General features: G+C 65.8%; 41 protein-coding genes, 4 tRNA genes and 2 pseudogenes (1 of these 47 running past the window's edge). 33 read left to right on the forward strand and 14 right to left on the reverse strand.

Features of this window, described 5'->3' with window-relative positions; all coding sequences use genetic code 11:
* Both VGK27_04395 and VGK27_04400 read right to left on the reverse strand, forming a co-directional pair.
* On the reverse strand, window positions 1-794 hold the 5' portion of the coding sequence (locus tag VGK27_04395; protein ID HEY3489351.1) for an RluA family pseudouridine synthase. Its footprint begins 118 nt before the window's first position; 794 of the gene's 912 nt are visible here — the first part of the coding sequence; the start codon lies at window positions 792-794; its stop codon lies beyond the left edge, outside the window.
* Window positions 791-1,318 carry an NUDIX hydrolase gene (locus VGK27_04400; GenBank protein HEY3489352.1) on the reverse strand — a complete coding sequence of 176 codons (528 nt, stop codon included), beginning with the start codon at window positions 1,316-1,318 and terminating at the stop codon, window positions 791-793. Before VGK27_04400 ends, VGK27_04395 begins: the two co-directional genes overlap by 4 nt.
* A gap of 29 nt (window positions 1,319-1,347) precedes the next feature.
* Between VGK27_04400 and VGK27_04405 the strand changes: the two genes are divergently transcribed.
* Both VGK27_04405 and VGK27_04410 read left to right on the forward strand, forming a co-directional pair.
* Window positions 1,348-1,983 (forward strand): DUF4337 domain-containing protein, encoded by a 636-nt coding sequence (locus VGK27_04405; protein ID HEY3489353.1) that lies wholly within the window; start codon window positions 1,348-1,350, stop codon window positions 1,981-1,983.
* 12 nt (window positions 1,984-1,995) lie between these two features.
* Complete coding sequence (locus tag VGK27_04410; protein HEY3489354.1) at window positions 1,996-3,186, forward strand: YbfB/YjiJ family MFS transporter; 1,191 nt, start codon at window positions 1,996-1,998, stop codon at window positions 3,184-3,186.
* Between the two features lie 36 nt (window positions 3,187-3,222).
* Here the strand turns inward: VGK27_04410 and VGK27_04415 are convergent, their stop codons facing one another.
* On the reverse strand, window positions 3,223-3,480 hold the full coding sequence (locus VGK27_04415) for a YkgJ family cysteine cluster protein (GenBank protein HEY3489355.1): 258 nt from the start codon (window positions 3,478-3,480) through the stop codon (window positions 3,223-3,225).
* A 119-nt stretch (window positions 3,481-3,599) separates the two neighbouring features.
* On the opposite strand from VGK27_04415, the gene VGK27_04420 reads away from it, so the two are divergent.
* Both VGK27_04420 and VGK27_04425 read left to right on the forward strand, forming a co-directional pair.
* Window positions 3,600-3,676: transfer RNA gene (locus VGK27_04420), tRNA-Arg, on the forward strand.
* 410 nt (window positions 3,677-4,086) lie between these two features.
* Window positions 4,087-4,329 (forward strand): DUF2442 domain-containing protein, encoded by a 243-nt coding sequence (locus tag VGK27_04425; GenBank protein HEY3489356.1) that lies wholly within the window; start codon window positions 4,087-4,089, stop codon window positions 4,327-4,329.
* Window positions 4,330-4,458: 129 nt separating this feature from the next.
* Here the strand turns inward: VGK27_04425 and VGK27_04430 are convergent, their stop codons facing one another.
* Window positions 4,459-4,581, reverse strand: coding sequence for a hypothetical protein (locus VGK27_04430; GenBank protein HEY3489357.1), 123 nt, complete (start codon window positions 4,579-4,581; stop codon window positions 4,459-4,461).
* 241 nt (window positions 4,582-4,822) lie between these two features.
* On the opposite strand from VGK27_04430, the pseudogene VGK27_04435 reads away from it, so the two are divergent.
* Window positions 4,823-5,497: pseudogene (locus VGK27_04435) on the forward strand (IS3 family transposase).
* A gap of 123 nt (window positions 5,498-5,620) precedes the next feature.
* On the opposite strand, the gene VGK27_04440 reads toward VGK27_04435, so the two are convergent.
* From VGK27_04440 to VGK27_04450, 3 genes are all read right to left on the reverse strand, one after another.
* Window positions 5,621-6,547, reverse strand: coding sequence for a hypothetical protein (locus VGK27_04440; GenBank protein HEY3489358.1), 927 nt, complete (start codon window positions 6,545-6,547; stop codon window positions 5,621-5,623).
* Window positions 6,544-7,122, reverse strand: coding sequence for a hypothetical protein (locus tag VGK27_04445; GenBank protein HEY3489359.1), 579 nt, complete (start codon window positions 7,120-7,122; stop codon window positions 6,544-6,546). The genes VGK27_04440 and VGK27_04445 overlap by 4 nt, the downstream gene beginning before the upstream one ends.
* Before the next feature lie 146 nt (window positions 7,123-7,268).
* On the reverse strand, window positions 7,269-7,808 hold the full coding sequence (locus tag VGK27_04450) for an AbrB/MazE/SpoVT family DNA-binding domain-containing protein (protein HEY3489360.1): 540 nt from the start codon (window positions 7,806-7,808) through the stop codon (window positions 7,269-7,271).
* Between the two features lie 148 nt (window positions 7,809-7,956).
* Between VGK27_04450 and sugE the strand changes: the two genes are divergently transcribed.
* The 8 genes from sugE (at window position 7,957) to VGK27_04490 (ending at window position 14,567) form a co-directional block, all read left to right on the forward strand.
* Window positions 7,957-8,277 (forward strand): quaternary ammonium compound efflux SMR transporter SugE, encoded by a 321-nt coding sequence (gene sugE, locus VGK27_04455; GenBank protein ID HEY3489361.1) that lies wholly within the window; start codon window positions 7,957-7,959, stop codon window positions 8,275-8,277.
* Between the two features lie 310 nt (window positions 8,278-8,587).
* Window positions 8,588-8,728: a hypothetical protein gene (locus tag VGK27_04460; GenBank protein HEY3489362.1), complete on the forward strand. Its 141-nt coding sequence runs from the start codon at window positions 8,588-8,590 to the stop codon at window positions 8,726-8,728.
* A 61-nt stretch (window positions 8,729-8,789) separates the two neighbouring features.
* Window positions 8,790-9,362 carry an NADPH-dependent FMN reductase gene (locus VGK27_04465; GenBank protein ID HEY3489363.1) on the forward strand — a complete coding sequence of 191 codons (573 nt, stop codon included), beginning with the start codon at window positions 8,790-8,792 and terminating at the stop codon, window positions 9,360-9,362.
* A 17-nt stretch (window positions 9,363-9,379) separates the two neighbouring features.
* Complete coding sequence (locus VGK27_04470) at window positions 9,380-10,141, forward strand: SDR family oxidoreductase (GenBank protein HEY3489364.1); 762 nt, start codon at window positions 9,380-9,382, stop codon at window positions 10,139-10,141.
* 47 nt (window positions 10,142-10,188) lie between these two features.
* Window positions 10,189-10,770: an ester cyclase gene (locus tag VGK27_04475; GenBank protein ID HEY3489365.1), complete on the forward strand. Its 582-nt coding sequence runs from the start codon at window positions 10,189-10,191 to the stop codon at window positions 10,768-10,770.
* A 37-nt stretch (window positions 10,771-10,807) separates the two neighbouring features.
* Window positions 10,808-11,713, forward strand: coding sequence for an SDR family oxidoreductase (locus tag VGK27_04480; protein HEY3489366.1), 906 nt, complete (start codon window positions 10,808-10,810; stop codon window positions 11,711-11,713).
* An 80-nt stretch (window positions 11,714-11,793) separates the two neighbouring features.
* Window positions 11,794-13,923 carry a PAS domain S-box protein gene (locus VGK27_04485; GenBank protein ID HEY3489367.1) on the forward strand — a complete coding sequence of 710 codons (2,130 nt, stop codon included), beginning with the start codon at window positions 11,794-11,796 and terminating at the stop codon, window positions 13,921-13,923.
* A complete protein-coding gene (locus VGK27_04490; GenBank protein ID HEY3489368.1) occupies window positions 13,920-14,567 on the forward strand; it encodes a response regulator in 648 nt (215 codons plus the stop codon). The genes VGK27_04485 and VGK27_04490 overlap by 4 nt, the downstream gene beginning before the upstream one ends.
* A 2-nt stretch (window positions 14,568-14,569) precedes the next feature.
* Here VGK27_04490 and VGK27_04495 read toward each other — a convergent pair whose 3' ends face one another.
* Window positions 14,570-15,313 (reverse strand): cyclic nucleotide-binding domain-containing protein, encoded by a 744-nt coding sequence (locus tag VGK27_04495; GenBank protein HEY3489369.1) that lies wholly within the window; start codon window positions 15,311-15,313, stop codon window positions 14,570-14,572.
* Window positions 15,314-15,330: 17 nt separating this feature from the next.
* The gene (locus VGK27_04500; GenBank protein HEY3489370.1) at window positions 15,331-16,674 is read right to left on the reverse strand and encodes a hypothetical protein; all 1,344 of its coding nucleotides are present in this window, start codon (window positions 16,672-16,674) and stop codon (window positions 15,331-15,333) included.
* A 198-nt stretch (window positions 16,675-16,872) separates the two neighbouring features.
* On the opposite strand from VGK27_04500, the gene VGK27_04505 reads away from it, so the two are divergent.
* From VGK27_04505 to VGK27_04535, 7 genes and pseudogenes are all read left to right on the forward strand, one after another.
* On the forward strand, window positions 16,873-18,006 hold the full coding sequence (locus VGK27_04505) for a hypothetical protein (protein ID HEY3489371.1): 1,134 nt from the start codon (window positions 16,873-16,875) through the stop codon (window positions 18,004-18,006).
* Between the two features lie 136 nt (window positions 18,007-18,142).
* Window positions 18,143-18,712, forward strand: a pseudogene (locus VGK27_04510) (DsbA family protein).
* 2 nt (window positions 18,713-18,714) lie between these two features.
* Window positions 18,715-19,425: a VIT family protein gene (locus tag VGK27_04515; protein HEY3489372.1), complete on the forward strand. Its 711-nt coding sequence runs from the start codon at window positions 18,715-18,717 to the stop codon at window positions 19,423-19,425.
* A gap of 44 nt (window positions 19,426-19,469) precedes the next feature.
* Complete coding sequence (locus VGK27_04520) at window positions 19,470-20,513, forward strand: zinc-dependent alcohol dehydrogenase family protein (GenBank protein ID HEY3489373.1); 1,044 nt, start codon at window positions 19,470-19,472, stop codon at window positions 20,511-20,513.
* A 31-nt stretch (window positions 20,514-20,544) separates the two neighbouring features.
* Window positions 20,545-21,090 carry a YaeQ family protein gene (locus VGK27_04525; GenBank protein ID HEY3489374.1) on the forward strand — a complete coding sequence of 182 codons (546 nt, stop codon included), beginning with the start codon at window positions 20,545-20,547 and terminating at the stop codon, window positions 21,088-21,090.
* A gap of 55 nt (window positions 21,091-21,145) precedes the next feature.
* Window positions 21,146-21,610: a hypothetical protein gene (locus VGK27_04530; GenBank protein HEY3489375.1), complete on the forward strand. Its 465-nt coding sequence runs from the start codon at window positions 21,146-21,148 to the stop codon at window positions 21,608-21,610.
* A complete protein-coding gene (locus tag VGK27_04535; protein HEY3489376.1) occupies window positions 21,607-22,080 on the forward strand; it encodes a hypothetical protein in 474 nt (157 codons plus the stop codon). The genes VGK27_04530 and VGK27_04535 overlap by 4 nt, the downstream gene beginning before the upstream one ends.
* A gap of 60 nt (window positions 22,081-22,140) precedes the next feature.
* Here VGK27_04535 and VGK27_04540 read toward each other — a convergent pair whose 3' ends face one another.
* The 3 genes from VGK27_04540 to VGK27_04550 all read right to left on the reverse strand — a co-directional run bounded on the left by VGK27_04540 (window position 22,141) and on the right by VGK27_04550 (window position 26,308).
* On the reverse strand, window positions 22,141-23,679 hold the full coding sequence (locus VGK27_04540) for an SDR family oxidoreductase (GenBank protein ID HEY3489377.1): 1,539 nt from the start codon (window positions 23,677-23,679) through the stop codon (window positions 22,141-22,143).
* Window positions 23,658-25,229 (reverse strand): cytochrome c3 family protein, encoded by a 1,572-nt coding sequence (locus tag VGK27_04545; protein HEY3489378.1) that lies wholly within the window; start codon window positions 25,227-25,229, stop codon window positions 23,658-23,660. Before VGK27_04545 ends, VGK27_04540 begins: the two co-directional genes overlap by 22 nt.
* A gap of 92 nt (window positions 25,230-25,321) precedes the next feature.
* The gene (locus VGK27_04550; protein HEY3489379.1) at window positions 25,322-26,308 is read right to left on the reverse strand and encodes an NAD(P)H-quinone oxidoreductase; all 987 of its coding nucleotides are present in this window, start codon (window positions 26,306-26,308) and stop codon (window positions 25,322-25,324) included.
* 117 nt (window positions 26,309-26,425) lie between these two features.
* Here VGK27_04550 and VGK27_04555 point away from each other — a divergent pair, with 117 nt between their 5' ends.
* Window positions 26,426-28,231: a NapC/NirT family cytochrome c gene (locus VGK27_04555; GenBank protein HEY3489380.1), complete on the forward strand. Its 1,806-nt coding sequence runs from the start codon at window positions 26,426-26,428 to the stop codon at window positions 28,229-28,231.
* A gap of 148 nt (window positions 28,232-28,379) precedes the next feature.
* Here the strand turns inward: VGK27_04555 and VGK27_04560 are convergent, their stop codons facing one another.
* Window positions 28,380-28,634, reverse strand: coding sequence for a hypothetical protein (locus tag VGK27_04560; GenBank protein ID HEY3489381.1), 255 nt, complete (start codon window positions 28,632-28,634; stop codon window positions 28,380-28,382).
* Window positions 28,635-28,861: 227 nt separating this feature from the next.
* Window positions 28,862-29,125 (reverse strand): GIY-YIG nuclease family protein, encoded by a 264-nt coding sequence (locus VGK27_04565; protein HEY3489382.1) that lies wholly within the window; start codon window positions 29,123-29,125, stop codon window positions 28,862-28,864.
* A gap of 36 nt (window positions 29,126-29,161) precedes the next feature.
* Between VGK27_04565 and VGK27_04570 the strand changes: the two genes are divergently transcribed.
* The 12 genes from VGK27_04570 to VGK27_04625 all read left to right on the forward strand — a co-directional run bounded on the left by VGK27_04570 (window position 29,162) and on the right by VGK27_04625 (window position 40,764).
* On the forward strand, window positions 29,162-29,569 hold the full coding sequence (locus tag VGK27_04570) for a DUF192 domain-containing protein (protein HEY3489383.1): 408 nt from the start codon (window positions 29,162-29,164) through the stop codon (window positions 29,567-29,569).
* Window positions 29,570-29,627: 58 nt separating this feature from the next.
* Window positions 29,628-30,662, forward strand: coding sequence for a heat-inducible transcriptional repressor HrcA (hrcA, locus tag VGK27_04575; protein HEY3489384.1), 1,035 nt, complete (start codon window positions 29,628-29,630; stop codon window positions 30,660-30,662).
* 44 nt (window positions 30,663-30,706) lie between these two features.
* Window positions 30,707-31,255, forward strand: a complete 549-nt coding sequence (locus tag VGK27_04580) for a nucleotide exchange factor GrpE (GenBank protein HEY3489385.1) — start codon at window positions 30,707-30,709, stop codon at window positions 31,253-31,255.
* Entirely contained in the window at window positions 31,252-32,361 is a 1,110-nt protein-coding gene (gene dnaJ, locus VGK27_04585) for a molecular chaperone DnaJ (GenBank protein ID HEY3489386.1), read from the forward strand. The genes VGK27_04580 and dnaJ overlap by 4 nt, the downstream gene beginning before the upstream one ends.
* Window positions 32,358-34,355, forward strand: a complete 1,998-nt coding sequence (locus tag VGK27_04590) for a penicillin-binding protein activator (protein HEY3489387.1) — start codon at window positions 32,358-32,360, stop codon at window positions 34,353-34,355. Before dnaJ ends, VGK27_04590 begins: the two co-directional genes overlap by 4 nt.
* On the forward strand, window positions 34,352-36,406 hold the full coding sequence (locus tag VGK27_04595; GenBank protein ID HEY3489388.1) for an ATP-dependent DNA helicase: 2,055 nt from the start codon (window positions 34,352-34,354) through the stop codon (window positions 36,404-36,406). The genes VGK27_04590 and VGK27_04595 overlap by 4 nt, the downstream gene beginning before the upstream one ends.
* Window positions 36,396-37,262: a UTP--glucose-1-phosphate uridylyltransferase GalU gene (gene galU, locus VGK27_04600; protein HEY3489389.1), complete on the forward strand. Its 867-nt coding sequence runs from the start codon at window positions 36,396-36,398 to the stop codon at window positions 37,260-37,262. Before VGK27_04595 ends, galU begins: the two co-directional genes overlap by 11 nt.
* Window positions 37,259-37,705: an Hsp20/alpha crystallin family protein gene (locus VGK27_04605; GenBank protein ID HEY3489390.1), complete on the forward strand. Its 447-nt coding sequence runs from the start codon at window positions 37,259-37,261 to the stop codon at window positions 37,703-37,705. The genes galU and VGK27_04605 overlap by 4 nt, the downstream gene beginning before the upstream one ends.
* Before the next feature lie 32 nt (window positions 37,706-37,737).
* The gene (gene lon, locus VGK27_04610; protein ID HEY3489391.1) at window positions 37,738-40,302 is read left to right on the forward strand and encodes an endopeptidase La; all 2,565 of its coding nucleotides are present in this window, start codon (window positions 37,738-37,740) and stop codon (window positions 40,300-40,302) included.
* 49 nt (window positions 40,303-40,351) lie between these two features.
* Window positions 40,352-40,427: transfer RNA gene (locus VGK27_04615), tRNA-Gly, on the forward strand.
* Between the two features lie 72 nt (window positions 40,428-40,499).
* A tRNA-Cys gene (locus VGK27_04620) sits at window positions 40,500-40,573 on the forward strand.
* A gap of 98 nt (window positions 40,574-40,671) precedes the next feature.
* Window positions 40,672-40,764, forward strand: a tRNA-Leu gene (locus tag VGK27_04625).
* The last annotated feature ends 12 nt before the right edge of the window (window positions 40,765-40,776 follow it).

Here is a 40,776-nt window from a genome sequence, read left to right on the forward strand (position 1 = left end):
CAATGCAGCATCATCCGCGGGGCGGGGGGCGCGCCGCCGTAGCGGTCGTCGCCCAGCACCGGGTGCCCGGCGTGCACGAGGTGCAGCCGGATCTGGTGCGTGCGCCCGGTCTGCGGACGCGCCTCGACGAGCGAGACCTCCGCGCCCAGGGCGTCGCGCCCGCATCCCAGCAAACGGAAGCGCGTCTCCGCCGTTCGCCCGTCCTCGCGCACGGCGAATTCGGATTTTCCGAGCGGCGCGATCGGCGCTTCGACGGTCCAGTCCTTTTCCTGCGGAACCCCCGCGACCAGCGCCCAATAGACTTTCTCGACCCGCCCAACCTCGAGCTGCCGGGAGAGGTGCGCAGCGGACTCCCGCGTTTTCGGGAACAGCATCACGCCCGAGGTTCCGCGGTCGAGCCGGTGGACGATGCGGGCGGGCTCGGGGCTTCCGGTCGATTTGAAGTATTGGGCGACCGCGAACTCGACCGTGCCCTTGAGCTGGTAAGGCGTCCTCTGGCAGTAGATCCCCGCGGGCTTCGACAGGGCGAGATATTCCGGGTCGTCCAGAAGCAGCGCCCCGGGATCGATCGCGTATTCGACGAATCGCTCCTCGTCGGTGATCCCGACCACAAGGCCGTCGTCCGGGTGCAGCCCGCGGGAGGCGACGCGGACGACGTCGCCGTTGACGCGGCAACCGCCCCAGTCGATGACCTTCCGGATGCGCCCCTTCGAGAGTTGCGGGAAGAGCGCGTGGACGACGTCGTCGAGCCGCCGGCCCGCGAGCGCCGCCGTCACGGTGCCGTGCAGGATCACGAGCGGATGCCCCGCGCCGATGCCCGGAACAGCGCGGCGATGGTTTTGCCGTCGTTGATCCTCCCGTCGGCGGCCATCTCCAGCGCCTCGTCCAGCGGCAGACGGACCGTCTCGATGTCCTCGTACTGCTCGGGCGCGGCCTCGCCCTGTGACAATGCCCGCCCCAGGTACAAGTGGATCACCTCGTCGAAGACGCCCGGGGATGCGCGGAAAATGCCCAGCGATTCGAGCTGATTGGCGCGCAGGCCGGTTTCCTCGGTCATCTCCCGCCGGCCGCAGTCGGCCGGGTCTTCGCCGGCGTCAAGGCGCCCGGCGGGGATCTCGAGAAGGAACCCGTCGGCCGCAGGCCTGAGCTGTCGGATCAGTGTGACGGTTCCGTCGTCGTGCAGCGGCAGCACGCCGACGCCGCCCGGGTGCCGGATGATCTGGTAGGTGTGCCATCCTCGGTCGCCGATCTTCACCTCCATCTGCTCGATATGGACGACGAGCCCTTCGAAGATCGTGGCGTGGTTGCGGGTTTCCATGGGGGTGCTCCGGATTCGGGTAATGTGTCATGATGACACGAAACGGAATTGACGCGATCGACAAGGAGATGCCGGTCATGGCTGAAATCGAGATGCCCGTTCCCGAAGAGCTGGAAGAGGCGCGCGGCAAGCGCTTTACGCGCCGGGTTGCGCTGACCACCGCGATCTATGCGGTGCTGCTGGCGATCACGTCGCTCGGCGGCAACAATGCGACCAAGGAGATGATGCTGGCGCAGCAGCAATCCGCGGACCAGTGGAACTTCTACCAGGCGAAGAATCTCCGGGAGAATTTCGCACGGAACCAGCGCGAGACGCTCGAGGTGATGCAGCTGGAGCGCAGCGGCGGAATGAGCGTTGCGGCGCGCGCGAAATACGAGGAACTCATCCGGAAGGCGACCGGGGATGAGACGCGGCTCCGGTCGGAGAAGAAGACGATCGGCGAGGAGGCCGGGAAGCTGGAAAAGGAGCGCGACGTCTATCGTTCCAAGGACCCGTACTTCGATTTCGCCGAGGTGCTGCTGCAAATATCCATCGTCCTGGCGTCGATCGCCATCTTGTCCGGAGCGATGCCGGTCTATCTCTTTTCGATGGTTTCCGCGGGCACGGGCGCCCTGCTGATGCTCAACGGATTTCTCATGATCTTCCGGCTTCCGTTCCTCCACTAGGCCGCCGTTCCCATGACGGATCGGGGCCTCAATGCCGGCGGGGAGCGGGGCGAGGCGTTCGGGATCCTTTCCGGCGGCATGCTCGGGATGATGGTCGCGATGGCGATCGGCCGTTTCGTCTTCGCGCCGATCCTGCCGATGATGCAGCGCGACCTGGGGGTCACGCACGCGACCGCCGGGGGGCTGGCCTCACTCAACTACATCGGGTACCTCGCGGGGGCGCTGGCCTGCTCGGTCCGCCCCGGGCTGCTGCGCAGCGGCGCCGTCAACCTCGGGGCGCTCTCCGCGAGCATCGCGACGACGTTCCTGATGGCGGCGACGACTTCGACCGCGGCCTGGGGGACGCTGCGCTTCGTCTCGGGCGCGGCGAGCGCGGTGTTGTTCGTGGCGATCTCGATCGAGGTGGCCGAACGGATGGCACAGGCGGGCGCCGAGCGGTGGAGCGGCGCGCTCTACGGCGGCATTGGGCTCGGGATCGCGCTCACGGGAACGTTGGTGCCGCGGCTGGACGCCCTGGGCGGGTGGCGCGGGGCCTGGGTCGGCATGGGCGCGCTGGCGATCGTGCTGGCGCTTCTCGGCGTCGCGCTGGCGCACAAACGGACCCCGTCGATGCGCATCGAGACCCGCGACGCGGGCGGGGCGGGCGACCTCGGGTCGATCCGCATCCTCGCCGCCGCTTACTTCCTGGAGGGGCTGGGCTACATCGTCAGCATCACGTTCATTGTCGTGATGGTCGCCCGGATCCCCGGGCTCGCGTCGTTTGCGCCCTCGAGCTGGGTGGTCGTCGGGCTCGCCGCCGCACCCTCCACGCTGCTCTGGCAGTGGGCCGGCCGTTGCATCGGCGTTAAGGCCGCGCTCTTCCTCGCTTACGTCATCCAGTGCGTCGGCATCCTGGTCGGCGTCAAGGCCGCCACCGTCCCGCTGGTGATCCTGTCGGCCGCCTGCTTCGGCGGCACCATGCTGGGGATCGTGACGCTGGCGATGGCGGAGGGGAGCCGCCGCGCGGGCCGCGACGCCCGTCGGGCGGCCGGGATCCTGACGACCTGCTTCGGGGCGGGGCAGGTGCTGGGTCCCTCGATCGCGGGGCGGATCGCCGACGCGCAGGGGAGCTTCGAGATCCCGCTGCTGCTGGCCGCCGCCTCGGTCGCAGTGGGGGCGATGCTGGTCCTCCTCGACGGAGACTATCGCCGCCGCGCATCCTGACCGGCGGACCGGTTTCGGGAGCGCATCCCGGCTCCGTCACCCGGGGCGGGTCGCCTCCTCGAGCCAGGCGAGGTACGCCAGTGCTTCCGCCCGTCCGCTGCCGCACATCTCGACCGACGCCTGGAGCCCCGCACAGACGGCGGGGCGCCCCGGACCCCGGAAGATCGCGCAGAGCAGGTCGGCGGTGAGGTGCACGCACGCGACGCCAGCCGGCTTCCCTTCGGGCATGCCGGGGATGGCGCTGGAGATCGAGGGCGCGACGCAGCACGCGCCGCAACCGGGCCGGCATTCCACTCGATGGGACTCCTTCCTGCACAGGGGGGAAGCCTCTCCCGGCCGCCGTACGGCGAAACGCCGCTCGGCTATCCGTTGACCCGTCCGCGCGATTCGAGTATATTATCTTTTCTTTACGTGCGCCCATGGCTCAGCTGGATAGAGCATCAGACTACGAATCTGAGGGTCGGAAGTTCGAATCTTCCTGGGCGCACCATGAAATCATTGGGGGCTAGGCCATCGCGGCTTAGCCCCTTTTTTCGTCCTCCGGTCCTCCTCCGGTCCGCACGCGATCGGCTTTGGCACCCAAGATTCTTTTCCTACGGCATCGTAGACGCGAGGAAGGAGCCCGGGAGGCCGGGTGATATCTATTTCCCGGTTTTCCGTTCAGTATGATAATTGGAATCAGAATGCCGACCGTATTCAGGGAAAGAGGGTACCGATTTTTCTTCTTCAGCAATGAAGGGGCGGAGTCTCCTCATGTGCATGTCGAGCAAGGGGAAAGATACGCGAAATTCTGGCTTGAGCCTGTTGCGCTGGAAAATTCGCGGGGCTTCCGGAGTCATGAGATTCATGAGTTGTACGAAATTATCCGGAGCAACCGGGAAAAGTTGAAGGAGCGGTGGCATGGGCACTTTGGCGATCAAGGTTGAGGCGTTGGCGGTCGATGTCGTGGTCACGGCCGATACGCTGAATGTCGTGCTGGCAGATGGTCGGGAAATCTCGGCGCCAATCGGCTGGTTTCCCCTGTTGATGGATGCGACAGACGAACAGCGCCGGAATTGGCGCCTGATCGGCGGCGGTGTGGGGATTCACTGGGAATCCCTCGACGAGGACATTTCCGTCGCGGGACTTCTGTCGGTCCGGTAGCACCCGAGCACCCGTTTAGACCGTTCCCGCCCGTCGTCACGTAACTCCTGCCCGGCAGGTCGGACGCCTTCCGCCAGAAACTCTCCTCCGAGAAGTACACCCCCCCGACCCGCCTGCGGTCGTCCGCAATCATCGCGGCAGCTGGTGTTCCGGCAGGTAGCCGGTCAGCATCTCCCGCACCGGGCTGTCGAGCGTGAGTGCGTTGATTATCAGAGTCCACCCGTGCTGGTTGTCGGCTAGGACGACGGCCACAAAGCAGCCGCACTCCCTGTCGTAGGAGACGCCCTCGAGCGTCGCCTCCAGCAGCGGACTGAGACGTGGCGCAGCGCCTCGTTGTCGGCGGGGCCGTCCAGGACGATGAGGTGGCCGTCGGCGTCCGGATCGTAGGGGCGGCCTGGCTTGGTGCAGCTGTCGACGAGGTTGGCGATGGCGTCGCGGGCGGCGCGCCGGAGGCCGGGGGACAGGGTGGCCTGTTCGAGGTCGTCGAGCGACCCGCTGCACGGTCGCTCGACTCATGCGCGACCTGGGTCTTCGTGGCGTCCGCAGAGGCGCTTTCAAGGTCACGACAACCCCCGACGTCCATGCGGTCCGCCCCGCGGATCTCGTAAAGCGTGACTTCCGAGCCCGCCGCCCGAACCAGCTCTAGGTCGCCGACATCACCTACGTGGCCACCTGGAGCGGGTTCGTCTACGTTGCCTTCGTCACCGATGTGTTCTCGCGAAAGATCGTTGGCTGGTGGGTGTCCCGCTCGCTTCGCAGTGACCTCGCGCTCGACGCTCTGGAGATGGCGCTGTGGGCACGCGGCAAGAACGCCGCCGGCCTCGTTCACCATTCCGATCGCGGGTGCCAATATTTATCCATACGCTACAGCGAACGGCTTGCCGAGGCCGGCGCGGTTGCCTCGGTCGGTTCCCGGGGTGACTCGTACGACAACGCCCTCGTCGAAACGATCAACGGACTCTACAAGACCGAAGTGATCCGCCGAAGGGGCCCCTGGAAAAACGTCGACGACCTCGAGATCGCCACCCTGTAATGGGTCGACTGGTTCAACAACCGGCGTCTGCTCGAACCGATCGGCGACATCCCGCCGGCCGAGTACGAAATGCTCTGCTGGACTGGAATCGGAACGAGGGATAGAGTCGGACTCACAAATCTGAGTCTCCACTAATCCCGGGGCGATTCAACGCGCTCCTTTTTCCCCCAATAAAAAAAGCGAGAGGAAGTCCCTCGGAACCTCCTCTCGCATTCTTGGTGGCGGCCGGCGCGGCCGGCGCTGCTTTTATTTCCCGAACTACTGCGCGGTGACCGTCATGCAGCGGGAACGCGCGATCAGGGAGTCGGAGTAGGTTCCGTTGTTCTTCCCGCTCACAGTCCAGATGTCCCACGAGTCGGGGTAGGACATCAGGCGGCCGCTCGCAGATTCGTAGACCAGCATGCCCGAGTAGTTCCAGCCGCCGACGAAGCCGCCGCCGGTCACGGAGTCACCGACATTGCACTTGAGCTCGATGCTCCCCTTCGAGTTGGGGGAAAGGGTCAGTGGCTTGTAGACCGTGTACATCGTGATGGCTTTCACACCGCCGCCGACGGCCTGGCAAGCGATCGAGCCGTCGGAGTTGATCTGCTTGATCGTCTCCCCCGCCGGGCAGGTGCCGGTGATGATCGCCTGCTTCAGCGCCAGGCGCGAGTTGATCCCGTCGATTTCCTGATCCAGGGCGGCGATGAGGATGCTGTTGTTGTTGACCTGGTCCTGGAGGGTCGAGAGGCCGCTGAGCGTCTGCTGCAGCTGGCTGATCAGCCCGTTGTTGTAGGCGATCTGGGCCTGGAGTGACTCGTCGGTCTTCGCGTTGGCCCCGAGCTGCGCCTGGAGCGCGAGATTCGCCGCTTCCAGCTCCACGACGCGCGTCTGGAGAGCCGCCGCGGTGGTGTTGTAGGCGGCGATCTGGGCCGTCAGTTCGACGTTCTGGTTCTGGAGGTTCGCGATGGCTTCCTGATCCGCAGCCACCCGCTCTTCGACCGTGGCGACCCGCTTGACGAGGGCGTCGACCTGGTCCTGGATCGTGCTCAGCTTGCCCTGTACTTCGACGATCTGCCCCTGCAGCTCGATAAACGGTTTCCCGTTGGGGTTCGACCCGTTGCCGGCGGCGAAGGCAAGAGGACAGGCCAACGCGACCATCGAGGTGGCAAGAAGCAGATTCTTCAACGGTTTGAACGACATCACGGTATTCTCCTTTTTTGCTGGATTCGCAATTTTATTGCGGCGGGAGTATACCACGCAAGCAGAATTATGATTATTATTTCTGCACGGTCGTAATCGTCAAGACGGTTGGAAAGTAGGCCGGCATGCAGGCATGGCCCACCACGAAACTTTCGTCGAAGGGGCCTGACGTCATGGATGGGATCGGGCGACACCGTCGTCCCGAAGGTGACCGCGCCGGCGTCCTCGGAGGGTTCCAGGCGATGGTCCGGAATGTTCACAAGTATGCCCGGAAGCGGGTATGCGGAAGAAGGACGTCGCCGAGGGGTCTTGTGCCAGGGCGTGTAGACATCGATGGCTCGCCTGGCCACCGCCTTCCCGCTTCGGCATGCCGGTGTCTCGATCGTGCAGCCGGTTGCCTTGGCTGATTCCCCGTTGCCGGAGTCGCCGCAGGACCCGCACATGAACTGGTCGTTGCCGAACGCGTCGCCGAAGTCCCAAAAGCCGTAGCAGGCGAGGTCCCCGGGCGGCCGTTCTGGCTTCCCGGCGACGACCAGTTCGAGGTTCGTCAGTTCCTCCGTACAGAGTTTACCTGTCATGCGGACCGCGTCCCCCGCGGCGACAATCCCGGTTCGGTCGGACGGGAGTGACTGGCTCACGAACGCGCGGCTCGAGCCTCTCGGGGAAGACACGCACCGCACGGAGGTGCTCCCACCGGGAGACGATGGTCAGCGCGCTCCGGACGCTAGGACGTTCGTGTCGAGGACGATCCTAACCGGGAGGACCGCACCTTCTTGATGGCCGCGGCGATGTCGTCCTTCTTCACGCCGGCCTTCTTGGCCTCGTGGTGGACCTTCGCCAGCATCTTCCCGAACTCCTCTGGCGACGGGGGAAGGATCATCTTCAGCACCACCGTATCGCCTGATCCCATGACGACAAATTGCGCCCCCGGCTTCAGGCCGAGTCGGTCGCGGACCTCCTCGGGGATGACCACCTGCCCCTTGGACGACAGTCTCGTTGTGGACAGAGCTTCCATGCTTGCACCCCCTGTCGCAGGAGACGCCCTCGAGCGTCGCCTCCAGCAGCGGGCTGAGACGTGGCGCAGCGCCTCGTTGTCGGCGGGGTCGTCCAGGATGATGACGTGGCCGTCGGCGTCCGGATCGTAGGGGCGAACGGGTTCGGTGTAGGTGCCGACGAGGTTGGCGATGGCGTCGCGGGCGGCGCGCCGGACGCCGGGGGACAGTGTGGCGTGTTCGAGGTCATGGAACGAGCGGATAGCGATCATGGCTCCCGATATCCCCGCTCCGGCAGCAGACGGAAATCGCGGAAGCACCTCCGTTATCGTCAGGAGCGGGATGACTGCCCATAGATTCGATGGTTATGCCCTAAGATGGTGGGTCGGGACTGCATCCCTGCAAACGAAAGGAAAACGAATGCGCTGGATCATGCTGGTCACGGCCGGTCTGTTCGAGGTCGGGTGGGCGATCGGATTGAAATACACGGAAGGTTTTACGCGATTGTGGCCCACCGCCTGGACATTGCTGGCGATGGTCGTCAGTCTTTGGTTGCTGGGCGTTTCCATGAAGTCACTTCCGGTCGGCACCGCGTACACCGTATGGGTCGGGGTCGGATCGGTCGGGACGGTGATCCTCGGAATAGTACTGTTCGGCGAGCCTGCGAATGCTGGGCGCCTGATCAGCGTCGCCCTCATAATCGCCGGCATCATCGGTCTCAAGCTTGCGACGCCGGCCTGACATGCGTTGGCTCCGGGTTGGCGAATCAATCATGAGAGAATCCCAAGGCGGTGGTTGACGCGCTCTGGAAAAAGGGAGCGGCTTGGCAGTTCCCTCCGGTCCTCCTAAGGTCCTGTTTGCCCGCGGTTGCCTCCATGGTCGGTGACGTGGACGACCGTCCGCGGCTTTGCTTCCCCTAACCGATCGATTTCGTTCTATTCCGCCAGGGTCGAAAGTGCAGCCGCGACGCTCACAGCCTATACGCTGAATGTCGTGCTGGCAGATGGCCGGGAAATCTCGGCGCCGCTCGGCTGGTTTCCCCTGTTGATGGATGCGACAGACGATCAACGCCGGCGAGATGGAAGTCGGCGAGAAGAAACCGGTCGTTCCGACGCGCGTGACTCCGGAAGAGAAAGCGGCCCTTACGGCGCTGGACGTGCCGCCAATCCCGTCTCACAATTTCCCTCCGTGAACCGATATTTAAGATTGACCATCTAAACCCGCGCCACGAATTTACTTCGAAGGAGACCCATATGGCCGGTTGCAAAGTCGGGTATCTCGTCGGCAGCCTGTCCTCGACATCGATCAACCGTCTGCTCGCCAAGGCACTGGTGCGGCTCGCGCCTCCCGAGCTGTTGCTGAGCGAGATCGCCATCAAGGATCTGCCGCTCTATAGCGCCGACTACGACGCCGACTATCCGCCGGTGGCTCGTGCCTTCAAGCAGGCGATCGCCGATGTCGACGCGGTGCTTTTCGTGACGCCCGAGTACAACCGCTCGATCCCCGGTGGCCTGAAGAACGCCATCGACTGGGCCAGCCGACCTTGGGGCCAGAACTCCTTCGCACGCAAGCCTTCGGGCGTGATCGGCACTTCACCGGGTGCGATCGGCACCGCTGTGGCCCAGAGCCAACTGCGCGGCGTGCTGTGCTACTGCAACTCGCCGTTGATGAACACCATCGAGGCCTACATCCAATTCAAGCCGGGGCTGATCACCTCCGACGGCAAGGTCACCGACGAGGGCACGGAGAAGTTCCTGCGCAACTACATGACCGAATTGCACGACTTCATCGTGCGCGTACTCACCGTGCTGCCGCGCAACGCCTGATCAAGGAGGCACCAATCATGACGCAACGCGTACTCATCACCGCCGGCGCCGGCGGCATCGGTTTGGCCATTGCCAAGGCCTTCGTTACCGCCGGCGCTCGCGTGCACATTGCCGACGTCAACGCAGAGGCCGTGCACGAAATCACGAAGCAATACCCCGCGATAAGTGGAACCGTCGGCGACATCAGCAAGGCGGCGGATTTGGACACACTCTTTCAAGATGTGCAGGACCAATTGGGCGGCCTCGACGTGCTCGTCAACAATGCCGGCATTGCCGGGGCCACGGCCCCTGTCGCCGATTACCCCATCGATACATGGAATGCCGTCGTCAACCTTAACTTGACCGGAACGTTCATGGTCACCCAGCGTGCTATTCCCCTGCTCAAGCAATCTTCTGCCGGCGCCATCATCCTGATGTCGTCCCTGGCGGGGCGTTTCGGCTATCCGAACCGGGTTGCCTACTCCACGACGAAGTGGGGGCTGGTTGGTTTCGCCAAGACCTTGTCGATTGAGCTGGGGCCTTTCGGCATCACCGCCAACACCATCCATCCCGGTGCCGTTGACGGGCCGCGACTTCAATCGGTATTCGAGGGGCGCGCCAAGGTTTCCGGACGCACCGCAGTCGAAGAGACCAACCTGGCGCTGGCCAATCAATCAGTCAGGAAGTTCATCGACCCGGCCGACATCGCCGCACTGACCGTTTTCCTTGCGGGTCCCCACGCCCGCACCATCTCCGGTCAAATGTTCCCGGTCGATGGCGATTCAAAGACCGCCGGCTAACCATGGTCAACACGATCACCGCCCCTTCCGGCTCCAAGGAGGACACCATGAAGACGTTTCATCGCACCGCGCGCGTTGCCCTCGTACTCGCCGCTGCACTGCTCGCCGCACCGCCCGCCCATGCTGCCGGGAGCAGGTGGCCAGGCAGCAAGGTCGAAGCCCCCGCCCCGAAGGTCAAGGGGTTGCCCAAGGAGCTCGCGAGGAACCTCGCGAATTTCGACGACCTCGATTTCCGTGTTTACACGGGTCAGCAATGGCAGGATCTCCACAAGAGCCACTCGAAGGACGTCGTGGTGCACTGGCCCGACGGCCACACGACGAAGGGCATCGAAAAGCATATCGAGGACCTGAAGTTCATGTTTACATTCGCCCCCGACAACCGGATCAAGGAGCACCCGGTCCGCTTCGGCACGGCGGACGGCGAGTGGACGGCGGTGACCGGCTGGCTCGAAGGCACCTTTACGAAGCCCATGGCGCTTCCGGACGGCAAGAGCATCCCCCCCACCGGCAAGGCCTACCGGATCCCGATGGCAACCATCGGGCATTGGGGCAAGGACGGGATCATGTTCGAGGAGTTCCTGTATTGGGACAACGGCGAATTCATGAAGCAGATCGGCCTCGCGAATTAGGGCTATTTTTTTTGTGAAAGATGCGGGCATCAAAGCGATGATCGATGAACTGGAGGATTCGGAGATGATGAACTATTGGATGGGAAGCGTTCTGGTAACCGGAGCGACCGGCCAACTCGGCCATCTTGTCCTCGATGCGCTATTGAAGACGTTGCCCGCATCACGAGTCATCGCCGCGGTACGAAACCCGGCCAAGGCGGGGGATCTTTCCGACAAGGGGTTCGTTGTTCGCGAGGCCGACTATGATCGGCCGGAGACGCTGGATATGGCCTTCGCCGGTGTCGATAAAATCCTGCTGATCTCGTCAAGCGAAGTCGGAAAACGCGCCGGACAGCACAAGGCCGTCATCTCTGCGGCAAAACGGGCCGGGGTCAAGCTGCTTGCCTATACCAGCCTGCTTCATGCCGACAAGTCGGTGCTGGGGCTCGCGGAAGAGCATCGCCTGACCGAAGAGGCCATTCGGGCCTCAGGGATTCCTTTTGTGCTGCTTCGAAACGGTTGGTATATCGAGAACCACACTGCCGGCATTCCATCGGCGCTTCAGCACGGGGCTTTCCTCGGCAGCGCCAAAGATGGCCGTTTCTCCTCGGCAACGCGTCGCGACTACGCTGAAGCGGCTGCAGCTGTCCTGACGGCTTCCGAAAGTCAGGCCGGGAAAACCTTCGAATTGGCCGGGGACGACTCTTACACGCTTGCCGACCTCGCGGCCGAAGTGACGCGTCAGAGCGGCAAGTCGGTTATCTATAAAGACCTTCCCGAGGTCGACTTTTGCGCGGCGCTGATCCTCGCCGGCTTTCCGAAACCGATTGCGGCCATGCTTGCCGAGTCGGATGTCGGGGCATCCAAAGGCGCACTTTACGACGAAAGTCGCGTGCTCAGCCGCTTGATCGGGCGTCCTGCGACATCCCTTAAGGCCGCTGTTGCCGAGGCCCTGAAGGGGTAAGGCCCTCGAAGATCCGCCGGAATAGCCGAATCAGGGCGACGCTTCCTGGTGGTACGCTAAACCTTGGATGGAGAGCCGCCATGTCCAACGAAACATCCGAACGAGACGTTTTCCACGCCACCGCCGATGCCGGGAAAATCATTTCCGAGGGTCGCCGGGAAGCGGCGCTGCTCAAGACGGGAGCGCTTCAGAACGCGATCCTGAACAGCGCCAACTTCTCGAGCATCGCCACCGACGAGAAGGGGGTCATCCAGCTGTTCAATGTCGGCGCGGAGCGCATGCTGGGCTACGCCGCCGACGACGTGGTGAACAAGATCAGTCCTGCCGACATCTCCGACCCTCAGGAGCTGATCGCCCGGGCCAAGTCGCTCAGCGTCGAGATCGGCACCCCGATCACGCCCGGCTTCGAGGCGCTGGTATTCAAGGCCTCGCGCGGCATTGAGGACATCTACGAGCTGACCTACATCCGAAAGGACGGCACCCGGTTCCCGGCCGTCGTTTCCGTCACGGCGCTTCGCGACGAGCAGGACGCCATCATCGGCTACCTGCTGATCGGCACCGACAATACCGCGCGCAAGGAGATCGAGGCCGAGCAGAAGCTGCTCGCCCAGCGCCTCCGCGACCACCAGTTCTATACCCGTTCCCTGTTCGAATCCAACACCGACGCGCTGATCACCACCGACCCGTCTGGCATCATCGCCGACGTCAACAAGCAGATGGAGGCGCTGACCGGCTGCACGCGCGACGAATTGATCGGGGCTCCGTTCAAGAACTACTTCACCGATCCGGACCTGGCCGAGACGAGCATCATGCTGGTTCTGGACGAAAAGAAGGTCACCAACTTCGAGCTCACCGCGCGCGCCCGGGACGGCAAGGAAACGGTCGTGTCCTACAACGCGACCACCTTCTACGACCGGGATCGGCGGCTCCAGGGCGTGTTCGCCGCCGCGCGCGACATCACCGAGCGCAAGCGGCTGGACCAGGTGTTGCAGGAAAAAACCGTCGAGCTCGAGGCCGCCAAGGCGCTGGCGGAAAAGGCCAACCTCGCCAAGTCGGATTTTCTCTCGAGCATGAGCCACGAGCTGCGCAGCCCGCTCAACGCGATCCTCGGCTTCGCCCAGCTGATGGAGTCCGAATCTCCCCTGCCGACGCCCTCCCAGAAGGAAAGCATCGACCAGATCCTCCAGGCGGGATGGCACCTGCTGACGCTGATCAACGAGATTCTCGACCTCGCGAAGGTCGAGTCCAGGCAGGTTCCGCTGTCAGAGGAACCGGTGTCGCTGGCGGAAGTGCTGCTCGAATCCCAGGGCATGATCGAACCGCAGGCGCAGCAGCGCAGCATCCGCACGACCTTTCCCGATCCCGGCATCCCCTGGCACGTCATGGCCGACCGTACCCGGTTGAAGCAGGTCCTTCTCAACCTGCTTTCCAATGCGATCAAGTACAACAAGGACGAGGGGACGGTCGTGGTGACCTGCGTCGAAGTCAGGCCGGGGCGCATTCGCGTGAGCATCGGAGACAGCGGCGCCGGGCTGCCACCGGAGCAGCTCGCGCAACTGTTCCAGGCGTTCAACCGCCTCGGGCAGGAGGCGGGCGGGGTGGAAGGCACCGGCATCGGCCTGGTGGTGGCCAAGCGGCTGGTCGAGCTGATGGGGGGCGAGATCGGCATGGAAAGCACCGTCGGGTCGGGAAGCGTGGCCTGGTTCGAATTCAATACGGTTGCGGCGCCCCGGAATTCCTTGGGCATCAAGGACGCGGTGGCGCTGGCCCAACCGCTCATCGCCCGCGGGAGGCGGGAGCATACCCTGCTTTACGTCGAGGACAATCCGGCGAACATGAAGCTGGTCGAGCAGATCATCGCGCGGCATCCCGACATCCGGCTGCTGACCGCCGTGAACGGCAGCGGCGGCGTCGAGGTCGCCCGCGAATCCCGTCCGGACGTGATCCTGATGGACATCAACCTGCCCGACATCAACGGATTCGAGGCGCTGGAAATCCTGCGCTCGGACCCGGCAACAGCCCGGATTCCGGTCATCGCGATCAGTGCGAACGCCATGCCGCCCGACGTCGAGAAGGGCCTTGCGGCGGGTTTCTTCCGCTACATCACCAAGCCCATCAAGGTCACCGAGTTCATGGAGGCGATGGATGTGGCCTTGCGGTTTTCGGAGCAGTCGGTCGGCCGGGGCGACGAGCCGGAGGAAATCCGATGATCACCCAGGACGACATCCTTAACGCCGGGATCCTGATCGTGGACGACAAGGAAGTCAACATCGTGCTGCTCGAGCGGATGCTGCGCGGGGCGGGCTACGTGACCATCTCGTCCACGACGGATCCGGCCGCGGTCTGCGATCTTTACGCAAGGGACCACTACGACCTGATCCTGCTCGACCTCCAGATGCCCGGCATGAGCGGGTTCCAGGTGATGGAGGAGCTCAAGAAGATCGAGCCGGACGGCTACCTCCCCGTGCTGGTCATCACCGCCCAGCCGGATCACAAGCTGCGCGCGCTGAAGGCCGGCGCGAAGGATTTCATCAGCAAGCCGTTCGACCTGGCCGAGGTGCTGGCCCGCGTCCGCAACATGCTCGAGGTTCGGCTGCTGCACGCGGAATGCAGGGAGTACGGCAACGCGGTGCGGGTGAAGAACGAGGAGCTGGAAAAAGCGCTCGAGGTCGTGAAACAGCTGAGCGGGCTGCTGCCCATCTGCATGTGGTGCAAGAAGATCCGGGACGACGAGGGCTACTGGAACGCGATCGAGCACTATCTCGGGCAGCATTCCGAGGCCGAGTTCGCGCACGCGATCTGCCCCGACTGCAAAATAAAATACTCGGGTGAGTTGTTCAGCGAGGAGAAGTAAGGCTACTGCCGCGAGGCGAGCTCGGTCATCAGCGTCCGGTAGACGACCCGGTCCTGGTCCTGCTTCGGGTAACTGAAGAACTGGACCTTCGTCGGATTCCCTTTGCGGGTCTTGAGCAGCAGCTCGGTGATCACCCCTTCCGAAGCGTTTTTGCACGCCAGGAGATGCTTCCGGTACAGCTCGATGTTTTCGGGAGGAACGAACGTCGCGAAGGGAAGCCCCAGCAGCTCCCCGCGCTCCGATCCCAGCAGGGCGGCGCCGGACAGGTTGATGCCCCGGATGACGCCCTCCTCGTCGAGGTCGATGGCGCCGACCGGCGCGAAATCGTAATAGTCCGCATCCCGGGCCTGCGCCGCACGGTCCTTCCGGCGAAGGGTCTCGTCCTCAAGCGCCTTGTCCGCCAGTTCCTTCCGCGCCCGGTCGCGCCGGGCCATCTTTTCGATGACCTGGAAGGCGTATGACGGATCATCCCTGAACTTTTTCAGGACGAACCGGTAGTCGGCCGTGACGACGCGGGCATCGCCCCGGGCGCGCGCGCTCTCGGTCCGGACAGGTCCCATGAAGACGCCCATGTCTCCGAAAGTGTCGCCCTCCCCGAGTTCCGCCAGGATGACCTCCGTCCCGCCTTCTTCCTGGTAGATCACCACGTGCCCCGACTGGATGATGTAGAGGCAATCGGCCGCATCTCCCTGGCGGAAGATGATCTCCCCGTCGGGATAGGTCTTTCCCAAGCTTTCGTTCGCCATCTTAAGGATCTCCTGTCTCATCGATCTTTGCGGCGCACACACCCAATCAAGGTTTCATAAGACAAACGGGCCAGGAAAACGGGATGGAGGGCTCGCTGCAAAATGTTCCGGAACGAGGCGTTTCCGGTGAAGGTGTCCCATAGCACGGCACTCATCCTGGGCGAGGCGGAACCCGCCTGCTCGGCATGTGTCATGCGGACCACGCCGCGCCTCAGGAGCGGCAGCTTCTTGATCAGGCTCGTGAAAGCGAACACGATTATCCCGAACCGGTTGTCGCGGGCGACCGCATCGCAGACCGGCCGATAGTTTTTCTGGAAATCCCGCTTCGAGATCCCCGACAAAAACGCAGTCTGCGCGGCGGACTTCGCCGTCCGATAGGCGTTGCCGATCCCGTCCTTGTAGAGGCGGCTCACGTAACAGTCGCCGACCGTCACGAACCGGTCGCCGAAGGCGCCTTCCGCCTCGCCAAGGAGGATCGAAGGGAAACATCGGCACCTGGCGGTGGCGGGTTCCCACCCGGGGGGGAAACAGCCCCGCACCTCCGGGTGCCGGAAAAAGGCGTCCACCAGCGGCTGGTCGATGTCCAGGCCCAGCAGGCAGACGGTCGCATATTCCCCCTTGGGGATGATCGCCGCGAATTTGAGATGGGGGATGTCGAGCACGAAAACGTGCATCGCGTCGCCCAGGTATTTTTCGATCTCTTCGTTGCCGAGAAGAATCTCGGTAATGTATGCCTTGCTGGTCGTCGGGGGGAGGTAGCCCGTCCCGCACCCTTCGAAGAGCGCAAGGTCGGGGGAATTGACGCCCAACGCCCCGACGAGCAGGTCGTAGGTTTCGGAAATCCCCGATTTGGAGGTGACCTGCGGCCTGCCCTCGATCATGGCGACTCCCGTCACCCGGTCCCGGACGATCCTGGCGCCTTTCCCTTGCGCCATCGCAAGCAGATGGCCGTCGAAGCTCGCCGACACGCTCAGGGCGGGCGCCCCGCAAGGGCCGGCCCCCCGGCGCACGGAGGCGATCCGTCTTTCGTCGGTGGGAGGCTTGATCCGGACGATCCCCTCGTCGGTGTGGAAGGTATAGCCGGCGATCCCCTGCTGCACGACCGATGGGGGCAAAACGATACCGTCCGTCGCGAGAGACTGCACCAGCGCCTCGTAGATGATCCCGCCGCACTTGTTGCAGCCGCATTGCCCGAATTGGGAAAAATCTTTGGGTTCGTAGATGTCCACCCCGATGTCAAGCCCCGCCCGGCCGGCCATCGTGAGGAGGAAGTAGCTGAAGAAGGAACCCGCCGGTCCGCCGCCGATCACGGCAACGCGTGAACCCTTGTCCAGTCGGAGGTTCGGAACCGGTCCCGGCATAATTTCCCTTCATCGTACCCGTTTGCGGTTACTGCTGGTCCCCTCGTTGGATGAGAAGGCCCCCGGGTCGGTTCAATCCGGTTTCCCCTCGCCGCATGCCCGATTATGCTCGATTGGGAATATCGCCCCTTCCCCGGCTCCCCCAACGGATAGATTGTTTCCCATCAATAAGTCGGTGGAAGGGAGAAAGCGAAGAAGATGGAAGCCCTGGCGGAAGTGCAGAAGTACGAGCGCGCCATCCACATCATGGCGATGCTGCTCCTGGGATTCGGGTTCCTCATGGTGTTCGTCCGGAAATACGGCAGGTCGGCGATCACGGCGACCTATCTCCTGGTCAGCGTGGCGCTCCCGCTCTATTTTCTCAAGGATAGCCTGGTCGCGACGGGCGGCCCGGAGGGGATCATGGACCGGATGATCCTGGCCGAGTTCGCCGCCGCCAGCCTGCTCATCTGCGCCGGCGCCGTCCTGGGGCGACTGAAAATGAACCAGTATCTGCTGCTGGGGATGATGTTCGTCCCGTTCTACGCGCTGAACGAGTGGGTGGTGCTGAACGGCGGCCTGGGGCTTATCTCCGGGAAAGCGGTCCTCGACACCGGCGGCTCGATCGTCATCCACGCCTTCGGCGCGATCTTCGGCCTGGGGGTCGCGGCCTCGATGACGACGCCGGCCGAGCTTGAGACGCCCGTCGCATGCGACGAGACGAGCGACCGGTATTCGCTGCTCGGCAGCATGGTGCTCTGGGTGTTCTGGCCGAGTTTCTGCGCCGCGCTGGTCGCCCCCGCCGACGTGCCGGCGACGGCCGTGAACGTCATCCTCGCGCTGTGCGGATCGACGCTGGCCACCTATTTCGCGACGGTCCGGCTTCGCGGGAAGATCTGCGCGGCCGACATCGCCAACGCCGCGCTGGCCGGGGGCGTCGCGATCGGCTCCGCCTGCGACAAGGCGCTCCCCGCGGCGGCCTTCGCGATCGGCCTCGCCGCCGGTGCGCTTTCCACGTTCGGATTCGCCGTCCTCCAGTCCCGGCTGACGCGCCGGACGGGCAAGGTGGACACCTGCGGCGTGCTCTATCTGCACGGTCTCCCGGGACTCTTCGGCGGCGTGGCCGCGCTCTTCGCGGTCGAGGGCGTCAACGTCGGAGCCCAGGCGACCGGGCTCGTCGTGACGGTACTTCTCGCAGGCCTGACCGGGCTCCTGACCGGGAAGGCCTTGGCGCTCTTCGGACGGCGGTCCGTTCCCTACGTCGATTCGGAAGAATTCGAAGGCTGCGAGGACGAGGCGGCCCCGGATCTCGAGCCGGCCGGACAGGCCGAGCTCGCGGCGGAAACGGAATAAGTCCGCCGAAAGATTATCCTGGCGACTTTTCCCCCCGGCACGGCATCCAACCCCGTAAACGCCGACCGGAAGGACGCCTATGGAATCGACTCCCGTCGTGGAAGTTTTTTTCGACTACATATGACCCTGGTGCTATCTCGGTACCGTGCGTACCGATCGGCTGCAGCGCGAATTCGGGGTTTCCCTTCGCTGGTCCGTCTTCCCCCTCCATCCCGACATCCCCGATGAGGGGATGCCGCTTTCCGTCCTGTTCGCCGGGCGGGAAGCGTCGGTCCGGGAGTCCCAATCGCGGCTGATGCAATCGGCCCGGGCCGAAGGGCTCCCGATGGGCGCGCGCACCCATACCTACAACAGCCGGCTTGCCCAGGAGCTCGGGAAATGGGCCGAACGGCAGGGCGCGGGCGATTTATTCCGCCGGGCGGTCTACCGGGCGTATTTTGTGGAAGGGGCCAACATCGCCCGGGCGGACGTGCTGATGGGGCTGGCGAGAGAAGCCGGGCTCCCGGAAGACGGCGCACTTGCGGTCGTCAAGGGGCGCACCTTTGCCGCATCCGTCGACGCCGACTGGCAACGCGCCGAAGCGCTGGAGGTCTCCGCCGTCCCGACCCATCTTTGCGGCCGGCGACGGCTGGCCGGATTCGCCCCTTTTGAAGATTTCCTGCGGCTGATCGGGAAGTCTCCCATCGACAACGGAAACGAAGGGTGACGATGACTGAATATCCGAAAAACCCCCCACACATCGAAGGGCACCGGTCGGACCGCGCCGGATGGCTCCGCGCCGCGGTGCTGGGCGCCAACGACGGCGTCCTTTCCGTCGCGGGTCTCGTCGTGGGCGTCGCCGCCGGGGGCGCGACCCACAGCAACATCCTCCTGTCGGGCATCGCCGGCCTGGTCGCGGGGGCGATGTCGATGGCCGCCGGCGAGTACGTTTCCGTGCATTCCCAGGCCGATACCGAGAACGCCGATCTCGGCCGGGAACGGCGCGAGCTGAAGGATGAGCCCGAGCGGGAGTTTTTGGAGCTGAAATCGATCTACGTGAAGCGCGGGCTCGACGCGTCGCTCGCGCAGCGCGTGGCCGAGCAGCTGATGTCGCGTGACGCCCTCGCGGCGCATTCCCGCGACGAGCTGGGGATCACCGAGACGCTGCGGGCGCGGCCGATCCAGGCGTCGCTCTCCTCCGCCGCCGCCTTCGCGCTGGGCGGCTTGATCCCGATCCTGTCGGCGCTCGCGGCCCCGGCCGCGCGCGTCGGCGCCGTCACCGGCGTGACGACGCTCCTGGCGTTGACCGGGCTCGGCGCTACGGCAGCCTACGCCGGCGGCGCTCCGGTTGCCCGGGGCGCATTCCGCGTCACTTTCTGGGGCGCGCTCGCGATGGGGCTCACCGCAGGCGTCGGCCACTTTTTCGGAACGACCCTTTAGGACGGCAACCAACAACCCACGGTAAAAAGGGAGGACCACCGAAGATGAAAGCACTCGTGTACCACGGCCCCGGCAAGCGCGCGCTCGAAGACAAGCCCAAGCCCGCCATCCAGGCCCCGACGGACGCGATCGTCAAGATCACGAAGACGACCATCTGCGGGACCGACCTGCACATCATGAAGGGCGACGTCCCGACGGTGACCGACGGGCGGATCCTGGGGCACGAAGGGGTCGGGGTCGTCGACCAGGTCGGCGCCGGCGTCTCGACCTTCAAGGCGGGCGACCGCGTCCTGCTCTCCTGCATCACATCGTGCGGGAAATGCGGCAACTGCAAGAAGGGGATGTACTCGCATTGCGAGAACGGCGGCGGCTGGATCCTGGGGAACCTCATCGACGGGACGCAGGCCGAGTATGTCCGCATTCCCTTCGCCGACAACAGCATGTACCCGATTCCCGCCGGGGCCGACGAGGAGGCGCTCGTCATGCTGAGCGACATCCTGCCCACCGGTTTCGAGTGCGGGGTGCTCAACGGGCAGGTCAAGCCCGGCGACACGGTGGCGATCGTCGGCGGCGGCCCGATCGGGCTGGCGGCGCTTTTGACGGCGCAGTTCTATTCGCCGGCCGAGATCATCATGGTCGACATCGATGCCAACCGGCTCGAAGTCGCCAAGCGGTTCGGCGCGACGCAGGTCGTCGACAACAGCGACGGGAAGGCGGCCGAGAAGGTGATGGCGCTGACCGGCAACCGGGGGGTCGACGTCGCGATCGAGGCGCTGGGGATGGCGGTGAGCTTCGACGTCTGCCAGGCGGTCGTGGCGGCGGGCGGCCACATCGCCAACATCGGCGTGCACGGGAAGGCCGTCCAGCTCAACATGGACAAGCTGTGGGACCGCAACATCACCCTGACGACGCGCCTCGTCGACACCGTGACGACGCCCATGCTCCTCAAGACCGTGACCTCGGGCAAGGTCCAGCCGAAAAATCTGATCACGCACCACTTTGCCTTGAACGACGTCATGAAGGCCTACGACACGTTCGGCAACGCGATGAAGGAGCGCGCCCTGAAGGTGATCATCGCGAACGACTAAAGGGGAGGCGCATCGGGTATGATGCTTCCCCATGGCTCTCACCGCGACCATCTTCAAGGCCGATCTCAACGTGGCCGACATGGACCGCCACTACTATGCCGACCACACGCTGACGATCGCGCAGCATCCTTCCGAGACCGACGAGCGGATGATGGTGCGGTTGCTCGCGTTCGGGCTGCATGCCGACGAGCGGCTTGAGTTCGGACGGGGGCTGAGCGCGACGGACGAGCCCGACCTGTGGCTGCACGACCTGACCGGCCGCGTCGATCTCTGGATCGACGCGGGCCAGCCCGACGAGCGGCGCTTGCGCAAGGCATGCGCCCTGGCCGGGCGGGTCGTGGTCTACGCCTACGGCGGCCGGAGCGTCGACTTGTGGTGGGGCAAGGCCGGACCCGAGCTGGCGCGTTTCGACAACCTCTCGGTCGTGGCGATCGACCCCGCCACGACCGACGCTCTGGCCGTGATCGCCGCCCGGACCATGCGGCTTCAGCTGATGGTCCAGGACGGCGAGGCGTGGCTGTCCGCCGGCGACACGCGCATCGAGATCCGCCGCCACTGGCTCAAAGGCCCACCCTAGAATTCGTCCCTTTATTCCGCCGGCTTCCGAAATACATCCACGGGGGGTGTGACGCTTGTCCAACATTTTGATCATGGCGGCTCTTGCCGTCCTGCTGATGGTCGTCGTCCTCCTCAAGCACAAGCTGGCGGGCCGGGGGGGGAGACCGCCCATCGAGCCCGACACGAGCTGGGAGCGGCTGGCCGCGCAATACGGCGCCGATGAACTGACCGGCAAGGAAGTCTTCGAAAAGATCGGCGGGAAGGTCGGGCGCGGCTACGCGGGCGTCGGCGGCGACGACCGCGGGCTGATCCTGTGGCATCCGGGCCACCGGGGTGCCCGGATTCCCTGGGGCGACCTCATGCTGATCCCGGGCAGCTACATGGACCTCCCCGCTTTCCGGATCGAGACCGTGAAAACGGCCGATATCACGATCGTCATCCCGCGCCGCTATGAAGAACTGCTTCGCGAACGGGCCGGGGCGCTCTGGCCCGGCGTGTCGAATCGGACGGCGCCGGACGAGCCCGGGGCCGAGGAATGAACGCACCCGGCCGCGACGAGCTCGAGGGAAAGCTCCGGGTCGCATTCCGGATCCTCGGGGATTACGCCCGTGTGCTGGAGCGGCACGAGCAGGGCGGGGTGCTGATCCCCGAGTCCGAGCTGCCTGCCGGACGCGACACGATCAAGGCGTGCGTCCTCCTGGCTGCCGCGTACCGGGTCGCCAACGGCGGCCCGCGGCGCGAGCTGGCGGCGGCGGCCCGCATCTCCTACGCGACGCTGGCGCACTTCGTTCCCGACGATCTCGCGCAGCGCGAGGCCGATTTCAACGACTCCGCCCAACAGGCGCTCGGGCATATCGCCCGTCAGGATGCGCCGCCTGCCGAACTGGCGGGGAAGGTGGCGGACGCCCCCCTGGCCGAGATGGAACGCGTCCGGTCTGAATTCGCTGCGCTCGAGGCCGAGTTCGACGCCGCGCTGTCGGGCATCCTTGACCAATCACCCCTTTCTTGACGCCCCCCGTTTGCATCCTGGTCAGCGCCTGCCTCCCGGGCGAAAAGGTTCCGTAAGACGCTACCGGAGTTCCGAAGGACCGGAAAGGACCCTCCCGCCGGCGCGATGCGCGAGTTCCCGGAGCAGCCCCGGGAAGACCAGGTGATGGAACGGGTCGACCACCCTCCAGTAAAGCATTCCGAAGGCACCGCGGGGGGCGAAGCGCGTCTCGAGCGCGATTTGGGTGGCGCCCCGGCCGACGTCGTGCACCTGGATCTCGAGCGTCGCGCAGCCGGGCATTTCCATCTCGGCGCGCAGCAGCAGTCGCCGGGGCGGTTCGACCGCCTCGACGCGCCAGAAACCGAACGTGTCGCCGGGCGTGAGCGTGTCGGGGCTGCGCCGCTTTGGCCTCATGCCCGGACCGCCGGCCAGCCGGTCCAAGGCCCCGCGCAGGCGCCAAAGCCAATCGGCGTAGTACCAGCCATCCGCGCCGCCGATCCGGACCACGGGAGCCCAGGCCGCCTCGGGGGAGGCGGCGACCGTGACCGCGTGGCGGTCGACGTACAGCGTGCCGCCCGCCCAGGGCGGGTCTCCGGGCCATGGGTCGGCCTCGGCCCTCGGGGCGCCCGGCCCATCGAACGGCAGCGATGCGCTCCGGATCGCCGCCCGAATCGCTTCCCGGCAATCCAAAAGGCGCATCGGTACGATCGTGTTGATCCGGTCGTCGCGGCAGACGACCCGGTTCCGGAGCCCGTCGGCCAGCGGCTGCGCCAGCGATGCGGGAATAGGCGTCACGACGTCGATCCAGTAGGAGGAGAGGCGGGGCGAGAGGACGGGCAGGGGAAGGATGAGCCGGCGGGAAAGCCGCGCCTCTTCGGCGTAGACCTCCATGAGCCGACGGTACGTCGTCACTTCGGAGCCCCCGATGTCGAACGTCTGATCCCGCGCCTCGGGATGGTCGAGAACGCCGACGAGGGCGTCGAGGACGTTTCCGATCGCGATGGGCTGAACTTCCGTGTCGAGCCAGCGCGGCGTGACCATGACGGGGAGTCGGTCGACGAGGTAGCGCAGGATCTCGAAGGAGCCGCTTCCCGATCCGACCACCATGGCGGCGCGCAGCCGGGTGACGGGGACGCGACCGGCGTAAAGGATGTCGCCGACTTCGGCGCGGGAGCGCAGGTGCTCGCTCAGGGTCGTGCCGGATTCGCCAAGCCCGCCCAGGTAGACGACCTGCGAGAGCCCCGCCTTTTCGGCCGCCGAAGTCATGTTCGTGGCCGCTTCACGATCGGTTTCGGCGAAACGGTCGCTGCCCCTTTCCATCGAGTGGACGAGGTAATAGGCGGCGCGGCACCCGGCGCAGGCCGAGGCCAGGGAGCGGGGATCGCGCGCATCTGCGGGGAAGAGCGTGACGCCGGTCAGCGTGGCGAAGGAGCGGCCGCGAAGCCGGTCGATCGACCGGCCGGCGGCGCGCACGGCGTGACCGGCAGCGGCCAGGCGGTGGACGAGGCGGGCGCCGATGTAGCCGGTGGCGCCCAGGACGAGGATGGGGCGGCGGAAGGACGCCGCTTCCGCCGCGTCCTTCCGCCCGTAACCTTCGGCTAGAACTTCTTCTCGTGGCACCGTTCGCAGCCGCCCTTTTGCAGCAGCTTGATCTCGCCCGACTCGTGCGGCTCGTGGCAAGAGAGGCAGAGCAGCCGTCCCTCGTTGTCGAGCACGATGTTCTCAGGCAGTTTCATCCGGGTACCGGTGCCGGAAGGGTGGACGTGCCCGCGTTGGGGCAGGTCGGGGTGGCACGAAAGGCACTGGCGGTCGCCGGGCAGACGGAGCAGTTTGTCGTCGCGGCTGGATCCGTGGGGCAGGTGGCACACGTTGCACTGCCCTTTTTGATATGGCTCGTGGGTCGACTTGCCCCCGAGCGGCTGGACCCCCTCGTGGCAGGAGTAGCAGAGGTCGGAGATGTACCGGCGGAGCTGGAACTTCTCCTGACTGCCGTGCGGGTCATGGCACGCGGTGCAGCGCCCTTCGGACGCGGGTTCGTGCTTGTTCGGTTTATTCGTGGCGTTCCGGATCTCGTCGTGGCACTCGAAGCACAGCTCGGCGCCCTCGGCATTGAGCGCGTAGCGCCGGTCGCCTCCCTTGAACCGGTGGCACGAGGAGCAGCCGCCGATCGCGATGGGGCCATGGACGATCTTGCGGTCGGACATCTCCTTGTGGCACGAGAGGCACGGGTTGCTCTTGGGGTCGAGTCCCTTGGCCTTTTCCTCGGACGGGGTCACGTCGTGGCACCGGCGGCAGGGGGCTTCGTTCGCGGAAACGTGAAAGTGGTAGGCGGGGGCGGCGGACACGATGCCGGTGCCCGCATCCGCTTCGCGGAAGACCATGAAGCCCTGTTGCCTCCGGACCCCGTCGGGACCGGTCGCCAGGACCTCGATAAAGTTGGCGGCGAGCACCAGCGGTTGCCGGATGAAAAACGTGTCGTCGCGAAGCGTGACCGCTTTCGGGCTGCCGCCGTTCGTCGACACCGTCACGGTCGAGCGTTCGGGCGCCGTTCCTGCGACGGTGATCATGCCCGTGAGCGTCTTGGTGAACGGGCTGGGCGCCACCAGGTTCAACCGTCCGGCAAGCGGGCTCCTCTTTTTCTTCCCCTTCGGCTCCGGTTTCTGCTTCTTGCCGGTGACGGCTTCCCTGACCGCGCTTTCGAGCCCCTGGTCCGCGCGCCCTTCGGCCCCATTCGAGATGTAGCGGACGATTCCCTTCCTGTCGATGACGAGGTGCGTGGGGGCAGAATCGATCCCGTACATGCGGGCGATGTCCCACTTGTCGTCGATGAGGACGGAGTATTGGCGCGGCGGCGGCACGACGGCGTAGAAATTCTGGATCCGCGCGGGGGAGTTCGCATCGACGTTGACCGACAGCACCTGGATCGCGTCGGAGGGGAAGAGCGCGCGGACCTTCTCGATCGCGCGAAGCGCATCGGCGCCGTTGGTCGAGAAGGTCGAGTCAAAGCTCAGGATGATGACTTTATGGCCGAAATAGCGCTTGACCCACTGGGTGCTTCCCGAGGTGTCGTTCCCGATGAAGGGGGGCGCCGTGTCCCCCACGGAGATGGCGTGGGCCGTGTCCGCGAACAGCAGGCAGAACAGGAGGGCGGCAAGGATCCGTTGCGTCATGGGTTCCCCGGGGAATATATGGATTGGCTACGCGCTGCCTTGAACGGCCTCGTGCGGTCGCCAGATGATACCACGCGCGAGCGCATCAGGTTTCAGCGGACCTTCAGCACGATCTTGCCGAAGTGGCGGTCTTCCTCCATCATCCGGTGCGCCTCCTGCACCTGATCGATCGGGAACACCTTCTCGACGACCGGGACGATGGTGCGGTCGGCGAATTTCGGCAGCGCCGTCTTCGTGAACTCGGCGACGATCGCCCCTTTGTCCGCGACTGGCCGCGACCGGAGCACCGATCCGATGATCTGCTGGCGCTTGACCATCATGACCGCGAGGTTGAGCTCGGCCTTGATGCCGCTGATCACGCCGATGACGACGAGGCGCCCCGCGTAGCCCAGCGAGCTCATGTTCGGGGCGAGGTATTTCGCGCCGACGTGGTCGAGGATGACATCGGCCCCCTTCTTGCCGGTGAACGCCTTGACGGCATCGGAAAAGTCGGGCGTCTCCTTGTAGTTGACGACGAGATCGGCGCCCAGCGCCTTGACGCGGTCGATCTTTTCGGGCGCCGCCGTGACGATGATCTTCGCGTTCGGCGTCAAAGCCTTGCAGAGCTGGATGGCGGCCGTGTTCACCCCCCCGCCGCCGCCGTGCAGGATCGTCGTGTTGCCGTCCTTCAAGCCGCCGATGATAAAGACGTTGAGGAAGGCGGTGATGGACGACTCGCACACGCAAGCCGCCTCCTCGAAACTCATCGATTCGGGGATCCGCATCAGGTGGCTCGCATACGCGACCGCGAATTCGGCATAGCCGCCCCCGCCGACCAGCGACAGGACGCGCTCTCCCTTTTCCCAACCGGTGACGCCGGGCCCGAGCGCCTCGACGGTGCCGGCGACTTCCAGCCCGAGGATCTCGGAATCTCCGGGAGGCGGGGGGTACTTCCCTTCCCGCTGCACAAGGTCGGGCCGGTTGATCGAGGTCGCATGCACCTTCACAAGCACCTGCCCCTCGCCCGGAACCGGCATCGGCGCCTCGCCGACCGTCAGGACATCCACGCCGCCGAACCCGCTCATGAGAACCGCTTTCATCTACTGGAACCTCCCCTTGGAAGACGATGTTTTGAATTGACCCAGGTCAATGATAATCGAATGGGGAAATATGGCACAATGCTTTAATCGCCGATCGGCTCCTAAAGGAGGTATCCCGTGCCCCAGGAAATGCAACATCCCCAGCTCCATCGCAACCCCGTCAGTTACTTCGGGGGCCTGCTCGCGGCGGCCTGCCTGCTGATGATGGCGCTGATGCTGTTGGCGAACGAGCTGGTCGGCCTCGAGCACCCGTACATCGGGATCCTCATCTACATGATTCTTCCGGGCGGCTTCGGGTTCGGGGCGCTCCTCTTCCTGTACGGGATGCGGCGCGAGAGCCTCCGCCGCCGGAAGCTGGGCGAATCGGCGCCGCTGCCATACCCGCGGGTGGACCTGAACGACGACACCCAGCGGAAGCATTTCACCCGGGTTCTGTTCGTGGGCTTCCTGGCGGCCGTCCTGCTGGCGTTCGTCTCGTACAACGCGTTCATCTTCACCGAATCGGTCACGTTCTGCGGGAAGCTGTGCCACACGGTCATGGCGCCCGAGCACACGACCTACCTGAATTCCCCCCACGCCCGTGTCGCTTGCGTCCACTGCCATGTCGGCTCCGGCGCCTCCTTCTACGTCAAGTCCAAGCTGTCCGGGGCCCGGCAGGTGATCGGCGTGCTGACAGGCCGCTATCCGACTCCGATCCCGACGCCGGTCGAGAATCTGCGGCCCGCCCGCGAGACATGCGAAGAGTGCCACTGGCCGCAGAAATTCTACGGGGCGCAACTCCATCAACTTCCGCACTTCCGTTACGATGAGCAAAATACGGCAGAGCAGGTTTCCATCCTGGTCAAGACCGGCGGCGGGGGCGGCTTGGGGAGCGGCAGCTCGGGGATCCACTACAAGATGCTGCTCGGCAACCGGATCGAGTACGTGACGACCGACCGGCGCCACCAGGAGATCCCGTGGGTCAAGGTGACGCGGCCCGACGGCACCGTCTCCGAATACACGAGCCTCGACTACAAAGGGGGCAAGGAGAAGCTTGCGGGGCTTCCGCGGCACAAGGTCGAGTGCCTGACCTGCCACAACCGGCCGACACACCACATCCCGCCGGCCGACGTCGCCGTCGACGGCGCGATGAACGACCGCTCGATCCCGCGCGACCTGCCCTGGATCAAGAAGGTGGCGGTCGACGCCCTCCTGCAGGAATATCCCGACGTCGCATCGGCTCGCCGGGGGATCGGCCAGGCGATCGAGGGATACTACGCGAAGAACGATCCCGACTCCGCCATCCGGCGGGCGGACCGGATCCGGCAGGCGGTGACGACCACGACCGCGATCTGGGAGCGCAGCGTCTTCCCGATGATGAAGGTCAACTGGACGACCTATCCGATGAACATCGGCCATCGCAACTGGGCCGCCTGCTTCCGGTGCCACGACGGACGGCATGTCGATGCGAAGGGCAAGGCGATCACGCGCGACTGCACGGTCTGCCACACGATGCCGAAGCGTGGCCCCCTGATGCCGCTGGGCGCTTCGCTCGAAAGCGGCGATGGGAACTGGCATCCGTTCGAGCTCAAGGGCCGGCATGCCCGGATCAACTGCAACAAGTGCCACGCGGCCGGGAAGCGGGTGTCGACCGATTGCGCCGGTTGCCACAAGTTCGACCAGGGCGCCCCGATGATGGGCGGAGCCTGCAGCCAGTGCCACCAGAAGGAACAGGAGATCCAGCCGCTCGTCCCGTGCACGAAGTGCCACGCAAAGCGGGGCGGGCTGCACAACAAGGGCGGGCACCCCGACGCCGCCTGCAAGGATTGCCACAAGCCGCACGCCTGGGTGGTCAAGGAGCGGGCGACCTGCCTCGGCTGTCACGAGGACAAGAAGGAGCACAACAAGGAGGGCGTCTGCCCCGACTGCCACGAGTTCAAGTAGTTTGGCGGAAAGCAGAACCGCCGGAGGGCTTTCGGGCCCTTCGGCGGTTTTTTTTTGGGCGGGCGGTCTATGCGGGTGGTCCCGGTGTTGCCCGGGACCCTGGAGGCGGCCTTCGAAAGGCCGCGGGTCGGCGATAGAATGTCGGGCCTTACGCGGCGATGGCCCCGAACCGTTCCCGGACGCGTTTGATCCCGTGCCGGACCGATTCGCCGGACTTCACCGCGAACGAGGAGCCGGTCACCGGGTCCTGGAAGACCGCGAGCTGGTAGGTCTCGAAGAGGCCGACGTACTGGACACCGTATGCCGCGGCTTCGCTCCGATACTGGCGTTCGGCCAGGCGGGAGCGATACTTCACGATCGCGTCGAGAATCTGCCGGCGGATCCGGTTCAGGGTTGCGGTCATCGTTGAAGCCTCCAAAGATGTTCTGCCCGGAAGCAGAGCAACCTGCGTGCCATTCGAGAAATATAGGAACCTGCCAAGTAAAAACAGTCATGATAACGGATGGTTGCAGGTTTGCGTCTGATCCTTGACGGGGCGAATCCCGGCGGGATGTCAAAGCGTTGACGCGTTGGTCTTCCCCTGGAATGCCAACATTTTGGCGATAGCGCGTTTTACCGCATCCGGTTGCGTCAACCCGTCGCGATCAGCGCCCGCTTGGCGGCCGGGGGTAGCCGTCGAAGGCGCGCTTCCCGGCGAGAGGCGGAAGACCGGTCGGGATGCGGTTCGGCGTAGACGATCCGGACGGGGAGCCGGGCGCGGGTATATTTCGACGCGGTGCCGCGATTGTGCATCGCTTCCCGGCGCGCGAGGTCGGTCGTGATGCCCGTGTATAGGGTCCCGTCGGCGCATTCGAGCAGATAGCAGAACCACGGGGGGGAGGCGGATTTCTCCATCCGGTAATTGTAACCTTTTCTGATAGAATCGACGGCATGCCGGGAGACCGCCGCAGGAAGATCGTCAACGAGACGCGCAATGTCATGCTAGGCGACCGCGTCCGCGTGGCCGACAACTTCTGGCGTCGCCTCAAGGGATTGCTGGGGACCCGATCCCTTCACCCGGGCGACGGCCTGTGGATCTCCCCGTGCGACGCGGTCCACACGCTCGGCATGCGGTACCCGATCGACCTGGTCTTCATCGACGGATCGGGGGTGGTCGTCGGATGTTGCCCCGGACTTCCCCCCAACCGGATCTCCCCCAGATACAGGAAGGCGTGCGGCGTGCTCGAGCTCCCGGCCGGGATGCTGGCACGTACCGGGACCGAGCCGGGCGACCGGGTCCGGTTCGAGGCTCCCCGGGACGACGCGGCCGCCTTGACACCTCCGCGCGCCCGTTGGTAAAGTGGTGTTAGCACTCGCGCGCTTTGAGTGCTAATCGGTTGCCGCGAAAGGGAAGGCAGTGAGCACCGTCCTGGACGACCGTGCGGCGCAAGTGCTGCGCTTCGTGGTCGAAGATTATATCGAAACGGCCGAGCCGGTGGGGTCGCGCACCATCTCCAAGCGGATGGGGCAGCTTTCCCCGGCGACGATCCGGAACATCATGGCCGATCTCGAGGACTCGGGCTGCCTGGCGCAGCCGCACACCTCCGCAGGCCGCATTCCGACGGCCGCCGGCTTCCGCTACTACGTCGATTACCTGCTCGAGCGGCAACGGCTGCTGCGCAGCGAACGCGACCAGATCCACCGGACGGCCGGCGCCCAGGCGCCGCCGCCGGACGAGACGCTCCGACAGGTCGGCCGCCTGCTGTCACAACTGTCCGGCCAGGCGTGCGTCGTGGTCGTGGCCGGCCCCGGCGACCAGAAGCTGCGCGGACTCCGGCTGGTGCGCGCCGGCCGGGACAACGTGCTGCTCGTCGCGGTCATGCAGGGCGGTTGGGTGCAGCACCGTCTGATCGAAGGCGAGCCCGACCTGTCCGACGGCGACATCGAGAAGATCGGCAACTACCTCGACGCGCTGGCAGCGGGCCTCACGCTGTCGCAATTGCGGACGAAGATCCTGCAGGAGATGCGCCACGAGAAGGCGCGCTACGACCGGATCATGACGCGGGCGCTGGCGCTTTCCGCCCGGGCGTTCCCCGCCGCGACCGAAACCGAGGTTTACGTCGAAGGGCGCACCAACATTCTCGAACAGCCCGAGTTTATCGAGGATGTCCAGAAGCTCAAGCGGATCCTGCGGGCGTTCGAGGAAAAGAGCGTCGTCGTCCGGCTGCTCGACCGGGTGCTCGACGGCGACCCGGCGCGGGTGTCCATCGGTGCCGAAAATCCGATCGAGGAATTGCCCGACATCTCCGTGGTCGCGTCCGCGCTGAGCCGCGACGGCGCCCCGCTGGGCAGCATCGGGCTCGTCGGCCCGGTCCGGATGAATTATGCGCGGATCATCCCGCTCGTCGAATACACCGCCGGCCTTCTCGGCACCGGCCACTTCAACCGGTAGCTGTCGGCTCCGACTGAAATCAATATAAAGGGGTTCCCCAGGAAATGACCGAAGACAGGAAAACGACACCGGAAAACGAGGCGACGCCCGAAGGGGCGGAGTCCGCCGCGCCTTCCGTCGACGAAACCATCGCCGAGCTGCTCGAGACCAGGCGAAAGTTGGCCTACCTGGCCGCCGAGTTCGACAATTACAAGAAGCGGGCGCAGCGCGAGCGCGAGTCGCTCATCGCCTTCGGCAACGAACGGCTGCTCCTGGCGCTCCTGCCCATCCTCGACAACCTCGAGCGGGCGATCGCCCAAGGCGCCGCAAGCGGGACGTTCGACGCGCTGCTCGAAGGGGTGCGCATGACGTACGCCCTCTTCATCGCCGAGCTCAAGAAGTTCGGCGTCGAGCAGATGGGCGCGGCCGGAAAGCCGTTCGACCCTTCGATCCACGAAGCGATCGCGCAGATCCCCGCGGCCGGTGTTGTCGAAGGGACGGTCCTCGACGAGGCATGCAAGGGGTACACCCTCAACAACCGTCTGCTGCGCGCGGCGCAGGTCACGGTTGCGCGCGGCGGCGATTCGGGCGGAGACGAGGGTGCCGGAAAGTGAGCAAGCGCGACTATTACGAACTGCTCGGCGTCGCGCGCGGCGCGAGCGCCGACGAGATCAAGAAGGCCTACCGGCAGCAGGCGCTGCAATACCACCCCGACCGGAACCCGGGCGACAAGTCGTCCGAAGACCGTTTCAAGGAGGTCAACGAGGCGTACTCCGTGCTGTCCGATCAACAGAAGCGGGAGCAGTACGACCGTTTCGGGCACGCCGGGCCAGCGGGGCAGGGCTTTGGCGGGTTCCAGGACTTCGGTGGTTTCGGCGTCGAGGATATCCTAAACGACTTCTTCGGTTCCGTCTTCGGGGGCGGGACGGGCGGCGGGCGGCGTCCCCAGCGCGGGGCCGACCTCCGCTACAACCTGACGATCAAGTTCGATGAAGCGGTGTTCGGCACGGAAAAGGAGCTCATCATCCCGCGCACCTCGACGTGCGGCGATTGCAAGGGCAGCGGCGCGAAGAAGGGGACCAGCCCCGAGAAGTGCGGGGCGTGCAACGGGCGGGGGCAGGTGTCGGTCCAGCAGGGCTTCTTCTCGATCTCGCGACCCTGCGGGCGCTGCGGGGGAACGGGGCAGGTCATCAAGGAGCGGTGTCCCGCGTGCAACGGCTCGGGGGGCATCCGCGAGAACCGGCCGCTCAAGGTCAAGATTCCCGCCGGCGTCGACAACGGCACCCGGATGAAGCTGCGCGGCGAGGGCGAGGCCGGTCCGCAGGGCGGCCCCTCCGGCGACCTCTACGTCGTGATCTCGGTCGAGGAACATCCATTCTTCATCCGGGAGGGCGCCGACCTCCTTTGCGAGGTGCCCATCACATTCCCGCAGGCGGCGCTCGGCGCCGACATCGATGTCCCCACGCTGTCGGGCAAGAAGACGCTGACCATCCCTTCCGGGACCCGTTCGGGCCAGGATTTCGTCATGAAGGGCGAAGGGGTGGCGCAGGTCAACGGCTATCGGCGGGGCAACCTGGTCATCCGTGCCATCATCGACGTGCCCAAAAAGCTGACCAAGAGACAGAGGGAACTGCTCACCGAGTTCCAGGTGCTCGCCGGGGAGACGCCGGGGCCGATGTCGCGCAGCTTCTTCGAAAAAGTGAAGGAGTTCTTCGAGTGAGCCTCCGGGGAGCGGTTGCCTGGGGGCTGGCCGGACTGCTCCTGGTTTCGACGGGTGCGACGGCCGCGCCGCGAAAGGGAATTCCGGTCGCCCAGCAGAAGGTGCTGCCCTTCACCCCCGCTCCCGCGCTGCCCGTCTCCGCACGGCCCGCGCCCGACAACGCGCCGGCGCTGCGCCGGGTGATCCAGGCAGTGGGCACGTTTCGGTCTTCCGCGTTCGTCGCCGCCGAGTCCGATTACCAGGCGGGTCGTCGGGACGAGGCGCTGGCGCGCTTCCGGGCGATCGTGGCCGCCGGCACCGACGACGAGCGCAAGGGGTTCGCCTGGGCCCGCATCGGCGAGCTGCTGCTCGCCTCGGACGATCTCGATGCCGCCCTGTCGGCCGCCGACAGCGCCATTCTCCTTTCCCGCGCACGCTACCTCGTCCTCTCGGCGATGGATCTCAAGATGCGCATCGTGCGCCGGCTGCCCCAGCGCACCGCCGAGGTGCGCGACCTCGCCGCCTACCTGATCGACCAGAGATACGTCGGCGGCGACATGCCGTCGCTGCTCGCGGTCATGGCGCGCGCCGAGGCCGCCGGCGGACACCTCCCGCGCGCGATGGCGCTGTACCACCAGGCGGTCGCCGCGGCGCCTTCCCCCGAGATCGTGACCCGGCTGCGGGCCGAGCGCGACACGCTGATCGATTCGGTCGAGGACCCGGCTGCGCTCTTCCAGTCGGGCGAGGCGGAGGGGGACGCCGAGGTCCGCGGGCGCCTCTACTTCGCCCTGGGGCGCTTCGGGATGAAGAACGGCTATCTCGGCCTGAGCGGGTGGGCGCTCGACCGTGCGGCCCGGTCCGGCGGCCCCAAAGCGCGCGAGGCGGCCGAGCATCTGTTCCGCATCGACAAGATCATGGCGTCGCGGCCCCGCATCGTGGGGCTGCTTCCGTTGTCGGGCAAGCTGGGGGATGCCGGCTTCTCGGTCCTGTTGGGCGCCGAGGTTGCGCTGCACCGGGGCCGCCGCGCCGAGTCCGAAGGCGGATCGCTCCCCGTGCTGCGCTGGGTCGATACGGGGGGGGCTCCGGACAGAGCCCGCAAGGAATACCTCTCCTGGTCGGCCGATCGCCTGGTCATCGGATTCCTGGGGCCGCTCACCGGGGAGGAGGGGCGGTCGGTCGCCGTCGCTGTCGGCCCCCGGTCGGCGCCGCTGCTCTATCTCGGCCAGAAGTCGGTCGTCGAAAAACCTTTCCTCTACCCGTTCGGCCTGTCGCCGCAGCAGGAGGCGCGCGCCGTCCTGGGCTCCCTGTCGAAGCGGGGGGTCACCGACCTCTTCCTGTTCGCCCCCGAAAACGGATACGGCAAGGGCTTTTCCGAAGCGGTGGGCGCCGCTGCGAAGGAGAACGGCCTGCGCATCGTCAAGACGCTGAGCTACCCCGCCGGCCTGAAGGATTTCTCGCGCCTCATCCGGTCGTCCGTCTCGGGCTCCGCCCTCGCGCGCCAGGCACGCGCCCGGGGGCGCGGCAAGTCGGGTCCCCGGGGGGCAATCGTGGTGGCCGACCGTTGGGACCGCGTCTTCCTCGTCGCGTCGCAGCTCCGCTACTACGACGTCTTCCTGCCGCTGGCCGGCTTCTCGGGCTGGAGCGACGACGCGCTGATCCGGAAGGCGGGCGACGCCGTCTCCGGCGCCATCTTCTCGGTCGACTATGCCGACGCCGTCCCGGGCGGCCAGGGAGACCGGTTCCGCCGCGACTTCCAGGACGCCGTGCGCATCTCCCCGTCCCGCTTCGAGGCGATGGGATACGACGGCGCGGCGATGCTGTCGGCCGCATGGACGGTCGAGGGCGCGCGAGACGCGCGCAGCGCGGCCGAGGCGATGCGAGACCGGGTTCCCCGGATGAAAAGTTTTATCGGGGCGACCGGCAACTTTACCTTCGGCCCGGGCGGCGACATGAAACGGCGCGTGCATCTGCTCAAGATCGAGCTCGGCAACTTCGTCCCCGTGCAGGATCCTTGACCAAACGCGGGACGCTCCGGGAGCAGGTCCGCCGCGTCTTCGCGCCCGGCGGCGCGCTCCAGTCCTCGCTGCCCGGTTTCGAGCCGCGCCCCGGCCAGCTCCGGCTGGCCGAAAGCTGGGCCGACGCCATCTCCGGGGGAAGCGTCCTCGTCGCCGAGGCGGCGACCGGCATCGGGAAGACGCTCGCCTATCTCGTCCCCGCGATCCTGTCGGGCGGAAAGACGCTCGTCGCCACAGGCACCAAGACGCTTCAGCAACAGCTCGTCGACCACGACATCCCGCTGCTGCGCGACGCGATCGATATTCCCTTTTCCTACGCGGTGATGAAGGGGCGCGGCAACTACCTGTGCCGCCTGCGCTGGAAGCGTTTCTTCTCGGAGCCGCTCTTCGAATTTGCGCGCGAGGCGCGCTTCTTCGACGCGATCGCCGAGTTCGCCGCGGTCACCCGCTCCGGCGACATCTCCGAATGCGAAGGCGTCCCGGACGACCTTCGCGTCTGGTCCGAGATCGTCTCCCGCAGCGATTCGTGCGATCCGTCCGCGTGCGACCAGGCCGACCGCTGCTATTTGCTGACCGCACGCCGCCGGGCGTCCGAGGCCGATCTCGTCGTCGCCAACCACCACCTTTTCTTCGCCGACCTCGCCCTGCGCGGCAAGGTGGGCATAAATTCCGACGGAGGACGCCGCTACCCGGCCGAACTGCTTCCGCCGGCCGACATCGTCGTGTTCGACGAGGCGCACGGAATCGAAGAGGCCGCGGCCTCCTTCTTCGGTACCACGGTAACGCTGGGGCGCACGATCGAACTGTGCCGCGACCTCGCGTGCGCCGGCGGCGCGGGAGTGGCGGCCACGGGGACGCCGGGCGCTGCCTGGCGGCCGGTGTTGCCGGCGACCGAGGCGTTCCGACGGGCAGCCGACGCCTTCTTCGCGTCCGTCGGCGGCGAGGGCCGCGCGCTGATGCCGCCGCCGGGGAAGGACCCGCGCTTCCATTCGGCCGCGGCCGCGATGGCCGGGTTCGGCGAGGAGCTGGCGCAGCTGCTCCACGAGGGGCCGGTCGCGGGCCTGCCGGGCGGCGACGCGCTGCGCGACGCCGAGACGCTCCAGCGCCGGGTACGCACTTTTCTCGACGACCTTGCCGCCGTCCTCGAGACCGACCCGACCCGTGCCGTGTCGTGGGTCGAGCGGCGCGGGCACGCCGTGACGCTGTGCCGGACGCCGGTCGAGATCGCCCCGACGCTGGCCGCCGCCATGTGGGAGCAGCCGCCTCCCACGCTCCTGGCCTCCGCAACGCTTTCCGTTGCCGGCGACCTGTCCTACTTCAAGACGCGCGTCGGACTCGGCTCGGTTGCCGCGATTGATCTCATCGTGGATAATGAATTCGATTTCGCAGAACAGTCGCTCGCGTACGTGCCCGAGGGGCTGCCCGACCCGTCCGATCCCGCTTTCCCTGCCGAGGCCGGGAAGGCCGCCGCGCGCATCCTTCGACTGTCGGGGGGCGGCGCGCTAGTGTTGTGCACGAGCTACCGGAACCTGTCGTTGCTGGCGGCGACGCTGCGTGCCGAGCTGCCGTACACGATCTTCGTCCAGGGCGAAGCGCCGCGCGCCCGCCTCCTGCGCGCGTTCCGCGACGAGGAGGACGCGGTGCTGGTCGGCACCGGCACCTTCTGGGAAGGGATCGACGTTCCGGGCGCCTCGCTGCGCTGCGTGGTGATCGACAAGCTGCCGTTTGCGCCTCCCGGCGATCCCGTGGTCGAGGCGCGCATCAAGGCGATCCGCGACCGCGGCGGCGACCCGTTCGCCGAGTACCAGGTGCCCGAGGCGGTGCTTTCGCTCCGGCAGGGCGTCGGGCGGCTCCTGCGCCGGGGCGACGACTACGGCGTGGTGGCGCTGCTCGACCACCGCGTGATGACCCGGTCCTACGGCGCGCTGTTCCGGAAGAGTCTCCCGCCGATGCGCTGGACGCGCGCGATCGGCGATGTCGAAAAGCTGTTCCGCCGGTTTCGCGACACGGCGGCCCCGATGCTCGAAGAAGGAGATGCGAATGATCCGTAAAGCGGTCTTCCCCGCCGCGGGATTCGGCACCCGCTTCCTGCCCGCGACCAAGGCCTCTCCCAAGGAGATGCTGCCGCTGGTCGACAAGCCGCTCATCCAGCACGGCGTCGAGGAGGCGCGGGCGGCCGGCGTCCGCGACATGATCATCGTCACCGGCCGGGGCAAGCACGCCATCGAAGACCATTTCGACGTCTCCTTCGAACTCGAGGCGACGCTGAAGAAGAAGGGGGACGGCAAGCTCCACGACCTGATCCGGTCGATCAGCGATCTGGCCGACTTCTTCTACGTGCGCCAGAACCTGCCGATGGGGCTCGGACACGCCGTCCTGCGGGCGATGGACCTGGTGGGCTACGAGCCGTTCGCCGTCGTCCTCTCCGACGACGTCATCGATTCGGAGGTTCCGGTGCTGCGCCAGATGACCGACGTCTACGAGAAATACGACGCCGGGGTGGTGCTGGCGATCCAGGAGGTTCCGCACGACCAGGTGTCGCGCTACGGTATCATCCGGGGGAAGCGGATCGCCGAGGGGGTTTACGAGGTCGAGGACATGGTCGAGAAGCCGAGTCCCGACGAGGCGCCTTCGAACCTCGCGATCATCGGCCGCTACATCCTTCCGCCCGCGATCTTCCCGGCGCTGCAAGGCACGCAGCCCGGCGCGGGGGGCGAGATCCAGCTTACCGACGCCATCCGTTCGCTGATCGGCCGCGAGCGCGTCATCGGCTACCGGTTCAAGGGGACCCGCTACGATTGCGGCACCAAGCTCGGCTTCCTGATGGCCAACGTGGCCTTCGCGCTCCAGGATCCCGATCTTGGCCCCGGCCTGCGGGCATTTCTCAAGAAGGAGAAGCTGCGGTGAAAAGGCATGGCGTGACGACGGGTTGCCCCGACGACGCGCTCCGCACCGGCATCCTGATGCTGGGCGGCGTGACGCTGCTCGACGTGCTGACTGAAGGCAACTACCACGTGCCGGCCGACGTCAACGAGACCGGCGAGGGCGTATCCATCCGGATCGAGGTGCCGGGCGTCACCGTCCGCCAGATCCAGGTCGTGGTCCGCGGAACAAGGGTCGAGGTGTCCGGCGAAAAACGGCCCGACCAGGCCGGGTGCGACGCCTCCTACCTGTGCATGGAACGCACGTTCGGCAAGTTCTCCCGGGTGTTCGAGATCAGCGGCGCCGTGAACCTGGCCCAGATGACCGCGACGCTCAGGGGGGGGGTCCTCACCCTGTTCGTCCCGAAGGTGGGCGAACGGCGCGGGCGCGAGCGGCGCGTCCGGATCGACGCGGAAGACGAGCGCTGACAAAGACAACGAATGAAGGGGAAGGAAGCGATATGGGCGACGAACCGAACATGAAGGACGCTGCGAAGCGGGTGGCTGGGAGCAAGGACGAGAAACCGGCCGTTCCCGGGCCGGAGGCCGAGGCCGTGTCCGCAGCCGAGGCGCCGCAGGGCGGCGAGCCCGAATCGGGGCAGGAGCAGGACCAGGAGCCGGAGATCCCGTCGGTCCTCCCGCTGCTGCCCGTCCGCGACATCGTCATCTTCCCCTACATGACGCTGCCGCTGTTCGTCGGCCGGGAGGGCTCGATCGCCGCCGTCGACGAGGCGCTCGCGCGCGACCGCCACATCTTCCTGGCGACGCAGAAGGACCCCTCGGTCGAGGACCCGAAGTTCGACGACCTCTACCGGACGGGCACCGTGGCGATGATCATGCGGATGCTCAAGCTGCCCGACGGGCGGCTCAAGATCCTCATCCAGGGCGTGATGAAGGGGACCATCGTCGAGTTCCTCGACGAGCATCCCGCCGCCAAGGTGCGCATCGAGCGGATCGTCGAGGAACCGATGCAGAAGGAACCGGGGCTCGAGGTCGAGGCGCTCATGCGCGCGACGCGAGAGAAGATCGAGAAGATCCTCTCGCTCAAGAACATGCCGGTCGAGATCCTGATGGTCACCGAGAACATCAGCAATCCCGGCGTCTTGGCCGACCTCGTCGCGAGCAACCTGCGGCTCAAGATCGAGGAGGCGCAGGGAGTGCTCGAGGAAGCCGCCCCCGTCGCCCGCCTCACGCTGGTCAACAACCTGCTGTCGCGCGAGCTGCAGCTCGCCGAAATGCAGGCGAAGATCCAGAACCAGGCCAAGGAAGAGATGACCCGCAGTCAGCGCGAGTATTTCCTGCGCGAGCAGCTCAAGGCGATCAAGACCGAGCTGGGCGACATCGACAACAAGACCGAGGAGCTTGAGGAGCTGCACACCAAGATCGCCGAGGCCGGCATGCCCGAGGAGGTTCGCAAGGAGGCCGACAAGCAGATGCGGCGCCTCGAGGCGATGCACCCGGATTCGGCCGAGTCGTCGGTCGTCCGGACCTACCTCGACTGGTTCGTCGAGCTGCCCTGGAGCAAGGAGACGAAGGACAACATCCAGATCGGCAAGGCCAAGAAGATCCTCGACGAGGACCACCACGACCTCGAGAAGGTCAAGGAGCGCATCCTCGAGTACCTTGCCGTGCGAAAGCTGAAAGACAAGATGAAGGGGCCGATCCTCTGCTTCGTGGGGCCTCCGGGCGTGGGCAAGACGTCGCTCGGCAAGTCGATCGCGCGGGCGATGGGGCGGCAGTTCATCCGCATCTCGCTGGGCGGCATCCGTGACGAGGCCGAGATCCGGGGGCATCGGCGCACCTACGTCGGGGCGCTGCCGGGCCGAATCATCCAGGGGATGAAGCAGGCGGGAACCAGAAACCCGGTGTTCATGCTCGACGAGATCGACAAGATCGGGGCCGATTTCCGGGGCGATCCGTCGGCGGCGCTGCTCGAAGTGCTCGATCCCGAGCAGAACGCGACGTTCAGCGACAACTACCTCAACGTGCCGTACGACCTGTCCAAGGTGCTGTTCATTGCGACGGCCAACATGATCGACCCCGTGCCGCCGGCCTTGAAGGACCGGATGGAGGTCATCGCGCTTTCCGGCTACACCGATGTCGACAAGCTGGCGATCGCGAAGAAATACCTGCTGAAGCGGCAGTTCGAGGCCAACGGGATCACCGGGAAGCAGATCGCGTTCTCCGACAAGGCGATCCTCTCGGTCATCCACGAGTACACGCGCGAGGCGGGATTGCGCAACCTCGAGCGCGAGATCGGGAGCATCTGCCGGAAAGTGGCGCGCAAGATCGCCGAGGGGCAGAAAGGGCCGTTCTCGATCACGCCGAAGAACGTGTCGAAATACCTGGGACCGCCGCGCATCCTGCCCGAGGTCGAGGGCGAGCACGACGAGGTGGGCGTCAGCACGGGGCTTGCCTGGACCCCCGCCGGGGGCGAGCTGCTCTTCATCGAGGTGCTGCTGGTCAAGGGGAAGGGCAACGTGACGATCACGGGATCGCTCGGCGACGTCATGCGCGAGAGCGCGCAGGCGGCCGTCAGCTATACCCGGTCGCGGGCGGCGCGGCTGGGGCTGCCCGAGGATTTCCACTCGCGCTACGACATCCACATCCACGTGCCGGCGGGGGCGATCCCCAAGGACGGCCCGTCGGCGGGCATCACGATCGCCACCGCGCTGGTATCGGCGCTCACCAACGTGCCCGTGCGGCACGACGTCGCGATGACCGGCGAGATCACGCTGCGCGGCGAGGTGACGGCGATCGGCGGATTGAAGGAGAAACTGCTCGCGGCACTGCGCGGCGGGATCAAGACGGTATTGATTCCCGAAGAGAACGCGAAGGACCTGCAGGACATTCCGGACAACGTGAAGCGCGATCTCGAGATCGTGCCGGTGAAGTGGATCGACAAGGTGCTGGAGATCGCGCTCGAACGCCATCCGACGCCCTTGCCGGAAGACGATGCGGCCGCCGCGGCGGCGCCGATCGCGCCAGCGGCTCCGGGCACGCGTCCCGCTTCGGTAAAACATTGAGCGTGCTTGCGTACGCTCGAGAAACTACGCTATAATTCGAGGCTTCGATGCGGGCATAGCTCAGTTGGTAGAGCGCAACCTTGCCAAGGTTGAGGTCGAGAGTTCGAGACTCTTTGCCCGCTCCAATTGCAAAGAGCAGCGTTGCTGCTTTTTTCGGAAAAAGGGAAGCCCAGGCTTCCCTTTTTCATGCATACGCTGGCGCGTTAGCAAAGCGGTTATGCAGCGGATTGCAAATCCGTTCAGCTCGGTTCGACTCCGGGACGCGCCTCCAACACACAGCCCCGCCACATCTGCCGGGGCTGTTCTGTTTGTGCGCCGCTCGCCATGCCGCTGGGTCGGCACGCCCTTTCACTGCACAATCCCCTGCGGGCCTCGATGGTGAAACAGGTAGACACAGCGGACTTAAAATCCGCCGCTTCGTGAATAACGGGCGTCCCGGTTCGATCCCGGGTCGAGGCACCAGGACGCGCCGAG

The organism is Candidatus Deferrimicrobiaceae bacterium, from assembly GCA_036504035.1.
Lineage (GTDB): Bacteria > Desulfobacterota > Deferrimicrobia > Deferrimicrobiales > Deferrimicrobiaceae > JANXPS01.

Excerpts from the sequence above, each read along its gene's own strand:
- VGK27_04495 (HEY3489369.1), bottom strand. The coding sequence starts at position 15,313 with ATGGCGAACGAAAGCTTGGGAAAGACCTATCCCGACGGGGAGATCATC.
- VGK27_04400 (HEY3489352.1), bottom strand. The coding sequence starts at position 1,318 with ATGGAAACCCGCAACCACGCCACGATCTTCGAAGGGCTCGTCGTCCAT.
- VGK27_04565 (HEY3489382.1), bottom strand. The coding sequence starts at position 29,125 with ATGGAGAAATCCGCCTCCCCCCCGTGGTTCTGCTATCTGCTCGAATGC.
- VGK27_04570 (HEY3489383.1), top strand. The coding sequence starts at position 29,162 with ATGCCGGGAGACCGCCGCAGGAAGATCGTCAACGAGACGCGCAATGTC.
- VGK27_04470 (HEY3489364.1), top strand. The coding sequence starts at position 9,380 with ATGACGCAACGCGTACTCATCACCGCCGGCGCCGGCGGCATCGGTTTG.
- VGK27_04410 (HEY3489354.1), top strand. The coding sequence starts at position 1,996 with ATGACGGATCGGGGCCTCAATGCCGGCGGGGAGCGGGGCGAGGCGTTC.
- VGK27_04450 (HEY3489360.1), bottom strand. The coding sequence starts at position 7,808 with ATGATCGCTATCCGCTCGTTCCATGACCTCGAACACGCCACACTGTCC.
- VGK27_04580 (HEY3489385.1), top strand. The coding sequence starts at position 30,707 with ATGACCGAAGACAGGAAAACGACACCGGAAAACGAGGCGACGCCCGAA.
- VGK27_04550 (HEY3489379.1), bottom strand. The coding sequence starts at position 26,308 with ATGAAAGCGGTTCTCATGAGCGGGTTCGGCGGCGTGGATGTCCTGACG.
- VGK27_04505 (HEY3489371.1), top strand. The coding sequence starts at position 16,873 with ATGGAAGCCCTGGCGGAAGTGCAGAAGTACGAGCGCGCCATCCACATC.
- VGK27_04460 (HEY3489362.1), top strand. The coding sequence starts at position 8,588 with ATGCGACAGACGATCAACGCCGGCGAGATGGAAGTCGGCGAGAAGAAA.
- VGK27_04475 (HEY3489365.1), top strand. The coding sequence starts at position 10,189 with ATGAAGACGTTTCATCGCACCGCGCGCGTTGCCCTCGTACTCGCCGCT.
- sugE (HEY3489361.1), top strand. The coding sequence starts at position 7,957 with ATGCGCTGGATCATGCTGGTCACGGCCGGTCTGTTCGAGGTCGGGTGG.
- VGK27_04515 (HEY3489372.1), top strand. The coding sequence starts at position 18,715 with ATGACTGAATATCCGAAAAACCCCCCACACATCGAAGGGCACCGGTCG.
- VGK27_04425 (HEY3489356.1), top strand. The coding sequence starts at position 4,087 with ATGGGCACTTTGGCGATCAAGGTTGAGGCGTTGGCGGTCGATGTCGTG.
- VGK27_04525 (HEY3489374.1), top strand. The coding sequence starts at position 20,545 with ATGGCTCTCACCGCGACCATCTTCAAGGCCGATCTCAACGTGGCCGAC.
- VGK27_04480 (HEY3489366.1), top strand. The coding sequence starts at position 10,808 with ATGATCGATGAACTGGAGGATTCGGAGATGATGAACTATTGGATGGGA.
- VGK27_04490 (HEY3489368.1), top strand. The coding sequence starts at position 13,920 with ATGATCACCCAGGACGACATCCTTAACGCCGGGATCCTGATCGTGGAC.
- VGK27_04465 (HEY3489363.1), top strand. The coding sequence starts at position 8,790 with ATGGCCGGTTGCAAAGTCGGGTATCTCGTCGGCAGCCTGTCCTCGACA.
- VGK27_04520 (HEY3489373.1), top strand. The coding sequence starts at position 19,470 with ATGAAAGCACTCGTGTACCACGGCCCCGGCAAGCGCGCGCTCGAAGAC.
- VGK27_04545 (HEY3489378.1), bottom strand. The coding sequence starts at position 25,229 with ATGACGCAACGGATCCTTGCCGCCCTCCTGTTCTGCCTGCTGTTCGCG.
- VGK27_04405 (HEY3489353.1), top strand. The coding sequence starts at position 1,348 with ATGATGACACGAAACGGAATTGACGCGATCGACAAGGAGATGCCGGTC.
- VGK27_04500 (HEY3489370.1), bottom strand. The coding sequence starts at position 16,674 with ATGCCGGGACCGGTTCCGAACCTCCGACTGGACAAGGGTTCACGCGTT.
- VGK27_04560 (HEY3489381.1), bottom strand. The coding sequence starts at position 28,634 with ATGACCGCAACCCTGAACCGGATCCGCCGGCAGATTCTCGACGCGATC.
- galU (HEY3489389.1), top strand. The coding sequence starts at position 36,396 with ATGATCCGTAAAGCGGTCTTCCCCGCCGCGGGATTCGGCACCCGCTTC.
- lon (HEY3489391.1), top strand. The coding sequence starts at position 37,738 with ATGGGCGACGAACCGAACATGAAGGACGCTGCGAAGCGGGTGGCTGGG.
- VGK27_04485 (HEY3489367.1), top strand. The coding sequence starts at position 11,794 with ATGTCCAACGAAACATCCGAACGAGACGTTTTCCACGCCACCGCCGAT.
- VGK27_04445 (HEY3489359.1), bottom strand. The coding sequence starts at position 7,122 with ATGACAGGTAAACTCTGTACGGAGGAACTGACGAACCTCGAACTGGTC.
- VGK27_04535 (HEY3489376.1), top strand. The coding sequence starts at position 21,607 with ATGAACGCACCCGGCCGCGACGAGCTCGAGGGAAAGCTCCGGGTCGCA.